Below are 54156 nucleotides of genomic sequence, written 5' to 3'. Positions count from 1 at the left end.
CCTCTCCCTCGAACACGATCACCTGTACGGAGTAGCGCCCCGGCTCGTTGCCCGGCTTGTCATAGGTGGTGGTGAAACTGTGCTTGCCGAACCCGTCCTTGCCCGACCACTTGCCCCATTCGAGCCCTTCCGGCAGGTAATCCAGGCGGATGCCGCCGAACTCCCGCCCGTCACCCAGATCACCCAGATCCTGCGGCATGGTGACAGGCGGCGGCTCCAGGGTGAGCTCGACATGGCTGCCGGGCGCGACCTGCTCCCCGGCCGCGGGCTTCTGCCCGATCACCCGGTTGTTCCGCACCTCCTCCGCCGCCATGTCGGCCAGCAGCCCGGCCGCGCGCAGCAGGGGCACCGCCTCGGTGACGGGCTTGCCCGTCACGTCCGGCACGGTCACGTCGTTCCGCACCACGGCCCGGTCCTGACCGGTCGCGGCCTCCCCGCCGGCGGGTTCCCCGGAGTTCAGCGCCACGGGCACGGCCACCGCCACCGCCGCCGTGACGAGCGCCGCGCCCGCCACGCGGAAACGGAGCACGCGGGAGCGGTTGCGGCGCCGTACGGACCTGCCCAGGTCCGGCGGGGCCTGCACGTCGGAGACGTGCGCCCGCATGGCGTCCGCGAGGTCGTCCTCGATCCTCATCTGGTCACTTCCTTTGCGACAGTCATGTTTTCGCGGACCCTGGCGAGCCCCCGCGCCGCCTGGCTCTTCACGGTCCCGACCGAGCAGCCCAGCAGGGCCGCGGTGTCCCCTTCCGACTGGTCCTCCCAGTAGCGCAGGACGAGCACGGCCCGCATCTTGGGCGGCAGCCTGCGCAGCTCCCTGATGAGCGCGTGGCGCAGGTCCAGGTCGGGAGTGTCGGCGGCGGTCTCCGGCGGCCGGGCGAAGGTGATCTCCTGCACGATCTTGCGCCGCCGCGCCTTGCTGATCGCCGCGTTCACGACGACCTTGCGCGCGTAGGCCTCCGGGTTGTCCCATCTGATCCGCGGCCAGTGCCGGTAGACCTTCTCCAGCGCGTGCTGCACCAGGTCCTCGGCGTCGTGCTCGGTCGCTCCGCAGACCAGGATCGCGGTGCGCAGCAGCGAGGTGCTCCGGGCGGCCAGGAACTCGTCGAAGGCCGCTTCATCGTCATCTGTCATGAGCGAAGGTCCCCTTTCGCCCTCCCCAACGCGCGAAGCGGTCCCGGGGTTGAGTGGCAAGATATGCAAATGGCAAGGCCCCTGAACACGCTGCCCAAGGCGCATCTACACCTGCATTTCACCGGATCGATGCGGCATTCCACGCTTATCGAGCTGGCCAGGGAACAGGGGCTGCACCTGCCGGACGCGCTGGAGGAGGACTGGCCGCCCCAGCTGCGGGCCACCGACGAGCGCGGGTGGTTCAGGTTCCAGCGGCTGTACGACATCGCCAGGTCCGTGCTGACCCGTTCCGAGCACGTCTACCGGCTGCTGCGCGAGACGGCCGAGGACGAGGCGGCGGCCGGGTCCCGGTGGCTGGAGATCCAGGTGGACCCGTCGGGGTACGCGCAGCGGTTCGGCGGGCTGACGGCGACGCTGGAGCTGACGCTGGACGCGGCGCGCCTGGCGGCCGAGCACGCGGGGATCGGGATCGCGGTGGTCGTGGCGGCCAACAGGACCCGCCACCCGCTCGACGCGAACACGCTGGCCCGGCTCGCCACCCAGTACGCCGGCAAGGGCGTGGTGGGGTTCGGGCTGTCCAACGACGAGCGGCGGGGCGCGGCGAGGGACTTCGAGCGGGCGTTCAGGATCGCCAAGCGGGGCGGGCTGCTGTCCGTGCCGCACGGGGGCGAGCTGCTGGGGCCGCGCAGCGTGGCGCAGTGCGTGGACGACCTGGACGCGGACCGGGTCGGGCACGGGGTGCGGGCGGCGGAGGACGAGCGGCTCATGCACCGGCTGGCCGACCGGCAGATCTGCTGCGAGGTCTGCCCCACCTCCAACGTGGGCCTGGGGGTGGCCGAGCGGGCCGCCGACGTGCCGCTGCGGCGGCTGTTCGACGCGGGCGTGCCGATCGCCCTGGGGTCCGACGACCCGCTGCTGTTCGGCGCGCGGCTGCTGAGCCAGTACGAGCTGGCCAGGGACGTCTACGGCTTCAGCGACGCGGAGCTGGCCGAGCTGGCCCGCCAGTCCGTACGCTCCTCCGCGGCCCCCGAGCCGGTGCGCAAGGAGCTGCTCGCGGGCGTGGACCAGTGGCTGACGAGCTCACCCGAGTGACGTGGCGACGCGGACGGCCTCTTCCTCGGTCTTGACGCCTTCCAGGCGGTAGTTCAGGGCGTCCTGCTGCCAGATGAGGGTGGGGCCCGCCTGGCGCAGGGGGATCTCGGTGCCGTCCTGGCGGATGAGGTAGCCGAGGGGGTGCGCCCCCGGGATCCACCAGGCCTGGTACGGCCCGACCTTGGTGTAGTCGGGCCAGGGCGGGCCGAGCTTCTTGAAGAGCACCGGGTCCAGGCCGCCGTCGAACTGGTCGAGCCGGACGCCGCCCGGCCAGAACATCGACACGACCCGGCCCCTGTCGGACACCGTGGTGCGCTCGGGCTCCCCCAGCGCCTTCGGCGTCCTGACCCGGAACTTCACCTCGGCCTTCAGGCCGTCCTGGTCCACGGGGTGCTCGTACGGCAGGGGCGTGACGCTGGTGACGGCCCTGGGCGGCGCGTCGCCGATCCGGAGCTCGATCCCGGCGAAGCGCAGGATCCGTACCACCGCCGCCCGCCCCTGGGGGGTCGCGGCCGTGATCGCGATGACGACGAGGACGACGGCCGTGACGACCTTCCACCTCGCGCGCCGGCGGCGGCGCACCGGGGAGTGCGGCCGGACGGGGCCGCTGACGGGGCCATGGGCCGGATCGGGCACCTCACCGCGCGAAGCCTCGTCCGGAGCCTCCAGGCGGGCGCGTACGGCCGCGGCGACGTCGGCGGGCGGCGGGCCGGGGACGTCCAGGAGGTCGCCGAGCGCCAGGAGTTCGGCCTCCAGGTCGTCGAAAGGCTCACGCGAGTTCATTGCCCACCTCCTCCCTCAGCCGGGCCAGCCCCCGATGCGTGCTGGACTTGACGGTGCCCACGGGCCAGTCGAGCACCTGCGCCGTCTCCGCCTCGGTCAGCTGTAAGAAGTACCGGCAGACGACGGCCTGGCGTTCCCGCTCGGGCAGCCGGCGTACCGCCTCCAGCAGGCGCGAGCGCCGGTCCCCGGCCACCGCGGTGCCCTCGGGGTCGTCGGGCGCGGTCAGGGACGCCGTGGCGCTCAACCGTAAGGCCAGCTCGGAGCGGCGCCCCCGCGACCGGGTCAGGTTGTGGGTCTCGTTGGCCACGATCCGCAGCAGCCAGGGGCGGAACGGCGAGTCCCTGCGGAAGCCCGGCAGATGCCGGAACGCCTTGACGAACGCCTCCTGCACCACGTCCTCGGCCTCGTCCCCCGCCCCCAGCATGAAAGCGGTACGGTGGGCGAGCGCGCTGTAGCGGGCGACCAGCACCTCATAGGCGGCTTGGTCACCGGCGAGCGAGCGCTCGATCGCCTCGTCGTCGTCCATGGCGAGTCAGATTCCACCCCATTCGAGGTGCCCCGGGGAAGGGTCTTTCGCGTATCGGGTGAACGTCACCAGTGATCGGGGCATTAGACTCGGGCAATCCATGAGCCCCCCCGAGAAGGAACGGGACTATGTCTGGGTATGACCGTGTAGTGCAACCGGCGGCCGGTGACGAGGCCCTGGAGAACCACCTAGGTGGGGACGAGGCCAAGAACTATCGGCAGTACGAGCTGGACATGGTCGCCCCGCATGTCGGCCGTTCGATGCTGGAGATCGGCTCCGGCCTCGGCCACTTCGCCGAGGCGTTCCTGCCGCGACTCGACAGGCTGGTCGTGAGCGACTTCGACCCCTACTGCGTCGAGCAGCTGGAAAAGCGGTTCGCGGGCCGCGACGACATCGACGTCCTGCAGTTCGGGCTGCCGACGAACATCCCGCTTGAGGACAAGGTCGACACCGTCGTCATGATGAACGTCCTGGAGCACATCGAGGACGACGCCGAGGCGCTGCGCTCGCTGGCCCGGGTCACGCTGCCGGGCGGGCGGATCATCATCTGGGTCCCCGGCTACATGCAGCTCTACGGAGACTTCGACCGCAAGGTGGGCCACGTCCAGCGCTACACGCCCAAGACGCTCGGCGCGACGGTCGCCAAGGCGGGCCTGGACATCGAGGTGCTCAAGCCGATCAACTTCCTGGGCGGCATCGCCTGGTGGGCCGCCGTGCGCCGGGGCGGCGTCGGCTACCCCGACCCGCGCCTGGTCAAGATCTACGACCGTACGGTGGTCCCGACGACCCGCTTCATCGAGCGGTTCATCAGGCCACCGTTCGGCCAGACGGTCTTCTGCGTGGCACGGGTGCCCCAGCCCAAGGCGTAGGCGCTACTTGATCGACCCGGCCGTGAGGCCGCCCACCACCTTCCGCTCGATCAGCGCGAAGAGGATGATCACGGGGATGGTGGCGATCACCGACCCGGCGAACAGGTTCTGCCAGTCCACCTGGTACTGACCGATGAACGAGTTGAGCGCCACCGTGAGCGGCTGGTTCTCCGGCGTCGTGGTCAGGGTCAGGGCGACCACGAACTCGTTCCAGGCGGCGATGAAGGTGAAGATCAGCGCCGTGATGACGCCGGGCAGGGCCAGCGGCAGCGTGATCCTGAACAGCGCCCCGAAGCGCCCGTTCCCGTCGATGAACGCCGCCTCCTCCAGCTCGCGCGGGATCGAGGCGAAGTACGCGTTCAGGATCCACACCGCGAACGCCAGGTTGAACCCGCCGTTCACGAGGATCAGCGACCAGATCGAGTCCACCAGCCCGAACTGGAAGAACTCGCGGTAGATGCCGACCAGCATGGCCGTGGGCTGGAACATCTGGGTGATCAGCACGAGGATCAGGAAGGCCGTGCGCCCCCTGAAGTTGTGCCGGGCCGAGTAGTACGCGGCCGGCAGCGCCACCAGGAGCACCAGCACGGTCGAGCCGCCGGCGACCTTGAGCGTCACCCACAGGTTGCCGGCCAGGCCGCCGGCCCAGAAGTTGGCGAGGTTCGACCACACCCACTCCTTCGGCCAGAACGACACCTCGCGCAGCGACTCCTGCGAGCGCAGCGAGGTGAGCAGCATCACCACGTACGGGAACAGGAAGACGAACGCGACGACGTACGCGGCGGCCGCGACGAGCACGGTCTTGAGCTTCGGCATCCTGCGCCGCGCCGACGGCCTGACGTGCTGCCGCGGCCGGGTGGCCTGCGACGGCAGGGTCTTGATCGCCATCACGCCACCTCCTTGTTCCAGCGGGAGACCTTGAGGAAGATCGCGGTCAGGATGATCACCATGCCGAAGTTGACGACGGACATGGCCGCCGACTCGCCGATGTTCGAGCCCTTGAGGATGAACATGAGGATCGTCGAGGTGGCCGTGGAGTAGCCGGGCTGGCCGTGTGTCATGGCCCAGATGATCGGGAAGCTGTTGAAGACGTTCATGACGTTGATGAGCGCGGCCACGGTGAGCGCGGGCCGCAGCAGCGGCAGCGTGATCGACCAGTACGTCCGGAACCGGGTGGCTCCGTCCATCTTGGCCGCCTCATAGACGTCGGCGGGGATCGTCGCCAGCCCGGCCAGCAGCGCGTACGTGGTGAACGGCACCGACACGAAGACGGCCACGAACACCAGCCACGGCATCGCGGTGGAGGCGTCGCCGAGCTGGTCGGCCGAGGCCCCGCCCATCGCGTCGATCAGCCCCAGCTTCAGTCGGATCTGGTTGATCACGCCGACCTCGGGGTCGAGCATCCACTTGAAGATGATCGCCGTCATCAGCACCGACGCGGCCCACGGCGCGATCAGCGCCCACCGGGCCGCCTTGCGCAGCGGGAAGTTCTGGTTGAACAGCTGGGCGAGGGCCAGCGAGATCAGCACGGTGAGCGCGACGACCGCGACCACCCAGATCACGCTGCGGACCATGATGTCGGCGAAGTCCTTCTCGCCGAACAGCTTCTCGTAGTTCGCGAGGCCGTTGCCCCCCTGGACCACCCCGAACCGGCTGATCTTGAGGAACGACGACCTGATCATCTCGATCACGGGCCAGAGCACGACCAGCGCGATCAGCACCACGGCGGGCCCGACCCACGCGAGGGGTTCCAGGGCGCGCAACCTTCTCATGAGCAACCTTCCAAGACGGTGCGGCCGGCACCGCGGAGAGCGCCGGCCGCACGGGCCCCCGACGTATCAGCCGGCCGCTTCGGCGGTCTTCTGCAGCTCACCGAGGACCTTGGCCGGGTCGTCCTTGACGGCCCCGCCGATGGTCTGCTTGATGGCCGGGTTCACCTCGGCCCACTTGGGGTCCTGGAAGGGGTAGAAGCTGGCGTTGGGCAGCGCGTCGAGGAACGGCTTGAGCTTCTCGTCGCCCGACAGCTTCTGGATGCCGCCGTTGGTGACGGGCAGCAGCTTGTACGTGTCCGAGATCTTCTGGGCGGCGCTGCCGGTGTAGAAGAAGTCGAAGAACTTCTTGATCTCGGCGCCGTGGCCGTTCTTGTTGAACGCCATGATCCAGTCCATGACGCCGAGCGTGGTGTCGAGCGGGCCGCTCTTGCCGGGGATCGGCGCGACGCCGTAGTTCTTCAGCCCGGCCGCGTCGAAGATCGGGATGGACATGGGGCCGCCGTTGACCATGCCGACCTTGCCCGCGCCGAAGTCCTCCCAGACCGTCTTACGGTCCTTGGTGCCCGGGTTGGGGGTGGTCAGGCCCGCGTCGACCAGGCCCTTCATGTACGTGAAGGTCTCGACGTTCTGCGGCGAGTTGATCGCCCACTTGCCGGAGGCGTCCTTGTAGCCGCCGCCGTTGCCCAGCATCCACAGGAACGACTCGCCCTGGGCCTCCTCCTGGCCAAGAGGCAGGCCGAACGGCTGCGTGACGCCGGCCTTCTTCAGCTTCTCGGCGTCGGCCTTCAGCTCGTCCCAGGTCTTCGGCGGCTCGGCGATGCCGGCCTTCTGGAACAGGTCCTTGTTGTAGAACAGCGCCCGCGCGGAGGAGACGAACGGGATGCCGTACGCGGTGCCGTCGACCTTGCCGAACTCGGCGAACTTCTGCAGCATGTCGCCCGAGACGTTCGGCGACAGCACCTCGTCCACCTTGTAGAGCAGCCCGTCCTTGACGAAGCCGGAGTAGTCGCCGGTCTGCAGGATGTCGGGCACCTGGCCGTTCTGGACCATGGTGGCGACCTGCTTGTCGATGTCGTTCCAGTTGATGACCTGGACGTCGACCTTGATGTTCGGGTTGGCCGCCTGGAACTCGTCCACGACGCCCTTCCAGAACGTCTCGCCCGAGTTCGGCTTGCCGGGGCCGTCGCCGTAGTCGGCGGCGACCATCTTCAGGGTGACCGGCCCGCCGCCCGACGCCTGCGTGTTGCCTCCGCCACCGCCGGAACCGCCGGAGCCGCAGCTGGACAGGACCAGCATCGTGGCAAGGCCGAGAGCGGCGCCGCCCACAAGCTTCATGTTCACTGGAGATACCGCCTTCTCGTCGGACGGGTGCTGGTCCGTACCAGCCAACGGACCCCGTCCTGGGGGATGGGGCACGCGAGCGTACAGCTCGACGCGTTTGCGCCAGCGTAAGCCTGGATCGACAAGCCGGTCTATACCGGCTCGTATCAGTTTGAAAACGCTGAGGGTCGGAAAACCTCACAACCGGTCTAGACCGGGCGTCAGAGGATCTTTCTCCGGACGCTCTCCCCACCCTGCGGCGTGCCGATCCACGGGCCCTCGATGGAGGGGTCGAGGATGCCTTCCTCGACGAACCCGTAGCGGCCGTCGAGCACGTAGCCGGCCAGCCGCACGTCGCCCGCGTCGCTGTTGTCCCAGAGCCGGTCGAACAGCGCGTCCACGCGGCGTCGTGCCTGGTGGCAGAAGGTGTCGGCGAGCTCGTACGGCCGTCGCCCGAGGTCCCTGGAGTCCTCCTCCGCCTTGACGCACACGGCGGTCATGGCGAACAGCTCGGCCCCGATGTCCACGAGCCTGCCGAGGAACGACTGCTTGTGCTCCAGCCGGCCCTGCCAGCGCGACATGCCGTAGAAGGTGGACCTGGCCAGCTTGCGGCTGGTCCGCTCCACGAAGCGCAGGTGCGCGGCCAGCGGGCCGAAGTCGCCGTACGACGCGGGCAGGTTGCCGGTGCCCGCCACCAGCGTGGGCAGCCACCTGGCGTAGAAGCCGCCGGCCCGGCGCAGGGCCTGGGCGCGTTCCTGGCGGGAGGCCTCCGGGTTGATCAGCTCCCCGGCGGCCGACAGGTGCGCGTCCACCGCCTCCCGGGTGATCATCAGGCGCATGATCTCCGAGGAGCCCTCGAAGATGCGGTTGATGCGGGAGTCGCGCAGCATCTGCTCGGCGGGCACGCCGCGCTCGCCGCGCGCCACGAGCGACTCGGCGGTCTCGTAGCCGCGCCCGCCTCTGATCTGGACCAGCTCGTCGAGCGCCTGGTACGACAGCTCCGACGCGTACAGCTTGGCCAGCGCCGCCTCGATCCTGATGTCGTTGCGCTGGTCGTCGGCCAGGCGGCTGGTGAGCTCGCAGAGGGCTTCGAGCGCGTACGCGGTCGCCGCGATGAACGCGATCTTCGTGGCCACGGCCTCGTGCTCGCCGACCTTGCGCCCCCACTGCACGCGCTCGTTGCCCCACTCGCGGGCGATCTTGACGGCCCACTTGGCGTTGCCCGCGCACGTGGCCGGCAGCGACAGGCGGCCGGTGTTGAGCGTGGTCAGGGCGATCTTCAGCCCCTGCCCCTCGCGCCCGATCAGGTTCTTGGCCGGCACCCTGACCTGGGAGAACTCGGTGACCCCGTTCTCGATGCCGCGCAGCCCCATGAAGCCGTTGCGCCGCTTGACCGTGATGCCGGGAGAGTCGGCCTCGACCACGAACGCGCTGATCTTCTTGCCGGTCCTGGCCATGACCACCAGGAGGTCGGCGACGACGCCGTTCGTCGTCCACAACTTGACGCCGTCGAGCACGTAGTCGTCGCCGTCGCGGACGGCGGTGGTGGACAGGCGCGCCGGGTCGGAGCCCACGTCGGGCTCGGTCAGCAGGAACGCGGAGATCTCGCCCGCCGCGCACCTCGGCAGGAACTCCCGCTTCTGCTCCTCGGTCCCGAACAGCTTGAGCGGCTGCGGCACCCCGATCGACTGGTGCGCCGACAGCAGCGTGGCCAGCGCCGGGCAGTAGGAGCCGACGAGCATGAGGGTGCGGCAGTAGTACAGGTAGGGCAGCCCGAGCCCGCCGTACTCCTCGCCGATCGTGATCCCGAAGGCCCCGAGCGCCGCGAGCCCCTTGACCACCTCGTCGGGCACCTGCGCGGTCCGCTCGATGAGCGCGGGATCGACATGGGCGTCGAGGTAGCGCCGCACCGCCCTGACGAACTCCTCACCCCGTTTGGTCGCCTCTTCGGACAGCGTCGGCACGGGGTACACGAGATCCAGCCGGTAGTCACCGAGGAAGAGCTGCTTGGCGAAGCTCGGCCGCGTCCACTCCTTCTCGCGGGCCTGCTCGCCGACCTCCCTGGACTCCGCGTACTTGGCGTGCTCGGTCATAGCACCTCCCGACGATCCGCCGTCCTGTGCTAGGAGTACTGCCCGCCTGACGGCGCCTCATCGCTCGATTCTGTACGAACGGCGAACATTCGCTTTCAGAGCCCCGATCGCCACCAGGGCGAGCACGGCGGGCACCACGAGATAGGCACCGCAGAACACCAGCGCCACGAGCGACAGCCCGGCGCCCACCACGGCCGTGTTCCGGTGCCGCCCCGCGGGCAGCATCCGCACGGCCGCCACCACGCCCGCCGCCGTGACCGCGGCCAGGCAGGCCGAGGTGGCCCGCATGAGCAGGTCCAGATCCACCGCCCACACCAGCACGGGCACGCTGAGCATGGCAAGCAGCCCCAGGCTCCGGTACGGCGTCTCGCCCGGCGCCCCGCCCTTGGCGAACCAGCCCGGCAGCGCCCCGTCCCTGGCCATGGCCGCGCCCAGCCGGGAGGCCCCGGCGAGGTAGGTGTTGACCGCGCCGAAGGTCAGCAGCACCGCCACCACCCCGGTGACGGGCCGCGCGGCCGGCCCTATGCCGGTCTCCAGCATGGCGGTGAGCGGCACGCCGGTCATGCCGGGGCCGAGCACGCCGACGGAGGTGACCGACACGCCCACGTACAGGATCCCGATCACGACGAGCGTCACCGCGGTGGCCCGGACCAGGCCGTTCCCCTTGCCGGCGAACTCGGCCGACAGGTGGCTGGCCGCCTCCCAGCCGACGAAGGCGAACAGGAGCACGCCGGCCGCGTCCGCCACGCCCGCGGCGCCGTACGGGGCGAAGGGGGTGAAGTTGCCCGGGTCGGCGTGCGGCGCGGCGGTGATCACGGCCGTGGCCAGGAGCGCGACGAGCAGGATGACGAAGCCGATCTGCAACCGTCCCGAGGTGCGCAGCCCGGCGGCGTTGGCGGCGAAGGCGGCTCCCAGGATCAGGCAGGCGGCCAGGGTGGCGTCCATGCCCAGCGTGGCCTCGACGTACTGGCCGCCGACCAGCGCGCCGGCGACGGTGCCGATGGGGACCGCGCCGTAGAACCACCAGCCGACCACGGCGGAGGCGTGCCGGCCGAACGCGAGCCCGGCGACGCTCGCCACTCCCCCGCCGTCGGGGTATCTGGCGCCGAGCGCGGCGAAGGTCAGCGCGACGGGGACGCTCAGCGCGAGCAGCCCGGCCCAGGCCAGCACGGACGCGGGCCCCGCGGCAGCGGCGGCGAGGTGCGGCAGCACCAGCATCCCCGGCCCCAGGACCGCCCCGACCAGCAGTGCCGTGCCGTGTCCTGCGCCTATGCGATGTTCCGACATGCAGCCGAAACTAATGCACTCATTCGGCGCCAACCCCTGTCAGTCGAACGAATGGCCGGAACCACATGACACCATCCACTCATGGACGAACTTGATTCGGAAATCGTGCGGCTGCTCCAAACGGATGCGCGGCAGTCCAACCGGGAGCTGGCCCGGCAGCTCGGCGTCGCACCCTCCACCTGTCTGGAGCGGGTCAGGTCGCTCACCCGGCGCGGCGTGATCCGCGGCTACCACGCCGAGATCGACCCGGCCGCGCTCAACCGGAGCGTGCAGGCCATGGTCTCGGTCCAGGTACGGCCGCTGAGCCGGGCGGTGATCAACGCGTTCAAGTCGTCGGCGGCGGCGATGCCGGAGGTGCTGAGCGTGTTCGTGCTGGCGGGCGGGGACGACTTCCTCCTGCACGTGGCGGTGCAGGACCTGGACCACCTGCACTCGTTCCTGCTCGACCGGCTGAGCAAGCGCAAGGAGATCGTCGGCTTCCGCACGTCGGTGATCTTCCAGCAGGTGCACAACACCGTCCCGGAGCGTCTGACCTGACTTTCGTCAGGGGTGGCACTGGACGGTCGGCCGATCCGGAGGACGGGGGCGACTTCCTAGGTTTCTCTCCGTGATAGCAGTGAAGTCCCTCCTGATCGGCCTCTCGACGGCGCTGACCCTCGCCCCCGCCCCGCAGCCGACCTCCCAGACCATCGACGCCTACCTGCGCCAGGCCATGGAGTCCACCGGACTGCCCGGCATGTCCGTGGTCGTGACGCACAACGGCGAGGTCGTGCACGCGGCCGGCTACGGCCACGACTCCGAGGGGCGTCCCGTCACCGCGAACACCCCGATGCGCGTGGCCTCGGTCAGCAAGTCGTTCACCGCGATGGCCGTGATGACGCTCGTGGAGCGCGGCAGGATCAAGCTGGACGAGCCGGTGGCCGGGCAGCTGCCGGGGTTCAGGATGGCGGACCCGCGCGCGGCGTCGATCACCGTACGGCAGCTGCTCAACCAGACCTCCGGCCTGTCGGACACGACGGTCGACATCGCCGCGGTGGAAGGCGCCACCTCGCTGGCCGACTACACCTCCCGGCTGTCCGGCTCCGAGCTCCGCGCCGACCCCGGCACCCGCTGGGAGTACTGCAACGTCAACTACGACCTGGCCGCGCGGCTGGTCGAGGTGGCCTCCGGGCAGCGGTTCGGCGACTACCTGCGGGAGCGGGTGTTCGGCCCGCTGGGCATGAAGTCCAGCGCCGTCAGCGACCAGGTCGTCCGGCCGGCCGACGGCTACAACTCGATCTTCGGCGCCTGGCTCCCGCGTGCCGAGCTGTCCGGCTTCCTCAACGACAGCGGCTCGGGCGGGGTCGTCACCACGGCCGCCGACATGGGCAAGTGGCTGATCGCGCAGTCAGGCGACGGGCGGCCGCTGGTCAAGCGGGAGAGCCTGGACATCATGCACACGCCGAGCAAGATCCGCGACTACGGCATGGGCTGGGGCGTCGAGCGGGAGACCGGGCAGCTCGTGCACTCGGGGAACCTGTTCACGTACAACGCCGTCGAGGCCGTCTCCCCCAAGACCGGCTACGGCTTCGCCGTCATGGCGAACGGGGCGGCGCTGACCGACGACACGTACACCGTCATGGAGGGGCTGACCGCTCTGAGCGAGGGCCGCGCCCCTGAGGTGCCCGGAGGCGACCGGCAGCTGTACGAGCTGGTGCTGGGCGTGCTCGCGATGGCCGCGGCCGGCCTCGGCGTCCTGGGTGTGCTGCGCGCCCGGCGCTGGGCCGCCCGGCACACGGGCAGGCGGGTTTGGTGGCGGCTCGTGCCCGTGCTGCTCCCCGTGGCCGTGCTGGCGGCGTATCCGGACCTGATCTCGTTCCTCATGAACGGGCGGGCGGTGACGTGGGCCCAGCTCACCTACTTCGCCGCGCCCCTGTCGATCACGGTGCTGGTGGCGGCGCTGTCGGGGGCGGCGGTGGCAGTGACCCGGCTGATGGCCGGTCGCCGTTAATTCGGTTGCACGGGATTACGGCCGGCCCGTACTGTCATGGACATGCGCCTTTACCTGTGATTCTCCGCTGCTCGGCAGCGAGACCGCCCGTCATCCGTCCAGACGCGGCAGCTGAGCTTGCAGACCGGCCCCGATGAGCCGCGTCGTGAGTCTGTGTAAAGGAGCTTCCTCATGCGAGTCCGTTCATCCAGGAAAAAGAACCTTCCCGGATTGCCCGTGACGCGGCCGATGCCCAAGATGCCGCAACGGCCGATCATGCCGCCCCGGCGCATCCCGCCGAAGGGCCGCTGAGACAACTACCAGGATGGTAGTTAGGCGAGCGCCGCCTCCACCGTACGCCAGGAGGCGGCGCTCGCACCCTTCATGCCTTAGAGGCGCTCGATGATGGTGACGTTGGCCTGGCCGCCGCCCTCGCACATCGTCTGCAGCCCGTACCGGCCGCCCGTGCGCTCGAGCTCGTGCAGGAGCTTGGTCATCAGGATCGCGCCCGTGCCGCCGAGCGGGTGGCCGAGCGCGATGGCGCCGCCGTTCGGGTTGACCTTGGCCGGGTCGGCGCCGAGCTCGTGCGTCCAGGCCAGCGGCACCGGCGCGAACGCCTCGTTGATCTCCACCACGTCGATGTCGTCGATCGACATGCCGGCCTTCGCCAGCGCCCGCCGCGTGGCGGGGATCGGCGCGGTCAGCATGTAGACCGGGTCGTCGCCCATGAGGGCGAGCTGGTGGATGCGGGCCCGCGGCGTCAGGCCGTGGTCCCTGACCGCCTGCTCGGAGGCGATCAGCAGCGCGCCGGAGCCGTCGGAGATCTGCGAGGAGGTGGCGGCGGTGATCTGGCCGCCCTCCTTCAGGGTCTTGAGCGTGGCCATCTTCTCCAGCGTCGAGTCGGGCCGCGGCCCCTCGTCGTCCTCGACGCCGTTGACCGGGGCGATCTGGTCCTTGAAGTAGCCGTTGGCGATGGCCTTGGCGGCGCGCTGGTGGGACTCCAGCGCGAACCGCTCCAGCGTCTCCCGCGTGTAGCCCCACTTCTCGCACATCAGCTCCGCGCCGCGGAACTGCGAGATCTCCTGCTTGCCGTACCGTTCGACCCACTTCTCACCGAACGGGAAGGGCATGCCCTTCTCCAGCGCGGCCGTGATCGACGAGCCCATCGGCACGATGCTCATCGACTCCACGCCGGCGGCCACGACCAGGTCCTGGGTGCCGGACAGCACGCCCTGGGCGGCGAAGTGGATCGACTGCTGCGAGGAGCCGCACTGCCGGTCGATCGTGACGCCGGCGGTGGTCTCCGGCAGGCCCGCCGACAGCCAGGCGTTTCGCGCGATGTCCATGCTCTGGGGGCCGAACTGCATGACGCACCCCATGATGACGTCCTCGACCGCCGCGGGGTCGACGCCCGTGCGGTCGATCAGCGCCTTCAGCGTGTGCGCGGCCAGGTCAGTGGGGTGGACGGTGGAAAGGCCGCCCTTCTTCTTGCCGACCGGGGTGCGAACGGCCCCGACGATGTACGCCTCTGCCACAGTGCCTCCTGGAAACCGAGCATTATTCGGTTACTAGGGGCAGACTACAACAGAACGACGTTCTACTCACGCGTGGGCGGGACCAGGTCCTCCGCCGCGTCGACCCGGAACCGCCAGCGGTCCACGACCAGCCCGTTCAGCGCCTCGGCCAGCTCTAGGGCGAGCGCGCCGAGTTTGGCGGGCTCGTCGCCGCGCAGCTCGATCGCGGTCAGCTCGACGGCGAAGGGCAGGAGCTCCTGAACGGCGGGCGGCTGCCCCTTCTGCGGGACGAGCACGGCCCGGATGTCACCGGCCGTGAACGCGAACTCGTCCTCCTCGTCCGGCTCCAGCAGCGGCGACAGCTCCTCGGCGGTCGGCCGCGCCGGAAGGATGACGGCGGGCCCGCTCTCCTCCTCGTCGGCGGGGTCCGTCACCTCGCCCCGGCACACCGCGAGCCCCTTGAGCCGGAAGGCCAGGCCCTCGGCGAGGTAGCGGTCGAAGAAGTTCAGCGGCAGCGGCCCCTCGGCGGCCACCCTGACCGCCCACACCTTCTCCAGCTCGCCACCGGTCAGCTCCGGCTCGGCCTCCACGGGCGCGTACACCCGCACGTCGGTGGCCACGATGTCGTCGCCGTCCTTCTTCGCGCCGGGGTCCGCGAGCCGCACGATGCGCAGCAGCTCGGCCGGATCCGGCTTGGCGGGCAGGGCCGCCGTCGGGCCGGTACGCAGTCTCCGCTTGGCCATCCAGCCCATAGCCCGCCTCCGCGCTTGTCAGCTTCGATAAGAGCTCGTCATCGTCGCGTAGACGATGACGTTGTCGTCGTAGTGGCCGATCGTGCGATCGTAGTTCCCACCGCAGGTGATCAGGTGAAGCTGAGCGTTCTCCTGGGGCCCGTAGACGCGCTGGGTCGGGAACGTCTTCTTGCTCGCCTGCTCGATGCCGCCGACGGTGAACACCGCGGTCGTCCTGTCCTGGCGCTGGATCTCGATGGTGTCGCCGTTCTTGAGCTCGGGGAGCCTGCTGAACACGGCGGGGCGCGTCCTGGTGTCCTTGTGCCCGAGGATCACGGCCGGCCCCGCCTCACCCGGGGTGGACATGCTCCGGTACCACCCGGCCAGGTTGGGGTTCTCGGACGGGGGCACCTCGATCGTCCCGTCCTTCTTCAGCCCGACGGACGTGATCGGCGCGTTGATCCCGAGCCTCTTGATCACGATCCGCTTGGGCGTGGACGGCATCATCGGGGGCGCGGGGTTGATCTGCGGCAGCGGCGGCGGCACGTCGGGGGCCGCCTGGAAGAGAGCCTGCTCGGGCTGCCCGGTGGCCTTCCCGTCCGGCTGCGCCTGCAGCTTCAGGGTCTCGCGGTTGCTGCTCGCGAGCCCGTACTCCTGGGGGGAGTTGAGCACGATCAGCAGCCCGGCCACGACGGTGACGACACCGGCGATGGCCGCACCGATGAGCACGGTCCTGAGCACCGCGCTCCCCTTGTCCGCGGGCGGCGGCACGTGCCCGCCATCGCCGCCGCCGTACGGATAGTGCCCCGACATTCCCGTCAGCCCCTGGTGGCGTTACGGCGCCGCATGACGAGCCCGCCGACGGCCGCGGCACCCACCAGCGCGGTGCCGGTCAGGATGAACATCCGCCCGTCGGGCCCCGCCTCACCACCACCACCGGTGTCGGCCCCGGCCTTGGGGGTCTTCGACTTCTTAGTGGACGGGGTGACCGTCACCGTCGCGGTGCTGGTCTTGGTGGGCTTGGGGGTGGAGGTGGTGTTGGTCGGGGTGGAGGAGGTCGTCGGGGTACCGGTGGAGGAGCCCACCGTGAAGGTGTACGTCTTGAGGCCGGTCGTGGGGGCCAGGCACTTGATCACGGGCGAGGACGCCGAGGTGCCGAAGGCCAGGTCGCCGGCGGTCAGCGTCACGGTGCCCGTGGTGGTGGGCTTGACCTTGACGGTGACGCTCGTGGGGAGCGTGATGGCCTGGCCGATGGTGACGGTGCCGAGCGTCGCTTCGCCGGTGGCGGTGGCGGGGGTTCCGGCACCGCTCGCCTTGACGGTGACGAACATCTTGGGGCTGGTGGTGGGGAAGCCGGTGGGCGCCTTCAGCGTGTCACTGCCGGTCTGAATGGTGCCGGTCCAGGTGATCGAGGCGTCGGCGTTGGCGGTGGCGCTGGTGGGCGGCGTCATGACGACCTTCATGTCGACGTCGGCCGGATAGTCGGCGTCGCCGCCGCCGCTGGCGAGGTCGCAGTCATAGGCGACGACCTCATCGCCACCGCTACCGCCACCGGTCCCGATCGTCACGTCCAGGACATCACTGGTGGAGGTCGCTGTGCACGTCGTGACGGTCGTCGCGGCACTGGTGAGGGCCAGCTTCAGCTCGCCGGGCTTCAAGCTGACCTTGCCTGTGGCCCCGGCATTCACCGCGACCTTGTACGTCACGTTGCCCGCCGGCACCGTCGTCTGGCCGGAGGTGACCGTCGCGCCCGTCTTCGCGCCAGAGTCAGAGACGGTGCCGCCGGTCGGCGACAGCGTCAGGGTGGCCTGCACAGTGGTGTTCGCTGTGGGAGCCGGCGGCGTGAGCGTCAGCGACGGGATGTTCACGGTCAGGTCGAAGGTCTGGCCTGCCGTCGCCGTGTCGGGCGCGGTGAGTCCGACGCTGAGCGAGGTGTTGCTGAACGGCCCGCCGCTGCAGGTGTAGGCGAACTGCTTGGTCGCGGCTAACGCGGCCGTCGGGGTGGAGAGCACGAAGATGGAGCCGACGAAGATCGCGAGCGTACCCGTCAATCCCAGCGCGGACGTCTTATGGGCGAGGCGGCGCCACGCCTGGGACATAAGCACGGGTCCATCTCCGTTCAAGGCAAGTTTCAACAGTCGTGCCAGAATTCCAGCCGTTGGTCACGGTTAGGTTGAGATCCTACGAACTGTCCCTGTCAAGTTCCCGTAAACCGCCAAAACCCTAGCCCTTCTTCTTGGACAACGTCGCGTATACGACGATGTTGTCCGTGTAACTGTGCGCCGTCTTGTTGAAGACCCCACCGCACGTGACGAGCCGCAACTGAGCGTTGGTCGTGTTCCCGTACACCCGCGACGTCGGGAACGACGCCTTGCTCGCCTGCTCGATCCCGCTCACCGTGAACCGCGTGACCTTGCCGTCCGACCGGTACACGTAGATCTGGTCACCCTTGGCCAGCTCCCGGAGGCGGTCGAAGACGGCGGGGCCCTTGCGGGTGCTCACGTGGCCGTTGATGACCGAGGGGCCGAGCTCGCCGGGCACCGGGGAGCCCTTGTACCAGCCCGTCTGGTTGGGCTTGGTCAGGGGCGGGGTGCCGAGCTTGCCCTTGCTGTCCACCGTGACGGCCCCGATGGGCGCGTTCACCTTGATCTTGGGGATCTTGATGCGGGTCGGCCTGGACCGGGTGGACTTGGCCTTGGTCGAGGGGATCGGGGACACGACCGGGACCGCCGGGAGCGGAGGCGGCGCGTCCAGGCGGGCCGGGGTCAGGGGGATGCCCTTGCCGCCGGGGCCCACGGTGGGCGGGAGCACGAACGCGCCCGCGTTCGCCACCTCCACCTGCGTCGGCGTGTCCTGCGCCGCCGCCAACGAGCCCGAGGCGTCGTCGGGGGTGGTGGGCCACAGCGAGAGCATGCTCACCATGACCAGGCCGACGCCGCCCAGCGAGCCGGCGATCAGCAATCCGGGCAACGCCCGCTGCATCGGTGTCTGCTCGGTCATCAGAGCGCTCCTCCCGCGTGCGCGGCCCTGCGCCGGCGCAGCAGCAATCCGCCGCCCGCGCCGCCGATCACCAGCGCGGCCATCAGCCCGTACGGTCTGTCCTCGCGATCCGGCGCCTCACCGCTGTCCACGCCGCCCTTGGGGGTGTTGGCGACCTGCGCCCGGTAGTACTTGGTCGCGGTCGGCCCGGTGGCCTTGGGCGTGGCCGTGGCCGAGCTGGTACCGGTGGCACTGGGGACCACGATCACCCGCCCGAGGCCGATGTCGGTGGTCCGGTTGTTGGGGGTGGTGTGGGTCCCGGTGGGCGTCGGGTTGGTCGGGTTCGTCGTCGAGGTGTTAGTGGGGCTGTTGCTGACGGACGGGCTGACGGGCGGCGACTGCGTGCCGGTGGGGCCCGACTTGTCCCGTACGGTCACCACGACCGACACCGGCGAGCTGACCAGATTGCACTTCGCGCCGTGGTAACCGGTGGGGGTCTTGGACGTGTTGGTGGTCACGCGGAAGGCGTCCAGCCAGGCCGGCTTGTTCGCGGCGTTCTCGATCCTGATCTTGTGCTGGCCGTACGCGAGCGGCGCGGACGTCCACAGCGTCTGCCCGCCGTCCATGTCGTCGTTGACCGGCACGTCGTCGTCGGAGCGGGAGGGGTCGACCGTGGCCCGCTTGTTGCCGTCGATGTAGATGTCGACCGGGCCCGCGTCCTTGTCGGTCGGCCCGATGTACTCCACGCCGGTCCCGATGAAGGTCAGCTCGGCGGACGCGCCGATCTGGTCGGTCTGGTGCAGGTCGTTGTGCACGTGGTTCTCGGAGCCGGGACGGTCGTCCAGGGAGATCCAGCCGCTGCTGTAGACGATCCCCATGTCGGAGGGGTTGTCGGCGTCGTCGCCGTCGTTGACCACCACGCTGCCGTCCGGCGGGGTGAAGTCCAGCTCGATGTCCTTGGGCGTGACCGTGATGGTGCCCGGCTTGTCGGTCAGGCCGGGGTCGTTCATGGTCTCGGGGAGGGACAGGTGGCCGTCGGGGCGGAGCGGACCCTCGGGGTCGGCGCTGCCCTTGGGCTGCAGGATGCCCTGCCAGCTGCTGGTGAGCTGCACATTGCCGGTGCCGTGCACCTGGCCGCCCTCGGGGAAGTAGCCGGGCGACTGCAGCCGGCTGTCGTTGGCGTAGTGGAGCTTCCAGGTGAAGTTGAGCGGGTCTCCGACGGCCAGGTCCGTGGCGAAGGTGAGGTTGGTCTTCAGGCGGACGGGACCGTGCCTGACGATGCTGTTGGGGCCGGACGCCACGCAGTCGTACTCGACCACGAGGTCGGCCGGCGCGGCGGCGGCCGGCGTACCCGGCAATACCACGACTGCTAAAGCCGCCACCGATCCGACCGATGCGGCGATCAACGCCTTGCGCCACCGACTCACGGGAGACTCCGATCACGCCACAAATAGACCGAGGGTAGATCTTAGAGTCGAAAACACCCCCAACACATGCCGATCGCGGCAACGTCCAGCACTTGTGATGAAGCCGTGTCCACAGGTATCCGCCGCACCGGGAAAAGGGGGTATACCTGCCAGTAACAGAACCCTGTTCGGGAGGACCATAATGCGGCGAGACCTCTTCGACGAGGAGCACCTGCTCTTCCGCGAGACCGTGCGCGAGTTCATGGCCCGGGAGGTCGTGCCGCACCACGCCCAGTGGGAGAAGGACGGCATCGTCCCGCGCGAGGTCTGGAAGAAGGCCGGGGAGCTGGGAATGTTCGGGTTCTCGGTGCCCGAGGAGTACGGCGGGGCCGGGGTCACGGACTTCCGCTACAACGCCGTGATCGTCGAGGAGATCCTCCGGAACGGCGCCTCCGGGCTCGGGTTCTCGTTGCACAACGACGTCATGGCGCCGTACCTCGTGGATCTGACCAACGACGAGCAGAAGCAGCGGTGGCTGCCCGGCTTCGCGAGCGGCGAGCTGATCAGCGCGATCGCGATGAGCGAGCCCGGGGCCGGCAGCGATCTGCAGGGGATCAGGACCACGGCCCTCCGCGAGGGTGACCACTACCTGGTCAACGGGCAGAAGACGTTCATCACGAACGGGATCAACGCGGATCTGGTCGTCGTGGTGGCCAAGACCGACCCCGACGCGGGCGCCAGGGGGACCACGCTGATCGTGGTCGAGCGCGGCATGGAGGGGTTCGAGCGGGGGCGCAATCTCGAGAAGATCGGGATGAAGGCCCAGGACACGGCCGAACTGTTCTTCGAGAACGTACGCGTGCCCGTCGCCAACCGCCTGGGCCCGCGCGACGGCGAGGGCTTCTTCCAGCTCATGAACAACCTCCCGCAGGAGCGCCTGTCGATCGCCGTGGCGGCGGTGGCCGCGGCGGAGGCCGTGCTGGAGGAGACCATCGAGTACTGCAAGACCCGGCAGGCCTTCGGGCGGAGCATCGGCTCGTTCCAGAACACCCGGTTCGTGCTGGCGGAGCTGGCCACCGAGACCGAGATCGCCCGCCACTACGTGGACAAGTGCATCCTGGCGCTCAACGCCGGGCAGCTCGACGCGGTGGACGCGGCCAAGGCCAAGTGGTGGACCACCGAGCTGCAGAACAAGGTCATCGACCGCTGCCTCCAGCTCCACGGCGGGTACGGCTACATGATGGAGTACCCGGTCGCCAAGGCGTGGATCGACAGCCGGGTGCAGACGATCTACGGCGGCACCACCGAGATCATGAAGGAGATCATCGGCCGGTCCTTCGGGTTCTGACCCCACGGGAAGGCGGTCCGCACCGCATACTGGAGAGCATGGACGGCGGCCTGATCCTCCTGGCTTTCCTGGCGTTGCTGTTCGCCTGGGGCCTCAACCGCGTGCGCCGGGCGATCCGCCTGGGGCCGGTGGCCTACGGCGGCGTGATGATCGTGTTCATCATCGTCATGCTCCTCCTCTGGGGCCAGACCAAGATCTAACCGGGCATTCCCTCCACGAAGCGGGTGAGCAGCCGGGCGAACTCCGCCCGGTCCTCCTCCGGCCACTCCTCCATGACCGCCGCGAACGCCGCCTGCCTGGCCCGGTGGGCCTGCTCCAGCGCCGCCTGCCCGGCCTCGGTCAGCACCAGCCACGCCTTGCGCCCGTCGGCCTGGTCGGCCTCCCGCCTGACGAGGCCCGCCGCCACGGCCGCCGCCACCAGCCGGCTGGCCCTCGGCTGATCGACGCTGAGCGCCTGCGCGACCGTGGACACGGTGACGGACCCGCCGGCGCCCTCGATCACGTCGAGCACCTCGTACTCCGGCCCCACGGCGCCCTGCTGCCGCGCCAGCACCCGCCGGCTCTGCCGCCGCCTGATCGCGACCATCGCCCGCTCGACCGCGGAAATATACTTGTCTTCATACATATTGTTGTTATTCTACATCTATGGACAAACCCATCGGCCACTGGCTGAAGCATCTCGACAACCTGCTGGAAGACGCCATGGAGCAGGCGCTCCAGCCCACCACCCGCCGGGAGTGGCAGGTGCTCAACCGAGCGGCCCACGAAAGCACGTACACCATGCCGTTCACCGGGCCGTTCACCGGGCCGTTCACCGGCGTGGACGAGGCCGTGGAGCGGCTCACCGCCAGGGGCTGGCTGGCGGACGGCGAGCTCACCGAGGCCGGGAGGGCCGCGCACGGCGAGATCTCCGAGAACGTCGGCCGATTCCGGCAACAGGTGCTCGAAGGCGTGAGCCCGCAGGAGTACGCGGCCACCGTCGACGTGCTCCGCCGCATGTCGGCCAACCTCGATCACTGACGCGTGTCCCCCGCCGGCTCGGGGGACGACCACGCGGCGAAGACGGTGGCGCCGTAAGGGGTGAGCCGCAGGACGGGGATCTCCCGCCTGAGCGGATTGCCGTCGCGGTCGATCGTGATGTCGCCGCTGGCACCCTGAACGTCGATGGTGCCGCTGCGCAGCATGGCCGCCACCTCCTGCGGCCCGAGCTTCGCCAGATCGTCCTTCGCGTACCTGTCGATGGCCTTGATCGCGACGTACACGGCGTCGTGGTTCATGATCGCGTGGCCGTCGTCGAGCGATTCCGTGGGGAACAGCCGTACGTACCCCTTCTCGTCCCCGTTCCCGAACCTCGCCTTGATCGCGGGCAGGACGCGGCTGCCGTGGTCGGTGACGTTCGCGGAATGGGCCAGGGCGGTGTAGTACAGCCGGATCCTGCCGCCGTTGTCCTCCCAGATGGGGCTCTTGACGAGGTGGGCCTGCTCGCTGGTGTCGTCCCCGGCGAAGACGCTGATGTCGCGCTGCACGCAGGGGCGCGACAGGCTGAGACCGCGTAACAGCGCGGGCAGGCCTCGGGCGCGACCGGCGTAGAAGACGGCGTTGGCGTCGGAACCGCAGATCGTGTCCGCGATGTTCCCGATGACCGTGCTGGAGGCGTTGACCGTCGAGTCGAACGTCAGCGCCCGGCCGCGCCTCTTGGCGTCGACGACGCGGGCGAGGGTCTTGTCGTAGGCCTCGCCCAGCGTCCGGCTGTAGCTGTCGCCGGATTTGGTGTCCATGACGACGACCGGCTTGAGCGCGGGAACGGCCTGCCCGGCGAAGCGCACGAGAGCCGCCGCCTCGTCGCTGTTCAGCGGCGCCATCCGTACCAGTGCCTCGTGACGCTGCAGTTCGTCCGAGGTGATCACGGCCGCGACCATCGCGATCTTGCCCTTGCTGAGCCGGTCGATCACGCGCTTGGTGGCTTCGACGCTGTTCCCGAGCCCGGTGACGGCGAGGATGCGCTCGCTCTGGACGCGGCTCTCCAGGTCCGTGACCGTGTCCTCCCACGCGTCCGAGCTGATGTTGCCGACGAGCAGCCTGATGTACGGCGCCGCGGACTGCTCCCTGTTGCGCCACAGTTGCGCCAGATGTGACCCCTGGAGGGCATGCCGGATGGTGTCGAGGCCCATCCCCGTCTCGGTCACATCGCCCGACATCGGGAGCAGCACCAGGATCGTGACGTACTCACCCGGATGCTTCGAGATCACGTCGTCGTTCTCCGCGTGGATGCGCTCCATGATGCCGGCCAGGCTCGGGTCGAAGGCGTCGCTCGCGTCGGTGAGCCTGGACGGCGCGCGGAAGACGAAGGTGAGGCCCGTCGCGACGAGCACGGCGACGAGGGCGACGCGCACGGTCCACTGCCGGCGGCGACGCTTGACGTAGATGGGAGCGGGCCCGATCTGGAGGCTGTCAGGGATGTCGCTCATACCTCTCGGCCTCTCGGTTGAGGATCGACCCGCCGGTCGTCGTGAGGCCCGCCAGCTGCCTGAACTCGTGCGCGATCTCCGTGGCGCGCCGGCCGGGGGGATCGAGGACGGGATCGAGCCAGAACCACCGGGCCACCACCAGCTTCCTGATCATGGACGTCCGGTCCCGCCGTTCCGTGTCGGCCGAGCTCACCGCCAGTGAGTCGTACAAGGCCGCCAAGGGCCGGTCCAGGGGCAGGCGGTTGGGGGCCGCGGTCACCTGCTCGTAGAGCTGAACCCACTCCGGCAGGCGACTGCCGCGGCGGCCGATCACGTCGAGCTGCCCGAACCTCTCGTTCAGGAACGCCACGACGGTCTCCAGCCGGGGATCGTCCCCGCCCGTAACGCGGGCCAGCGTGTGATAGGCGGCCGAGGCGTCGTCGGCCACCTCCTGCCTGCGGTAGAAGCTCTCCATCGTCTCGTGGACCTGGTCCCAGCGCTCCGGCTCCGCGGCGAGGTGGTGCAGCAGCAGCCTTCTGAGCCAGGGATGGAGGACGGTGATCTCCTCACCGCCGGAGGAGGAGCGCTCCCATCCGCCTCCTCGGTTCTCCGCGGCGCTCCGCGTGGTGAGCCACAGCCGCTCGGCCAGCTCGCGGCGGAGGTGCGAGGCGGTGCTCGCCCCGTCGAGCAGCGCGTTCTCGGCGTCGTCCACGTTCCTGGCCGCCGACCAGGCCATCAGCAGGTCACGCCGGGGCAGGTGGTCGGGCATCAGCCGGCGCAGGGCGTCCTTCTCGTGCAGGATGGCGCGGAACTCGTCGTCGTCCGCGGCCTTCCCGAGCAGATCGCCCAGTTCGCGGGCGGCGTACGGGTAGCCCCCGGTCAGCTCGTGGACCGCGCGCTCGTGAACCGCCGCGGTCCCGCCAGTCGGCAGGCCGGGCATGAGCACGGGATACCACCAGCGCTGCTCCGCGTCGCCGCGCCGCTCCACCCAGTCCTCGTACGTGGCCGCGGCGAGCCGCGGCGGCCGGCGGGCCTCCGGCGTCCCCGGGCACGCCCAGCCCGTCATCCCCTTCGGCCAGGTCCTCGACGCGGCCACGACCACCAGGGGATCCGCGCTCGCGCCGGCTCTGGAGCGCCTGGCCCTGGCGGCGACCAGCGCCTGCAGGAAGGCACAGCCCGCCGGGCTGTCGGCGTCGTCCAGCAGCAGGAGGCAGTTGCGCGCGTGGCGCGGCTTCGCCCACGCCTGCGCGAGGTCCTCGAGGAACGCCTCGACGAGGATCCCCCGCGCGCCCTCCGCCCGCTCCCCGCCGATCTTCTGCTCCTGTACGAGATTCAGGACGTCACCGCCGAGCCGTTCCGAGAGCCACGCCCTGGCCACGCGGTGAACCCGATCGGCGGCGTCCAGATGGCGCCCCAGCAACTCCGCGACATAAACCAGAAATTTCAGCCAAATGCCAATGTTCGGCAATAAGGAGGCGATATCTCGCCACTGCGCCGCGTCATTGGGATCGATGCGCGCCTTGCGCTGAAGACGCAGCTGCAGCTGATCTTCGAGTTGCGAACGCGGCAATTTCGGATCGAGACCGAGCACCACCAGCGTGAAAATCGTGCGGGGCAGCTTCACCTTGTCGAGCGCCGCCAGGTCATAGGCGATCCGCTGGATCACGTCGGCGACGGTGCTGCCGTGCGCCGGGTGGAGCGCCAGGTTGACCGCCGGAGAGGGCGGGTTCCGCACGCTGTGCGAGATCTGCGTGAGGGTCGCGCTCTTCCCGGTGCCCGCCAGCCCGAGCAGAAAAATGACGGGCAGCTCGTGCTGCCCGGGAGGATGAGTTTTCTGGAGGCACCCTCGCAACAACGGGTACCAGGAGTCGTCCGCCATGAATTCCGCCATATGGCCATACCGGGAAATCGACCGCCGCTCCTCTTGAGCGCTCGATACGGGGAAACCTATCCCATCTCTTTGGCGGGGGGCAGAGAAATTACGAAATGGCGCTGGATTCCAGAATGACGCGGGCGACGAGGTCGGGGTCGTCGCTCATGGGCACGTGACCGCACCCTTTCAACAGCTTGACCCGCTGCCCCGACCAGCGGGCCGCGCGCACGGCCTGGCGGCGCAGCAGGAGCCGGTCGTGCTCGCCCCACGCGATCGTGATGGGCGACTTCGGCGGGGCGGGCGGCATCAGGCCGGCGAACGACTCAAGCGTCTCGTCGAAGCCGCTCGCCCAGGCCAGCGCCTGCATGGCCGCGACGTGCGCGGTGGCGGAGAGCCTGGCGGGGTGGGCGACCAGGATCCCGGTCGAGACGGCCCGCAGCAGCGGGTTCTCGGCCACCTTGGCGGTATGCCTTGCGGGGATCGACCGGGCCGAGGCGCGCAGGGCGCGCAGCACGGACTGGCAGTAGAGCAGCTCAGGCCGGGACCAGAAGCCGGCCGGCGACAGCGCGGTGGCCGTGCGTACGACGCCGCGCGAGGCCAGCTCCAGCGCGATGTAGCCGCCGAGCGAGTTGCCCGCCACGTGCGGCTCGCGCACGCCGAGCACCGCGCAGAACGACTCGACCGCGTCGGCCAGCGACTCCGCGGTGTAGGTGACGCCCTCGGGCAGGCCCGGGGATCTGCCGAAGCCGGGCAGGTCGAGCGCGATCACCGTACGCGCGGCCGCCAGGCGGTCCAGCACCGGCAACCATGCCTGCCAGTGATGGCCGATCCCGTGGATGAGGATCAGCGGCGCGCCGGTGCCCCGTCGTTCGAAGGCCAGCTCCATACGGCCAGCTAATCACTCATCTCCCGCGAGTGGGAATCTCGAACCAGACGGCTTTGCCTTCCCTGGTAGGACGCGATCCCCAACGCCTGGCCAGCTGGTCGACGAGGTAGAGGCCGCGCCCGCCCTCGTCGTTCTCCCCCGCGCTGCGGATGCGCGGCAGGCGCAGGTCCTGGTCGAAGACCTCGACCCAGACCGACTCCTCGCCCCTGCGCAGCCTCAGCGTGAACTCCTTGTCGCCGACCACCTCGTCCTCGAAGCCCGGCACGTCCCAGGACTCGTCGAACGGCAGCGGCGGCCCCTCCACGACCAGCTCCCTGCGCGGCACGGTGGCGGTGGCGGCGTGCAGCACGACGTTGGTCACGACCTCGGAGACGAGCAGGCAGGCCAGCTCGGCCCGTTCCTCGGGCACGTTCCAGCTCGAGAACGCCTCCGACGCCATCCGGCGCGCCTCGCCCACCATGATCGGCTGGGCGGGGAACGTGCGCTCCTCGACGTCGAGGTCGACGTCGCTGGAGCGGACGACCAGGATCGCCATGTCGTCGTCGATCTCGCCGGGCACGGCCACCGTGGCGGTGTCGGCGATGCGCTCGACCTCGGCGCCGGACATCTTGGCGAGCTTCTCGCAGAGCACGCCGAGCGTCTCTTGCTCGCTCGGCACCTGGCCGTCGCGGCCCGGGCGGCGGTCGACCAGGCCGTCGGTGTAGAGCAGCAGCGCCGCGCCCGGCGGCAGCGTGCGCGTCTCCTCCTTGTAGACCAGGTCGGCGTGCAGGCCCTTGGCGTGGACGCCGAGCGGCTGGCCGACCTCCTCGATGTCGAGCTCCACGCACTGGCCGTCGACCAGCAGCAGCGGCGGCGCGTGGCCCGCGTTGGCGAAGGACAGCTGGCGCGACCAGGCGTCGTAGACCAGGTACTGGCAGGTCACGATGGGCGGGATGCTGACCTCGGCGCCGTTGTCGTCGTGCTCGGGCGTGGCGATGATGCGGGTCCACTCGTCGAGCCTGGCCAGGATGTCGGCCGGCGACTTGTCGTCCTGCGCGAAGGCCCGCAGCGCGGCCCTGAGCTGGCCCATGATGGCCGCCGCCTTGGCGCCCCGGCCCTCGACGTCGCCGATCACGATGCCGACCCGGCCCGCCGACAGCGGGATCACGTCGTACCAGTCGCCGCCGACCTGGGTCTGGATGCCCTGGCCGTGGGAGGCGAGCGGGGCCGCCGGGTAGTAGCGCACCGCGATCTGCAGGCCGTCGAGCTGCGGCAGCGCGCGGGGCAGCAGGTATTTCTGGAACGACTCCGCCGTGTGGCGCTCCTCCTCGAACAGCAGCGCGTTGTCGATGGCGAGCGCGACCCGGGTGGCGATGGCGCCGACGAAGTCGCGGTCGAAGGCGTCGTAGTGGGGGCTGCGCCGGTCGGTGAGGTTGGACAGGCCCAGATACATCAGCCCGAGCGTCTCGCCGCGCACCAGCAGGGGGGCGACGATGGCGGAGGTCATGCCGATCTCGCCGCACAGGCGGGCGCTGCCCTCGCTGGTGGCCGGGTAGCTGCTGGTGGCGAAGCTCTCGACCAGGATCGTCTCCTGGCGGCGCAGCGCCGTGTCGGCGTAGTGGCCGGAGGGGTAGCGGATCTCCGCGCCCAGCGGCTTCCAGGTGCCCGACGGCGGCGTCCATCCCTGGACGTGCTGGGAGACCCGGCGTACGAGCCGGTCACCCTCCATCAGCTCGATGAAGCAGTGGTCGGCGAACTGGGGCACCAGCATCTCGGCGACCCGCTTGAGCGTCTCCTCGACGTAGAGCGAGCCGGCCAGCCGCTCGCCGATGCGCTCCAGCAGGCCGAAGCGGTCCTTCTCGCGCTCGTTGCTGCGCAGCGCCTCGCGCGCCATGATGACGATGCCCGTCACCGAGCCCGAGGCGTGGCGCAGCGGCACGGCCTGGGCGCGTACGTAGACGATGGTCCCGTCGCCGCGCCTGACGTCGAACGTGCCCTCCCACACGCCGCCCTTGAGCACGTGCTTGGCCAGCTCGACCGCCAGCGGGTGGTCCTTCTCCATGATCCCGAGGGACAGGACGGACGCGTCACGTGAAGGCGACTTGCCCTGACGGCCGAAGAGCTTCTCGGCGAAGGGGTTCCAATAGAGGAGATTGCTGAAACGGTCGGTGACGATCACCGCCATCTCAGCGTGATCGAGCACAGATCCGGCACCCAGGTGATCAGCCGTTTCCTGTGACAGATCCCCCCATCGATTCATCCGGAGACCACTCCTTGGGGTGGCATGCACGCAAAGTGGACCACGGGCGCTCCTGCAACAGTCTTGGCCAGGGGAGAGTGGAGGGCCTCCCAAGAGGGATTCAACCAAGCCGCTGCGCGCGCGTCAGCGCTTGGAGACAAAAACGTGCGCGGCGACATCGCGCGGAAGCTCCGCGGGAGTGTCGTTCGCGTCACCGTCACCTGTCACCCGCACACCGTCGTCGCTCGCCGCGAGCGTCACCTCGCGTCCGGGTTGTATCCCAACTTGCTTGAGTTTAAGCATCACAGCAGGATCGCTTTGCACTTGTTCGCTAATTCGACGCACGACGACCGGCGTGTCCCTCGGCCCCGCCAGGTCTGACATCGATGTCAGCACCCCGGCGCCGCCCTCGGGGGGCTCCTTGGCGCCCAGCTCCGCGAGCCCGGGGATGGGGTTTCCGTGCGGGCAGACGGTGGGGTTGTCGAGCAGGGTCACCAGGCGGGCCTCGACCGACTCCGACATGACGTGCTCCCAGCGGCACGCCTCGATGTGCACCTCTTCCCAGGGAAGGCCGATCACCTGCGTGAGCAGGCACTCGGCCAGCCGGTGCTTGCGCATGACCCGCGTGGCCAGCGTGCGGCCCAGATCGGTCATGGACAGGTGGCGGTCGCCCTCGACGCGGACGAGGCCGTCACGCTCCATGCGGGCGACGGTCTGGCTCACGGTGGGGCCGCTCTGCTGCAGCCGCTCCGCGATGCGGGCGCGAAGAGGGACGATGCCCTCCTCCTCGAGCTCGTAAATCGTGCGGAGGTACATCTCGGTCGTGTCGATCAGGCCGTGTGCGGTCAAGGCAGTCCTCCCAATCAAATATTACGCCGGTCGTGGCGGGGACTGGGCCCGTCCGCAGCGGGCACAGAAGTCACACGAACCCTATTGGGAGAACGACCGACGATGGTTAAGGACGGAAACAAGGGAGCGGCCGAGTTCCTTCCCGACCAGCTCGATCTCGACTCGCTGCGGCGCGCGGCGGCCTGCTGCCAGGGCTGCGGGCTCTACCTGAACGCCACCCAGACCGTTTTCGGCGAGGGTCCGCAGCGGGCCCGGTTCATGCTCGTGGGCGAGGAGCCCGGAGATCAGGAGGACCGGCAGGGACACCCGTTCGTGGGCCCGGCCGGGCGCATTCTGGACAAGGGACTGGAAGAGGCCGGAATCGAGCGCGAGGACGTTTACGTCACGAACGCCGTCAAGCATTTCTCCTTCACCCTTCGCGGAAAGCGGCGGATCCACCAGAGGCCGACGGCCGGCGAGATCGACGCCTGTCATCCGTGGCTCGACGCGGAGCTGGCCCTCGTGCGGCCGGAGGTGATCGTGGTGCTCGGGGCGACGGCGGCCAGGGCGCTGCTCGGGCGGGAGTTCCGCGTGACGCACCACCGGGGCGAGCCGGTGCCGCTCGGCGACGCGCTGGCCGTGGCCACCGTGCACCCGTCCGCCGTGCTGCGCGCGCCCGACAGGGACCAGGCGTACGCGGGCTTCCTGGCCGACCTGAAGGTGGCCGCCCAGGTCGTCTGACCTCTGACCTTTATCGAGCCCGATAATTGCGGAATGCGGGCACGGACAGGCCGACGAGCAGCACCGTGACGGCGCAGGCGATGCCGCCGCCCACCCAGGCGCCGCTCACCCCCAGCTCCGTCGCCGTCGCACCGGCCCGCAGGTCGCCCAGGCGCGGCCCGCCCGCCACGACCACCATGAACGCCCCCTGCAGCCGCCCCCGCATCTCGTCGGGCGCGTACAGCTGCAGGATGGACTGCCGCCACACCGACGAGATCACGTCCGCCACCCCGCCCACGGCCATGAACGCCACCACCAGCCAGAGCTCGCTCGCCAGCCCGGCGGCGGCCACGGCCAGGCCCCAGACGGCGATCACGACGACGAGCGCGACCCCCTGCCGCGAGACCCGCCCCACCCAGCCGGAGAACAGCGCCCCGGCCACCGAGCCGATGGCCATGGCGGAGCTCATCCAGCCGAGCGCGTACATCGAGCCGCCGAACCTGTCGGCGGTCAGCTCAGGGAAGAGCGCGCGCGGCAGGGCGAACACCATCGCGATGATGTCCACGACGAACGACATCAGCAGCACCGGGCTCCTGACGATGAAGCTGAGCCCTTCCAGCACCGCCCCGGCACCCGGACGTCGCACTTCGCCCAATGGGGGCAGTGAGGGCAGCCTGAGGGCCGCGTAGAGGCTCGCGGTGAAGAGCAGGGCGTCCATCGCGTACGCCGCCGCGAACCCGCCGGAGGCCAGCACGACCGCGCCGATCATCGGACCCGCGACCGCTCCGATGCTGAAGACCAGCGAGTTGAGCGCGTTCGCGGCGGGCACCAGCTCCTTCTCCAGGATCCTGGGGATGATCGCACCCCTGGTCGGGCTGGTGATCGCGAAGCCGGTGGCGTTCAGGGCGACCGCGCCGAAGATCAGGTAGACGTTCCTCATGCCGAGCAGCGCCTGCCCGAGGATGAGGAGCGTCGCCGTCCACGCGATGAGCGAGCCGACGATGAGCAGCTTGCGCCGGTCCACGGCGTCGGCGACCGCCCCTCCCCACAGGCCGAAGACGATCAGCGGGATCAGGTTGGCCATCCCCAGCAGCCCCACGTAGAACGAGGAGTGGGTGAGCTCCCAGACCTGCTGGCCGACGGCCACGACGGTCGCCCCGACGCCGACGTGCGAGACGGCCTGGCCGAGCCAGAGCCGCCGGTACTCGGGCGCGCCGAGTGGCCGGGTGTCTACCAGATGACGCTTGACCAGCTCCGCGATCGCCACTCCATGAACACTAAGGTGCCAGTCTTTCCAGGACCCAACCGGGTCGTGTCCGCCGATAACGGAGCCTGTCGTGCATCCGGTCGAGTTGTCCCTGCCAGAACTCCATCTCTATCGGATAGACCCGGAAACCTCCCCAGAAGTCGGGCACCGGTGGACTCTCCGGCCAGCGTTCGGCCAGCTCCGTGTAGCGCTCGTCCAGCTCCTCCCTGGACCGCACGACGGCCGACTGCCGCGACGCCCAGGCGCCGATGCGCGAGCCGTACGGGCGCGAGTTGTAGTACTCGGCCGACTCCTCGTGGGAGATCCGCGTCACAGTGCCCTCGATGCGTACCTGGCGGCGGATCGGATGCCAGGGGAACAGCAGGGACGCTCGGGGGTTCTCGCCCAGGTCGCGGCCCTTGCGTGACTCGTAGTTGGTGTAGAAGACGAAACCGCGTTCGTCGTAGCCCTTCAGCAGGACAGTCCTGGCGCTCGGGCGGCCGCCGGACGAGGCGGTGGCCAGGACCATGGCGTTGGGTTCAGGCAGGCCGGACTCGAGCGCGTCCTGGAACCAGAAGGTGAATTGCTCCATGGGTTCGGACGCGAGGTCGGATTCGAGCAGCGGCCGGCCCTCGTACGTTCGGCGTAGCCCCGCCAGCACGGGCGGGCGCGGGGTGGCATCCACGAGACGGTATTCTTGCGCGCTTGCGTGGTAGATCCCATGCAACCCCCCTCACCAGCGGGTTTGGCCTTACGGCGGGTCCCGAGACCGAGCACGACCTGGGAAGGGGTTAAATTGACCCGCCGGTATCTCGACATCAACAGAGCGGAGGAGCTCGGGGGGAGAGAGCGAGGGCAACGATGCCAACGACCCCCGAAGCGGCCCCGACCATTGGCACAGCATTGCCCAAACATGGCAAGGGAAAGGGAGGCGGCCGAGTATGTCCGACTTCAAACCCGGGCTCGAAGGCGTCGTAGCTTTCGAGACCGAGATCGCGGAACCGGACAAAGAAGGGGGCGCCCTTCGATACCGGGGCGTCGACATTGAGGAGCTGGTCGGCCGCGTCCCGTTCGGGGCCGTTTGGGGCCTGCTGGTCGACAACAAGTTCCAGCCGGGCCTGCCCCCGGCGGAGCCGTACCCCATCCCTGTCCACTCCGGTGACATCCGCGTAGACGTGCAGAGCGCCCTGGCCATGCTGGCTCCGGCCTACGGCTTCAAGCCCCTGCTCGACATCACCGACGAGGAGGCCCGCGACCAGCTCGCCCGCGCCTCCGTCATGGCTCTCTCCTTCGTCGCGCAGTCCGCGCGCGGCCTCGGCCTGCCGATGGTGCCGCAGAGCCGGGTCGACGAGGCCGAGACCATCGTCGAACGTTTCATGATCCGCTGGCGCGGTGAGCCTGATCCCAAGCATGTCAAGGCCATCGACGCTTACTGGACCTCCGCCGCCGAGCACGGCATGAACGCCTCCACGTTCACCGCCCGCGTCATCGCCTCCACCGGGGCCGACGTGGCGGCGGCGCTCTCCGGCGCCGTCGGCGCCATGTCGGGCCCGCTGCACGGCGGCGCCCCGGCCCGCGTCCTGCACATGATCGAGGGCGTCGAGCAGCTCGGCGACGCCAAGAAGTACGTCCAGAGCGAGCTCGACAAGGGCAACCGGCTCATGGGCTTCGGGCACCGCGTCTACCGCGCCGAGGACCCGCGCGCCCGCGTGCTCCGCCGTACCGCCAAGGAGCTCGACGCCCCCCGCTACGAGGTCGCCGCGGCGCTGGAGCAGGCCGCGCTGGACGAGTTGCACGCCCGCAAGCCCGACCGGGTGCTGGCCACCAACGTCGAGTACTGGGCGGCCGTGGTCCTGGACTTCGCCGAGGTGCCCTCCCACATGTTCACCTCGATGTTCACCTGCGCGCGCACGGCCGGCTGGGCCGCGCACGTCCTGGAGCAGAAGCTCACGGGCCGCCTCGTGCGCCCGAGCGCCAACTACGTCGGCCCCGCCTCGCGTCCCCTGAGCGACGTCCCCGGCGCCGCCGAGGTCACCGGCAAGAACTGACGGGATCGGCCCCGGCACGTCCGCCTCACCACGAGTTCGGCGGCGCCCGGGGCCTTTTCGTCAGTTTTGGGTGTGGGCTTCTTCTCAGATTCCGCCCCGGTCCCTTGTCAGCCCCGCGGGATCAGTACCCTGGTCAAGTGGCTGACATCGTGATTCCCGCTGACATCAAGCCCGCCGACGGCCGCTTCGGCTGCGGGCCCTCGAAGGTACGCACCGAGCAACTGGCCGCGCTCGCCGCCTCCGGCGCGAGCCTCATGGGCACCTCCCACCGCCAGAAGCCGGTCAAGAACCTGGTCGGCCGCGTACGCTCCGGGCTCGCCGACCTGTTCTCGCTGCCCGAGGGCTACCAGGTCGTGCTGGGCAACGGCGGCACCACGGCGTTCTGGGACATCGCCGCCTTCGGGCTGATCCGCGACAGGTCGCAGCACCTGTCGTTCGGCGAGTTCTCCTCGAAGTTCGCGACGGTGGCCAAGAAGGCCCCGTGGCTGGGCGAGCCGAGCGTCATCACGTCCGAGGTCGGCACCTACCCGACGGCCGTGACCGAGGAGGGCGTGGACGTCTACGCGCTCACCCACAACGAGACCTCGACCGGCGTCGCCATGCCCATCAAGCGCGTGGGCTCCGACGACTCGCTGGTGCTCGTGGACGCCACCTCCGGCGCCGGCGGCCTGCCCGTCGACATCGCCGAGACCGACGTCTACTACTTCGCCCCGCAGAAGAGCTTCGCCTCCGACGGCGGCCTGTGGATCGCGATCATGTCGCCGCGGGCGCTGGCCAGGGTCGAGGAGATCGCTGCGACCGGCCGTTACGTGCCGGAGTTCTTCAGCCTGCCGGTCGCGATCGACAACTCCTCGAAGGACCAGACCTACAACACGCCGGCCGTGGCCACGCTGTTCCTGCTGGCCGACCAGCTCGACTGGATGAACTCCAACGGCGGCCTGGCCTGGACCACCGCCCGCACGGGCGAGTCCAGCCAGCGCCTCTACACGTGGGCGGAGAAGTCGGCGTACGCCACGCCGTTCGCCGCTCCGGAGTTCCGCTCCCAGGTCGTCGGCACGATCGACTTCGCCGACTCCGTCGACGCCGCCGCCGTGGCCAAGGTGCTGCGCGCCAACGGCATCGTCGACACCGAGCCGTACCGCAAGCTGGGCCGCAACCAGCTGCGCGTCGCGATGTTCCCGGCGATCGACCCGGCCGACATCGAGGCACTGACGGTCTGCGTCGACTACGTGGTCGAGCGCCTCTGACGGCGTGACAGCTCTTCCATGAGGGCGAGCGCGTCCGCCTCCTCGACTCTCTGCGCGAACCTGGCCAGCACCGGCAACCTGTCGCCGCCGGCCGAGAGCGCTTCGAGCATGAGGTCGGCGACGTGCTCGTCCCTCGACTTGACCGCGGCGTAGCGGAACGCGTTGCGGTAGGGCGTACGTTCGAGCAGCCCCTTCTTCACCAGCCGCTCGGCCACGGTCTGCACCGTCGTGTACGCCAGTTCGCGCTCCTCGTTGAGCCTGACCAGCAGCTCCCTGACGCGCATCGGTTTCCGGGCATCCCACAGCACGTCCATGATCGCGCGTTCCAGGGACCCCAGGCTCGCCAACTGACCAACCCTCCGGTTCGATTAGTAGGAAACATTGTTGCCCGAAAAAGTCAGATCCGGCCAGGGGATCTCACGGCCGAAGAGCCTCGGCTATCTGATGTTCGCCAGCCGCTGGCTCCAGGTCCCGCTCTATCTGGGCCTCATCGTGGCCCAGGCGGTGTACGTCTGGCAGTTCGCGCTGGAGCTCTGGCACCTGATCGAGACGGTGTTCCTGCACACCGCGCCGGTCACCGCGGCGACGCCGTCGCCCGAGGTCGTGGTCATGCTCACGGTCCTGGCGCTCATCGACGTGGTGATGATCTCCAACCTGCTGATCATGGTGATCATCGGCGGCTACGAGACCTTCGTCTCCCGCATCAACCTCAACGACCATCCCGACGAGCCCGAGTGGCTCTCCCACGTCAACGCGAACGTCCTGAAGGTCAAGCTGGCCACGGCCATCGTCGGCATCTCGTCGGTGCACCTGCTGCAGACGTTCATCAGGGCCCAGTCGACGCCCAACGACAAGATCATGTGGCAGACGATCATGCACCTGGCCTTCGTGGCCTCGGCCATCGGCCTCGCCTACATCGACCGCCTGCTGGCCACCTCCCCGGCGGAGCACACGCGGTCACATCTCTGACCCTCAGTACGCCGGGATCTCGCGGCCCTTGCGGCGCAGCACCCAGCCGGCCACCACGCCGCCGATGAGCCCGAACAGGTGGCCCTGCCAGGAGATGCCCTGCTGGTTGGGCAGCAGGCCCGCCAGGATCCCCCAGTACGCGAAGCCCACGCCGACGGCGATGGCGATGTCGAGCAGCCTGCGGTCGAACAGGCCGCGGGCCAGGATGAACCCGAAGTAGCCGAAGATCAGGCCGCTGGCGCCGACCGTGTAGACGTTGGGGCTGGTCAGCCAGGTGCCGAAGCCGCCGATGAGGATGATCAGCACGCTGGCCCACAGGAACTTGCGCAGGTCACGCAGGCCGGCCAGGAAGCCGAGGACCAGCAGCGGGAGCGAGTTGGCCATGAGATGGCCGAAGCCGCCGTGCAGGAACGGGGCGAACAGGATGCCGATCAGGCCGTCGGGCTCCCATCCGATGATGCCGAACTCGCGGTCGAGCCTGCCGTTCAGCACGAAGTCGAAGCCCTCGACGACCCACATCACGGCCAGCATGGCGACCACGACGGCGAGCGCGCTCAGCGCACCGGACAGGAGCGCCCCGGCGCCGCGCTTGGCCGACTCGAACCTGTGACCCGAATAGTCGCTCATGCGCTCTCCCGGTACGTTGCCTTCTCTTTCTTTACCGTAGCCAGGAACACTTATGCACGCGCTAAAAGCCCGCCCCTGACGCAATCCGGCAACCCCGAGGCCCCGCATCCGCGAGAAGCGGGCTGAGGTTCCCTCGGGGGGATGGCGGGGCGCCGAGGCAAGGGCTCGGGCGGGAGAGCGGTTGGGGGGTGCTCTCCCGCCCGTGAGAGGCCGGGCGCCGGACGGTTACTCGCCCGTCCAGCGGGGGGCGCGCTTCTCGGCGAAGGCGGCCGCGCCCTCCATGGCGTCCTTCGAGCCGAACACCGGCCCGACGATCGCTCCCTGCTTGGCGAACATCTCCTCCAGCGACCAGTCCTGCGACTCGATGATCACCTTCTTGGTCGCGGCGAGCGCCAGCGGCGCGTTGGCGGCGATCTTGCGGGCCAGCTCCAGCGCCCCCTCCAACGCCTCCCCCGGCACGGTGATCCGGTTGACCAGCCCGAGCTCGTACAGCCGCGCCGCCGGATAGTGGTCGCCGGTCAGGGCGATCTCCATGGCCACGTGGTACGGGATCCGGCGCGGCAGCCGCATGACGCCGCCCGCGCCCGCCACCAGCCCGCGCTTGGGCTCCGGCAGCCCGAACTTGGCCTCCGACGACGCCACGATGACGTCGCACGACAGCGCCAGCTCGAACCCGCCCGCGAGCGCGTACCCCTCCACGGCGGCCACCAGCGGCTTCTTCGGCGGCGACTCGGCGAGCCCGCCGAAGCCGCGCCCCTCGACCACCGGGAAGTCGCCGGACAGGAACCCCTTGAGGTCCATGCCCGCGGAGAAGGTGCCACCGGCACCGGTCAGGACATAAGCGGAAATGTCGGGGCGGGCGTCGAGCGCGTCCAGCGCCTCGGCGATCCCCCGCGCCACCGCCCCGTTCACAGCATTCCGCGCTTTAGGGCGATTTATCGTGATTACGGCGACGTTCTCGGATTCCTCGACGAGTACTTCGTCAGACAACGAGACCTCACTTGGGCTGGAAGCGGATGCCGCCGTCGAAGCGGATGACCTCGGCGTTCATGTAGTCGTTCTGGATCAGCGAGTGCACCAGGTGCGCGAACTCGTCGGCCCGCCCCATGCGCTTGGGGAACACCACCGGCGCCACGAGCTTGGCCTTGAACTCCTCGGAGTTCGCCGTGAAGCCGTAGATGGGCGTGTCGATGATGCCCGGGCAGATCGTGTTCACCCGCACGCCGATCGCGGCCAGGTCGCGCGCCGCGGGCACCGTCATGCCCACGATGCCGCCCTTGGAGGCCGAATACGCCAGCTGCCCCGTCTGCCCCTCCAGCGCCGCCACGGAGGCCGTGTTGACCACCACGCCCCGCTGCCCGTCCGCGTCGGCCGGCTCCGTCTTGGCGATCGCCGCGGCGCCGATGCGCATGAGGTTGAACGTGCCGATCAGGTTGACCTCGATGACCTTGCGGTACGTGGCCGGGTTGTGCGGGCTGCCGTCACGGTTGACCGTGCGCTCGGCCCAGCCGATGCCGGCGCTGTTGACCACCACGCGCAGCGGCTTGCCGGTGGCCACGGCGGCGTCCACGGCCGCCTGCACCTGCTCGTCGTCCGACACGTCGGTCTTGACGAACACCCCGCCGAGCTCGTCGGCGACGGTCTTGCCGCGCTCCTCGTTGAGGTCGGCGACGACGACCGTGGCGCCGGCGCGGGCCAGCTCGCGGGCCGTCGCCTCCCCGAGGCCGCTGGCGCCGCCGGAGATGATTGCTGCAGATCCGTTCACGTCCATATCCCGGACCCTAACCCGCCGACCGAATGAAGTTCTACTCGGGGGGCGTCAAATCTCACCCACAGCGCTGTCGACGTCGGAATAGACCTTGATGCGCCGGTCGAGCCCCGTCGTACGGAGAATGCGCGCCACCGGCGCCTGGGGCGCCGCCAGGGACACGCCGCCGCCCTCGCCCGTCGCCAGCCGCCAGGCCTCGATCAGCACCGACAGGCCGCTGGAGTCCATGAACGACAGCTGCTGCAGGTCGAGCACCAGCCTGGCGCTGTCCTGCTTGATCGCGTCACGCACCTCGTCGCGCAGGAACGGTGCGGTGAACAGGTCGAGCTCTCCCTCAACGGCCACCACCACGGCATCACCAAGGGCGTGTCGCGCAAGCCGCAGCTTCATTTGGCCCCTCCTCGATGAGCCACTGTACTTCGACATCCCCGGGTCCCGGGCATGCACAAACTATGAAGAGGCGGGCAGGACGCGGATAAATGCCCTCACACCGCAGGGATCGCGAATCCGTATGGAAGCTCCAGGCGGTGCTCGGCCAGCAGTTCCGCGTCGGAGAGCAGGTCACGCGTGGGGCCGTCGGCGGCGATGACACCGCCGGAAAGGATCAGTGAACGTTCACACAATTCCAGCGCGTACGGAAGGTCGTGCGTGACCATGAGCACCGTCACGTCGAGCGAGCGCAGGATCTCCGCCAGCTCCCTGCGGGCGGCCGGGTCGAGGTTGGACGAGGGCTCGTCGAGCACCAGGATCTCCGGCGCCATGGCCAGCACGGTCGCCACCGCCACCCGGCGCCGCTGCCCGAACGACAGGTGGTGCGGCGGCCGGTCGATGGCCTCCAGCATGCCCACCCGCTCCAGCGCGTCCTTGACCACCCGGTCGAGGTCCTCGCCGCGCATGCCCGCGTTGGCCGGGCCGAAGGCGACGTCGTCCCTGACCGTGGGCATGAAGAGCTGGTCGTCCGGGTCCTGGAAGACCAGGCCGACGCGCTGCCTGACCTCCTTGAGCGTGTCCTTGCGCACCGGCGTGCCGGCCACGGTGACGCTTCCGTGCCCCGGGGTGAGAATCCCGTTGAGATGCATGACGAGGGTGGTCTTGCCGGCGCCGTTCGGGCCGAGCAGGGCCACGCGCTCGCCGCGGCCGATCGACAGGTCCACGCCGAACAACGCCTGCGTGCCGTCGGGATAGGCGTAGGCGAGCTGCTTGACGTCGAGAGAGTTCACCACGAAAGTCCCCATACTGCGAGGGCCATGGCCGGCAGAGCCAGAGCGATGCCCCATTGACGTACAGATGCCGAAATATCTTGGATCACCGGCATCTGGCCGGTGTATCCCCGGCTGAGCATGGCCAGATGCACGCGCTCGCCCCGCTCGTACGAACGGATGAACAGCGCCCCGGCGGACCGGGCGATCACCGGGACATGCCGTAGATCACGCGCCTCGAACCCACGCGACTCCCTGGCCACCCGCATCCGCCGCATCTCGTCCATGATCACGTCCATGTACCTCAGCATGAACATGGCGATCTGCACCAGCAGGGCCGGCAGCCGCAGCCGCTGGGCGCCGATCAGGATCACCCGCGGCTCGGTGGTGGCCGCGAGCAGGATGGAGGCGATCACGCCGAGCGTGGCCTTGGCCAGGATGTTCCAGGCCGCCCAGAGGCCGGGCACGCTCAGCGAGAGCCCGAGGACCGTGGTCCGCTCCCCCAGCCCGATGACCGGGGTGAGGAAGGCGAACAGCACGAACGGCACCTCGATCACCATCCGCCGCAGCACGTACGCCAGCGGCACCCGCGCGGCCACCGCCACGGCGCCCAGCAGGGCGGCGTAGACCGCGAACGCCCAGAACCGCTCCCTCGGCGTGGCCACCACGACGATCGCGAAGGCGAAGACGGCCAGCAGCTTGCACTGCGGCGGCAGCCGGTGCACGACCGAGTCGCCCGGCAGGTAGAGCTGGTGATGGTGCCCCGCGCCCACGCGTCACACCTTGGCCGCGTCGCGGCCGCGGGCGGCGTACGCCACGGCCCCGGCGATGAGCAGCACGAGCCCGACGCCGACGATGCCGGCCACGCCTACGGGGATGCCGCCGACCTCGCCGTAGTCGGCCAGCCCCCACGTCACCAGGTGGTCGGTCGCCTGGCCGAGGAAGCCCTTGTTCTCGGCGACCGCCTCCAGCCCGTCGGGCGAGGACGAGGCGAAGAACGACACGGCTCCGGCCAGGACCAGCGTCAGGCCGACCCCTCCGAGGAGGAACGGCTTGAGCCTGCCGGGCGTGGCGGCCGGCTCCTGCCCGCCCACGGTGGTGGTCGCGCCTTCGGCGCCGCGCAGGACCAGGGGCCTGGTCAGGCCGCGGGCGCCGTACACGAGGTCGGGCCGCACGGCCAGGACCGCGCCGACGGTCATGGCCGTGATCAGCGCCTCGCCGATCCCGATCAGGACGTGCACGCCTCCCATGGCCGCCGCCACCGCGCCCACCTCGATCGGCGCGGTCCCCCCGATCCAGAACAGCAGCGTGAACGCCAGCGCGGAGGCCGGCACCGAGACCAGCGCCGCCAGGAACGCCGCCACCGCCACACGTCCCCTGGACAGCCCCGTCACCAGCCGGAAGATCCCCCAGCCGACCACCACGGTGACGATGCCCATGATCGTGATGTTGATGCCGAGCGCGGTCAGCCCGCCGTCGGCGAAGAACACGCTTTGCACGAGGAGGACCACGGCCATACACAGCACACCCGTGTACGGCCCGACGAGTATCGCGGCCAGCGCGCCGCCCAGCAGGTGGCCGCTGGTGCCGGCGGCGACGGGGAAGTTGAGCATCTGGACGGCGAAGATGAAGGCCGCCACGAGCCCGGCCATGGGAGCGGTCCGGTCGTCGAGCTCGCGCCGTGCCCCGCGTAGACAGACGGTGACCCCGGCCGCCGCCACCACCCCGGCCGAGATGGACGTCGCGGCATTGAAGAAGCCATCTGGTACGTGCACGGCACACCTCCTGCAAGAGCAAACGGTCCTACTTTAGGACATCGTCTTGCACCTGCATATAGATGGCATTAGCGCATGATTCGCCTGATGATCATCCTCGCCGTGAGCCGCCGCACCACGGTGCTCAGCCGCCCCTTCCCCGAGGTCGCGTACGGCCGCACGCTCCTGAGCGCCGCCGCGCCCCACCACCGGCGCGGCGCCGCCACCGTCTCGGCGTCGGTCTCGATCCTGAACCGCGCGGGCGGCCCGCCCAGATCCAGCTCCAGGTACGCGTCCCAGGTGCCGGGCGGCAGCCAGCCCACCCCGAGCCGGGCCACGAAACCGCCGCCTGGCAGCGCCACGGCCCGCTCGACCCGCTCACGGCCGCTGCGCCGCTCGCGCCAGACGACCCGCTTGACCGCCGAGGCGGCGGGTGCGGCGCCCGCGACGCAGACCTCGCCGTCGACGATCAGCCGGTGCCCCAGCGCCCACCGCGTCCTGATGAGCCGCACCGAGCCGGGCACCCCGACCACGTGGCCGCCGACGTCGATGCTGAGGTTGCCGTTGTCCCTGGTGAAGTACGGCAGGGCGACGGCGGCGCCGATCAGCCGGGGCGGCGGGCGGTTGACGCCGCTGTCGCGTTCGGCCCCGAGCCTGCCGAGCCGCACCACGCCTTCGGCCTCGACCGCCACCCGCAGGTCCCAGATCCCCGAGCCGAGCGCGGACACGTTCACCCGCGCCGTGAACTCGTTCCCCTTGCGCTCGGCCGGGACGACCAGCTCGGCGGCCGGGTCGTGCCGCCCGCGCAGCACCACGGCCAGGCCGTCGTCCCCGCCGATGCCGTCGAGCCCGGCCGATCCCGTCACCACGAGGCTGTCGCCGTCCCAGCACAGCCCGGTCAGCCTGCGCCGCACGGCGGCGCTCTCGATGCGGGCCAGGCGTACGAGGCGGTCGATGTCGTCGAGCGCCGCCGCCCGCTGCCTGTCGACGCTGCCGAGCAGCTCGTGCACGCCGGGGGTGTACCACTCGTCGCACAGGGCGGCCACCTCCCGCGCGATGTCCTTGCGCCGCACGTCGTCGCTCTCCAGGAACACCTGCCCGAGCTGCGCGAACACGTCCAGCCTGAAGTGCCGGCGCAGCAGGTGGTCGCGGAGCGGACCGGGCTCGACGTGCCCGGCCATGAGCCGGATCGGCGCCTTGATCATGGCCAGCCAGGCGAGCGGGTCCCTGCTGCCGCGCTGCTGCATGATGCTGCTGCCGTCGGGCCTGGACACGAGGTGGTAGCAGTCGTAGTCGGCCACCACGGAGACGGCCCCGGCGTGGCAGTAGGCGTGCACGGTGAAGAGGATGTCCTCGCCCACGAGCATGCCCTCGCCGAACCTGATGCGGTGGCGTTCGAGCAGCTCCCTCCTGAACAGCTTGAAGCAGCACAGGCTGTTGTAGACGTTGCTGTCGCCGATGGTCACGCGCTCCGCGCTCTGCTGGAACATCGACGCCGGCGCCCGCCTGCCGTGGCCCACGATCTTGCCGAGGACGATGTCGGAGCCGTTCCTGTCGGCCATGGCGACCATGCGCTCCAGCGCCTCGGGGCCGAGGTAGTCGTCGGCGTCGCAGAAGAACACGTACCGGCCCGAGGCGTGCTCGATGCCGATGTTGCGCGGACGGCCCGCGCTGCCGCTGCCGTCGATGTGGACGACCTTGACGCTGGCCCGGTGATAGGCGGCGTAGAGGTCGAGGAGCTCGGCGCTGCCGTCCGTGGAGCCGTCGTCGACGACGATGAGCTCCTTCTTCACGCGCTGCACGAGCACGGAGGTGAGGCATCTGTCGAGGTAGGCCCGGCAGTTGTGTGCCGGGATGACGACGCTCACGTCGACCGCGTCGTCACCGTTCCCCGTTTCAGACATCCGCCACCACCGCCACCACTTCAGAGAGTCACGTTGCGCTGCCGTCCGGCTTCAGTATGTGACGAGCCCGGGCCTCCGCGAGGGCCGATCGTATGTCTTCACCCCTGCTTTTGCAGCCAACGGAGATATACGGCATTCCACTAATAGGCCCTGGCAGTACCACATTTATCCTGGGACCGAATGAGTTTCAGGAATGAGGTTTTCCTACCGAGGAATAGAAACCTCTCCGCCAGGATCATTCAGCCACCCCCGGACGTTCGCCGGTGATCCTCTCGATGGGCTCGCGCGTCTACAGTTAGGCAACCTTGACCGGGAGGTGGCGGGAAATGGCATCGGATCTCCGCAGGCGGGCGTCGGACGACTCGCCCGTGCACTCTGCTGAGTTCATCGTCTCCGCGGCTCGCTTGGAAGAGCTGCATCAGTGCTCCGCCGTGCTCCGCCGTACGAGGTTGCGCGCCGAGGAGATCGTGGACGAGGCACGGACCTTGCTGGCGGAGGCCGAGCAACGCGGCGACGCCGACCGCGTCCTGGAGCTGCGCGCCCAGTTGGAACAGGCGCGCGGGCTGTACGGCAAGGTGCTGAACGCGTACGTGACGATCTGTCGCAAGATCGCCGACGAGCGTCAGGCCATCCTGCAGGAGCAGATGGGGTTGTCAGGTGCGGCCTGACGGGCTAGTGTCAGGGCATGCCTGACGAATGGAAGGATAAGATCCGCTGCTCTTTCTGCCACAAGAAGAGCACGGAGGTGAAGAAGATGATTGCCGGTCCCGGTGTGCACATTTGTGACCAATGCATCGAACTGTGCAATGAAATCCTCACGCAGGAGCGCCTCGCCACCTCTACCGAGCCCCGCCTCCCGATGTGGGAGTCCATGACAGAGGAGCAAATACTCGAGCATCTTCCGAAAATCGCCGCCGTGCAGGCACAGGTGGACGACAACCTGCGCGACTGGGTGGCGCATCTTCGCGGCAGGGACGTCAGCTGGGAACGCATCGGCGCCTCGCTCGGCATGACGCGGCAATCCGCGTGGGAACGGTTCAGGAGCGAGACCTGACAGGTGAACCGTTGTGACATGTGGGGCGTCCTATGGTCAGGGAGGCCCGACATGCGCGTCCTACACGGGCTCACGGCGCCCGATCTGGAGGAGCTCCAGCTCGAGCTGATCCTGATCCTGGCGCTGCACGACGAGGCAGAGCGACTCGCTGCCGAATGAACGGGCTCCAGCTCCCCGGGCATACCGGGGAGCTGGAGCAGGGGACCGGATCCTCCGCAGGATTGCTGGTCGTGCTGCGCTGCGCCGTGCTTGACGACTACCAGGGAGCGGCTCTCGGCCTGGCCGACTGGTCGAGGGTGCGGGTGGCCGGCTTCCGCGACCACTTCACCGCCCGGGACGACCTCGTGGCCGCCCTCCGCGACTACGAGATCGTGGTCATCGTGCGGGAGCGCACGCCGTTCCCGGCCGAAGTGCTCGACCGGCCGCCCAACCTGCGGCCGCTGATCACCTCGGGCATGCGCAACGCGTCGGTCGACGTGGCCGCCGCGCGGGCGCGCGGCGTCACGGTCTGCGGCACGGCCAGCTCCGTCCACCTGGTGCTGAGCGACCGCACGCGAGGGCTGATCGGGGAGCGGGAGCTGTCGCTGATGCGGCCGGCCTCCTACCTGGTCAACACCTCGCGGGCGGCGATCGTCGACCAGGAGGCGCTGGTGGCGGCGCTGCGGGCGGGGCGAGGCCGTCGAGGACATCGACGCCTTCCTCGCCGGAGCCCCGATCAGGACCCTCCAGCCCCGGTCAGTCGGCCCGGCTCCTGGCGCGGAAGGCGGCCGTCTTGACGCGGTTCTGGCAGGCCGTGGAGCAGAACCTCCGGGTGCCGTTGCGCGAGACGTCCACGTAGACCCGGTCGCAGTGCGGCGCGGTGCAGACCCCCAGGCGGTCGCCGAACTCGCTGCCCAGCACGATCGCCAGCCCGGTGGCGCAGCTCGCCGCCCACTCGCCCGCCAGCGTGCCGCCCGGGCCGTGGAAGTGCAGGTGCCAGGGCTCGCCGTCGTGCCGCTCCAGCGTCGGCCTGGCGTGGCTCTCCTCCAGCAGCGCGTTGACCTCGTTGGCGGCGGCGTCGATGTCGTCGGCGGCCACGGCGGCGAAGACCGTCCGCAGGCGGGCGGCCACCTCCGCCAGCTCGGCGCCCTCCGCGTCGGTGACCTCACGATGATCCGGATAGACCGTACGCAGGCTCTCGGTGGCGGCGCCACCGGCGCTGCCCGGCGCCGGATAAGCGCGTCCCCGCTGCTCACCGGGGGTCAGCGCGTTGACGATCGCCACCGTGGCCCTGACCACGCCATCCGTGTGACTGTTGTAATCCAATTGACCGGTTACACCTTCGTGTTCTAGCTTGTAACTGCCCAAAGGATAAACGACAGTCACAAGGAGACGGACGTGCTCACTCACGATGCCGCATCGCAGTGGATCGCGCGTTGGGACCGCCAGCAGGAGGGCTACCTCCCCGACCGCGAGGAGCGCTTCACCGCCCTGATCGACGCCGTGGAGGCGCTGGACCGGCCGGACCCGGTGGTGATCGACCTGGGCTGCGGCCCCGGGTCCCTGTCGGCCCGGCTGCTCGACCGCCTGCCCAAGGCGAAGGTGATCTCGGTGGACGCCGACCCGCTGCTGCTCGGGCTCGGGCGGGCCGCGTACCCGCGGCTGACGTTCGTCTCGGCGGACCTGCGTACCGGCGGCTGGACGGAACTGCTCGGGCTGGACGGGCCCGCCGACGCCGCGATCAGCACGACGGCGCTGCACTGGATCTCCGCCGCCGACCTCAAGAGCGTGTACGGCGAGGTGGCGAGCGTGCTGCGGCCCGGCGGGCTGCTGCTCAACGGCGACCACATGGACACCGACGACACCTCCCCCGCCCTCTCCCGCCTTGAGCGCGCCGTCCACGACAGGGAGACGGAGCGGGCATTCGGCGCGAACCCGCCGGAGGACTGGCGGACCTGGTGGGACGCGGTCGAGGCGGACCCGGCCTTCGCCGAGCTCAACGAGGCGCGCCGCACCACGGCCGGGGCCTCGCACCACGGCTCGGAGTCGCACCTGCTGTCGCACCACGTCGAGGCGCTGCGGGAGGCCGGGTTCGCGGAGGTCGGCACGCTCTGGCAGCGGGGGAACAACCGCCTGCTGTGCGCCGTACGCGGCTGACCCCTATACGACTAACCAAGCGCTTGCTACGCTCCGCCCATGATGTCCACGGTTGTCTGGGGCACGGGCAACGTCGGCCGCGCGGCCATCCGCGCGGTCGAGGCCCATCCGGGGCTGAAACTCACAGCCGTACTCGTCCACGATCCGGACAAGGTCGGCAGGGACGCCGGCGACCTCGGCGGGCTCGGCCACGAGCTCGGGGTCGCCGCCACCGACGACGTCGACGCCGTCCTGGGCGCGAGCCCCCGCGCGGTGGTCTACGCGGCCTCCGGCGACCTCCGCCCCCAGGAGGCACTCGACGACGTGACCAGGGCGATCCGAGCCGGAGCCGTCGTCGTCACCCCCTCCCTCTACGCGCTCTACGACCAGCGCAACGCCCCGTCCGAGCTGCGCGAGCCGGTGCTGGCCGCCATCGGCGAGGGCGGCGGCTCGCTGTTCGTGTCGGGGATCGACCCCGGCTGGGGCAACGACGTGCTGCCGGTGCTGATCAGCGGGCTCGGCTCCACCATCGACGTGATCCGCTGCCAGGAGATCTTCGACTACTCCACGTACGACCAGCCCGACTCCGTCCGGTACCTGGTCGGCATGGGCCAGCCGATGGACTACGAGCCGCCGATGATCGCGCCGACCGTCCCGACCATGGTGTGGGGCGGCCAGGTACGGCTGATGGCCAGGGCCCTCGGCGTCGAGCTCGACGAGATCCGCGAGACCCGGGACCGGCGCGCGCTCGACGCCACGGTGGGCGAGTTCGAGGCGGGGACGCAGGGCGCGGTCCGGTTCGAGGTGCAGGGCATCGTCGAGGGCGAGCCCCGCATCGTCGTCGAACACGTCACCCGCATCCATTCGTCCTGCGCGCCCGACTGGCCGACGGCTCCGAACGGCGTGGGCGCGCACCGCGTGATCATCGAGGGCCGGCCGCGCATCGAGGTCACGGTGGAGGCCACGGACGAGGGCGGCAACCTGTCCGCCGGAGGGAACGCCACCGCGGTCGCCCGCCTGGTGGGCGCCATCGACTGGCTCGTGGACGCCGGACCCGGACTGTACGACGCGCTCGACGTCCCGCTGCGACCCGGCACTCTCGGACCCGGCACTCTCGGAGGAAAACGACCGTGAACATCGACATTCCCGCAGGCAAGGACCCGATCTCGTACGTGTGGGGCGAGATGGTCCCCGGCATCGGGATCGCCGCCTCGAAGTTCTCGATGTCGGTGTACACCCACACGACCCTCGGACTGCGCGAGTTCGAGGCCGCGCGGCTGCGGACCGCGCAGATCAACGGGTGCGCCTTCTGCCTCGACTGGCGTACGGAGCGGGACGGGCAGAAGGTCGAGGACACGTTCGCCGACGCGGTCACGGAGTGGCGCACGACCGACGCGTTCGACGACCGCACCCGCCTGGCGGCCGAGTACGCCGAGCGGTACGCCCTGGACCACCACGGCCTGGACGAGGAGTTCTGGGCCCGGATGACGGCGCACTACAGCCAGCTCGAGATCGTGGAGCTGAGCATGTGCCTCGGCTCGTGGCTGGCGTTCGGCCGCCTCAACCACGTACTGGGCCTCGACACCGCATGCACGCTGACCGGCGGCTCATCGCCCACCCCCCGATTATGAGAACTCACGAAGTGAGGGACCGCATGCGCAGCACCGGAAAGACCTCGACCCCCGACATCTCCCGCCGCGGCTTCCTCATCGGAACCGGGTCCCTCCTGGGCGCGGCGGCCCTCAGCCACCCGGCCGCCGCCGCTGCCGGTCCGATCGCTGACGGGGCCCGCGTGCCTGTCCTGGTCATCGGCACCGGGTACGGCGGCTCGGTGGCCGCCCTGCGCCTGGCCCAGGCGGGTGTCAACGTCCACATGATCGAGATGGGCATGGCCTGGGACACCCCCGGCTCCGACGGCAAGATCTTCTGCAACACGCTCCAGCCGGACAACCGCTCCTACTGGCTCCGCACCCGGACGAAAGCCCCGCTCAACTACTTCCTCGGCTTCCCCATCGACCGGGACATCCCCCGCTACACCGGCGTGCTGGACGCCGAGGAGTTCAGCGGCATCACGGTCTACCAGGGCCGCGGCGTCGGCGGCGGCTCGCTGGTGAACGGCGGCATGGCCGTCACCCCCAAGCGCGAGAACTTCGCCGCCATCCTCCCGTCGGTGAACCCCGCCGAGATGTACGACACCTACTACCCCCGCGCGAACACCGGCCTCGGCGTCGGCACCGTGGACCCCGCCTGGTTCGACTCCACCGACTGCTACCAGTACGCCCGCGTGGGCCGCAAGCACGCCCAGCGCTCCGGCTTCCCGTTCACCTTCGTGCCGGACGTGTACGACTGGGACTACATGAAGCAGGAGGCCGCCGGCACGGTGACCAAGTCGGCCCTGGCCGGCGAGATCCTGTACGGCAACAACTACGGCAAGAAGTCCCTGCAGAAGACGTACCTCGCCCGGGCCGCGGCCACCGGCAGGGTCACCGTCTCCCCCCTGCACCGGGTGACCTCGGTCGTTCCCGCCTCCGGCGGCGCCTACACGGTGACCATCGAGCAACTGAACACGAGCGGCGACACCACGGCCACCAAGACCGTCACCGCGGACCGGGTGTTCTTCGCGGCCGGCAGCGTGGGCACCAGCAAGTTGCTGGTCAAGCTGAAGGCCACCGGAGCGCTGCCCAACCTGAACGGCGAGATCGGCAAGGGCTGGGGCGACAACGGCAACGTCATGTGCGGCCGCGCGAACCACCTCTGGGACCCGACCGGATCGCTCCAGTCGTCCATCCCGTGCTCCGGCATCGACAACTGGGCCGCGGGCGGCGCCTTCGCGGAGATCGCCCCGCTGCCCACCGGGATCGAGACCTTCGCGTCGTTCTATCTCTCCATCACCAAGAACCCGAACCGGGCCCAGTTCGCCTGGAACGCCGCGACGGGAAAGGTGGACCTGAACTGGCAGACGGCCTGGAAACAACCGGCCATCGACATGGCGAAGACCATTTTCGACAAAATCAATTCGAAAGAGGGGACGATCTACCGGACCGATCTGTTCGGCGTCTACAAGATCTGGGGCGACCATCTCACGTACCACCCGCTCGGGGGCGCGGTCCTGAACAAGGCGACCGACAATTACGGGCGCCTGACCGCCTACCCCGGCCTGTACGTCATCGACGGGGCGTTGATCCCGGGCAACACCAGCGTCAACCCGTTCGTCACCATCACCGCCCTGGCCGAGCGGAACATCGAGAAAATCATCGCCACCGACCTGTGAAAGATTTGAGGCCCGCATCTCTGCGGGCCTCATATCCAAGCGTCGTGTCATCGCTTGGATCAATGATGACCTCGGTTACACGTGATCGTCAAGCTAATCCCATGGCATGGCATAGAAACAGCAGCCTTTTACGCCGATATTTTCCCTTATATCGCCGCCCCGGCCGCCTATGGTGGAATGAAAGCCGCTGAGGAGGCTGCGATGAGAGAGCACTTCGTCTGGGTGACGACGCGCCGCATCAGGCCGGGGGCGTTGGAGGAGTTCGAGAGGGCCTGGCGCCCGGACCCGTACCCGGAGGGTCTGCGTCACGCGTACGCGTACTGGTCGGAGGACGGGGAGGAGATCACCGGGGTGTCGTTCTGGGACTCGAAGGAGGCCTGCGACTCCTGGCGCAGCTCCGAGGCCGAGAACCGGCGCCGCGAGATCATGAGCCCTTACGTCCTCGAGGAGCGCGAAGGCTTCTACCAGGGCCGCGAACTCGGCGTCCCCGTACGGTGAACCACCGGCCCGCCCTACGGCGGGCCGTCACTGGACTCGGCCCGTCGGGAGATCGACGACGCGGCGATCGGGCTCCTCGACCACCTGCTCAGCGACCGGGCGAACTGCCCGACCTGCGTCCCAAGATCCGCGCGCTGCTCGCCACCGTCCGGGCACCGGCTCCCTGAGACCTGGTGAATCCCCGGCCGGCCTATGGGCACAGGGCGGAGGTCAGCAGGGCGACGGCCGCCTTCTCGGGATCCCCCGAGTACGAGGTGATCGACAGAGCCACCTGCCGCGACCCGTCGGCCGAGCTGAACGCCACCGTGAGATAGCCCGGGGCGCCCCCGCCGTGCCCCAGCGCGGTGCCGCACGGCAACGGCGCCATCTCCAGGCCCAGCCCGTACGTCTTCCTGGTCGCGCCGGGGTCCTTCATCTCCTTCAGCAGGGCAGCGGGAAACAGCCTGCCTTGGAACAGAGCGCGCCGCTGGTGTGCTGGAGAAGGTGCCTGATCGTGGTGTCGGCCCCCTTGTCCACGAGCCCGGGCAACCACTGCTCCACGCTGTCGGACAGCTCCAGCCTGCTCTCGTTCGCGAGTTGGAGCACCACGGTCGCCGTGAACGACTTGGTCACGCTCCCCACCCGGAACCGCCCGTCCACGGGAGCCGCCCGGTCCCCGCCGATCCTCGCCCGGCCGCTGGTGCCGCGCCAGGTCCTGTTCCCGTCGCGTACCTCGGCGATCGCCCCGACCGCGCCGACATCGACGATCCTGTCCAGCATCGCCTGCAGATCCGCCCGATCACGGGGGCCCACCGTCTCGACGGCGGCGGCCCCGGCGGGCGCCGCCGCCACCGCCGTGATCAGGCCCGCCGCGACGGCCACGCCGACGTACTTCTTCCCCTTCACGTCGCCCCTCCTCCCGGAGCCCGCCTCTCGGCCTCCGCCACATCAAGATCAGCCATGGAGAGGTGGTACGGCATCGGAGAAGGCACCCGCGGAAACCCTGATATCGGCCGGCGGTCTCCGCCCCGGGAAGTAGGCCATTCGGCCACCCGCCTCCCTCAGCGACCGGGCGCGTCCGGGGGCGGCTGCTCGGCGGGGAACAGGATCGCGCTGAGCAGGTACGGCGCGCGGTCCGGCGCGGGAGCGTTGGCGACCCGGTCCCGCAGCACCGCGAGCAGGTCGGTGAGCATCTCGGCGAGCTCGTCCGGGCTGAGCCACAGCGTGCCCTGCCGATAGGACACCGAGTCGGCGACCGGGTCGGCGCCGTCGCGGTCCAGGTAGGCGTTGAACTCGGCGATCAGGGCGGCCATTGCCGCGGCGAATCCACGGCGGTGGTCGTCGAGCGACATCGCGGCCGCGGCGCCGGCGTCGATCGCGGGCCGGTCCTGGCGCAGCCGGTAGCTCCGCTCGACGGCACCGCGTACCCGCTGCTCGCCCTCCACCTCGAGAAACCCGCCCTCGGCCAGCAGGGCGACCTGCCGGTAGACGGTCACCTTCGACACCCCGGGCATGCGGGCGCACAACTGCGCGGTCGTCAGCACCTGTCCTGCCGACAGGGCGTGCACGATGCGCAGCCGTACCGGATGCAACAGCAGCTCAACGGCGTCCATGGCCCAACGATTTCACATGAGATACCATTATCCAAAATGAAAACGGTTGGAAGGAGCGGGCATGCGGGATGTATCGGGGCGGGCGGTGCCGGTGAACGGCCGGCGCGTCTATGTCGAGGAGTCCGGCCAGGGGCATGACCTGACGGTGGTCTTCGAGGCGGGCGGAGGCTGCGGCCGGACCTTCTGGGATCCGGTGCTGCCGCTGCTGGCCGACACGGCGCACCTGGTGGCCTACGACCGTGCCGGGCGCGCGCTCAGCGGCCGCGTCACCCAGCGGCTCAGCATCGATGACATGGCCGCCGATCTGATCGCGATGACCGAGGCCGTCGTCCCGGGCGAGTTCGTGCTCGTCGCGCACAGCATGGGCGGGCTGGTCGCCCGCCGCGCCGCCGAGCGCCTGGGGCCTCGGCTGCGGGGCCTGCTGCTGGCCGACGTCCTGCCGGAGACCTCACCGGTGTACGACACCTGGGACCGGACCGCCAAGAAGATCGACCGCATGCTGGCGGTGACGCAGACGCTCAGCCGGTTCACTCCTCTGGCACGGCTGTTCTCCGGTAACGTGCGGCGCCTGTTCTCCGCCGACACCTACCAGACCATGCTCGCCGAGGATTTCACCCCCGCCGGGACCTCCCAGACCCGCAAGGAGATCCAGGCGGTGGCCGCCGCCATCCCGCAGTTCCGCGCACGACCTCCCCAACTCCCGAAATGCCCGACGATCGTGCTGTCGGTGACCCGCGCCGAAAGAGGGCGGGAGCGTCAGCACGCCGCCATCCACGAGCACCAGCGCCGCTACGCCGAGATCCTGCCCGACGGGAGCCACGAGGACGTCGCGTCGGGGCACTTCATCCAGGCCGAGCAGCCCCGACTGATCGCGGACCGGACACGACAGCTCCTGACGGCCTCCCGAAAAATGGATGGACACGGCTGTTAGCGTCCCAGGCATGGGTGTAGTTGACATTGACCGCTTTGTCGCCGACGGGTTCGTGAAGCTGGAAGAGGCTGCCCCGCGCGAGGTCGGCGACGCCGCCCGGGCGTTGCTGTGGCGGCAGACCGGTCTGTCACCGCGGGACCCGGCCACCTGGAAGGAACCGGTGGTGTGGGCCGCGGACCTCACGGGTGAGGGCGCGCTCGGGGAGTTCATCCGGAGTCCCCGGCTCGCCGAGGCACTCGACGAGCTCTGCGGGGCCGGTGGCTGGGTGCCGCGTGGTTCGCTCGGCATGGTGCCGATCCGGTTCCCGCGCCTCCCGCCCGCCGACGACAGAGGCTGGCACATCGATGCCAATGCCGCCCAGCCGGACGGCGGCTACCTGTGCAGCGGGCAGCCGGAGACGATGCTGCTGCTGATCCTGCTGTCGGAGGTCGGCCCCGACGACGCGCCGACCCGGATCAGGGTCGGTTCGCACCGGGACGCGGCCGCGGCGCTGGCGGGGCGCGTGCTGGACCCGTTCGAGGCCGGACCGTTGGTGGACGCGGCCAGTTCACACCGTCCGCTCGCGTACGCGACGGGCCGGCCGGGTGACATCTACCTGGTCCATCCCTTCACCGTCCACGCCGCCGACGAGCACCGGGGCGACGAGCCGCGGTTCATGGCCCAGGCGCCCGTCTTCCTGACCGAACCGGTGACTCCGGAGGGGGGCAACGCACTGGCTCAGGCCATCTCGTGAGCTCCCGAGGTCAGCACACGCCGCGTGCCCCTCGATCGCCAGGCGGTCGCCACCGACTGCACAAGTGCGTCCGAAACGCCCTGGCTGGTGTCCAGCTCGTAGTCGTACGGACCGAACGTGTGGATGCCGTCGACCTCCACGTGCTCACGCCCCTCCCCGATGCGGCGGTCCCCGCGCTCGCGTTCTCTCCGATCGATCTCCGCAAGGTCGCAATACACCCCGACGAGGAACACGTCGAAGTCCGCCAGCAGTTGTGACAACTCTTCGCGCCACGTCGGGAATTCGATGACGTGCTCCACGACCAGGTCGTTGCCGGCGCTCGCCAGGGCGGGCAGGCACCGGTGAAAGCCGTTGAAGAAGCGCGGCCGCATCTCGTACCACCACGAGAAGGGACCCTCGTGGTCACGCCGCTCCGGGAGCATGCCGCTCGCCACGAACTGGTCGGACGAGACATGGAGAAACGGCTCATCGAGTGCGCGCTGCAGCGCCTTGGCCAGGGTCGATTTCCCGGAACTGGAGGCCCCGCTGAGAATGATGACGCGGCCCGGACCTCGAGTCGGTGGGGTGGGTTCCATGCTCACACAATGGCAGACCGCTCCCGAGCCTTATCGTACGGCTGTGACGCTCACCGATGCCGATCTGGCCCGATCCGGCGACGATACTCGCGCGGAGACGCGCCGGTGACCCGCTTGAACGCGTTGCTCAGCGCGCTCTCCGAGCCGTAGCCGACCGTACGGGCGATCATCGCCACCGTGAAGCCGCTGTTCACCGTCAGTCTGGCCCGCCAGGGCGACCGCTGGGCAGGAGTACTGATCCTCGACCTGAAGCACCTGCTCATCTCCACCGCGGCCGGCATCGGGATCATGGACCTGACGGGCCGCGTGACCGAGACCCTGCTCAAGCTCGGCAAGAACTCCGAGATCTACCCGCACTTCAGCGCCACGTAGCCGTTCATCGCTCCCAGGAGTGGTCGATCCCGGCGTCCACAAGCTGTGGATCGACACCCGGAAACGAACCGTCACCGAACAGGATCCGCGCCGCCACGGCACGACCGGCACGACCACGCAGCACGGCCACCGCCGCCTCCGCCGCGGCGGGGGACCGGATACCGGCGAACACCCGGCGCAACAACAGCCGGCCCCGGAACCGGGCCCGCAACGCACCCCCGTCGTACAGGCTCAACCTGCGCTGATCGCCAGTACGCAGGTACCCGGCGGCGACCGCCGCGGCCAGTTCCGCCATGCGTAAGCACGGGTCCAACCCACCGGCCGTCAGCGGCGAAACCGCGCCCGCCGCGTCTCCGACGAGCAGCCCGGCGGGGCACGCCAACCGTCGCAGCACACCGCCGACCGGGATCGGGCCACCGCCGGGCTGCTCGTCGGAGACGCGGCGGGCGCGGTTTCGCCGC

At 69.7% G+C, this 54156-nt stretch carries 60 protein-coding genes and 1 pseudogene (1 of these 61 only partly in view); 22 read left to right on the top strand and 39 right to left on the bottom strand.

The features are described 5' to 3' along the window. Together ACWDX9_RS15060 and ACWDX9_RS15055 are read right to left on the bottom strand one after the other, a co-directional pair. On the bottom strand, positions 1 to 634 hold the 5' portion of the coding sequence (locus ACWDX9_RS15060; protein WP_449953630.1) for a PASTA domain-containing protein. Its footprint begins 248 nt before the window's first position; 634 of the gene's 882 nt are visible here — the first part of the coding sequence; the start codon lies at positions 632 to 634; the stop codon falls past the left edge of the window. Continuing rightward, positions 631 to 1131: a SigE family RNA polymerase sigma factor gene (locus ACWDX9_RS15055; protein ID WP_364264831.1), complete on the bottom strand. Its 501-nt coding sequence runs from the start codon at positions 1129 to 1131 to the stop codon at positions 631 to 633. Before ACWDX9_RS15055 ends, ACWDX9_RS15060 begins: the two co-directional genes overlap by 4 nt. A gap of 69 nt (positions 1132 to 1200) precedes the next feature. Between ACWDX9_RS15055 and ACWDX9_RS15050 the strand changes: the two genes are divergently transcribed. Beyond that, a complete protein-coding gene (locus ACWDX9_RS15050; protein ID WP_449953627.1) occupies positions 1201 to 2223 on the top strand; it encodes an adenosine deaminase in 1023 nt (340 codons plus the stop codon). On the opposite strand, the gene ACWDX9_RS15045 is transcribed toward ACWDX9_RS15050, so the two are convergent. Continuing rightward, a complete protein-coding gene (locus ACWDX9_RS15045) occupies positions 2212 to 3006 on the bottom strand; it encodes a hypothetical protein (protein WP_449953624.1) in 795 nt (264 codons plus the stop codon). The genes ACWDX9_RS15050 and ACWDX9_RS15045 overlap by 12 nt on opposite strands. Then, complete coding sequence (locus ACWDX9_RS15040; protein ID WP_449953621.1) at positions 2993 to 3532, bottom strand: RNA polymerase sigma factor; 540 nt, start codon at positions 3530 to 3532, stop codon at positions 2993 to 2995. Before ACWDX9_RS15040 ends, ACWDX9_RS15045 begins: the two co-directional genes overlap by 14 nt. A gap of 128 nt (positions 3533 to 3660) precedes the next feature. Between ACWDX9_RS15040 and ACWDX9_RS15035 the strand changes: the two genes are divergently transcribed. Continuing rightward, complete coding sequence (locus ACWDX9_RS15035) at positions 3661 to 4401, top strand: class I SAM-dependent methyltransferase (RefSeq protein ID WP_350733398.1); 741 nt, start codon at positions 3661 to 3663, stop codon at positions 4399 to 4401. Positions 4402 to 4404: 3 nt separating this feature from the next. On the opposite strand, the gene ACWDX9_RS15030 is transcribed toward ACWDX9_RS15035, so the two are convergent. The 5 genes from ACWDX9_RS15030 to ACWDX9_RS15010 all read right to left on the bottom strand — a co-directional run bounded on the left by ACWDX9_RS15030 (position 4405) and on the right by ACWDX9_RS15010 (position 10873). Then, a complete protein-coding gene (locus ACWDX9_RS15030) occupies positions 4405 to 5289 on the bottom strand; it encodes a carbohydrate ABC transporter permease (RefSeq protein WP_449953618.1) in 885 nt (294 codons plus the stop codon). Further along, a complete protein-coding gene (locus ACWDX9_RS15025) occupies positions 5289 to 6173 on the bottom strand; it encodes a carbohydrate ABC transporter permease (RefSeq protein WP_449953615.1) in 885 nt (294 codons plus the stop codon). Before ACWDX9_RS15025 ends, ACWDX9_RS15030 begins: the two co-directional genes overlap by 1 nt. Before the next feature lie 66 nt (positions 6174 to 6239). After that, positions 6240 to 7508, bottom strand: coding sequence for an extracellular solute-binding protein (locus ACWDX9_RS15020; RefSeq protein ID WP_350733392.1), 1269 nt, complete (start codon positions 7506 to 7508; stop codon positions 6240 to 6242). A gap of 206 nt (positions 7509 to 7714) precedes the next feature. Continuing rightward, positions 7715 to 9586 (bottom strand): acyl-CoA dehydrogenase family protein, encoded by a 1872-nt coding sequence (locus ACWDX9_RS15015; RefSeq protein WP_397369242.1) that lies wholly within the window; start codon positions 9584 to 9586, stop codon positions 7715 to 7717. A gap of 57 nt (positions 9587 to 9643) precedes the next feature. Beyond that, the gene (locus ACWDX9_RS15010) at positions 9644 to 10873 is read right to left on the bottom strand and encodes an APC family permease (RefSeq protein ID WP_449953611.1); all 1230 of its coding nucleotides are present in this window, start codon (positions 10871 to 10873) and stop codon (positions 9644 to 9646) included. Positions 10874 to 10954: 81 nt separating this feature from the next. Between ACWDX9_RS15010 and ACWDX9_RS15005 the strand changes: the two genes are divergently transcribed. Together ACWDX9_RS15005 and ACWDX9_RS15000 are read left to right on the top strand one after the other, a co-directional pair. Continuing rightward, positions 10955 to 11410, top strand: a complete 456-nt coding sequence (locus tag ACWDX9_RS15005; RefSeq protein ID WP_185070549.1) for an Lrp/AsnC family transcriptional regulator — start codon at positions 10955 to 10957, stop codon at positions 11408 to 11410. 70 nt (positions 11411 to 11480) lie between these two features. After that, positions 11481 to 12863: a serine hydrolase domain-containing protein gene (locus tag ACWDX9_RS15000; RefSeq protein WP_449953608.1), complete on the top strand. Its 1383-nt coding sequence runs from the start codon at positions 11481 to 11483 to the stop codon at positions 12861 to 12863. Positions 12864 to 13231: 368 nt separating this feature from the next. Here the strand turns inward: ACWDX9_RS15000 and ACWDX9_RS14995 are convergent, their stop codons facing one another. The 6 genes from ACWDX9_RS14995 to ACWDX9_RS14970 all read right to left on the bottom strand — a co-directional run bounded on the left by ACWDX9_RS14995 (position 13232) and on the right by ACWDX9_RS14970 (position 19493). Next, positions 13232 to 14377, bottom strand: coding sequence for an acetyl-CoA C-acetyltransferase (locus tag ACWDX9_RS14995; RefSeq protein ID WP_449953605.1), 1146 nt, complete (start codon positions 14375 to 14377; stop codon positions 13232 to 13234). 62 nt (positions 14378 to 14439) lie between these two features. Continuing rightward, complete coding sequence (locus ACWDX9_RS14990) at positions 14440 to 15099, bottom strand: hypothetical protein (protein WP_449953602.1); 660 nt, start codon at positions 15097 to 15099, stop codon at positions 14440 to 14442. 27 nt (positions 15100 to 15126) lie between these two features. After that, the gene (locus ACWDX9_RS14985) at positions 15127 to 15900 is read right to left on the bottom strand and encodes a class F sortase (protein WP_449953600.1); all 774 of its coding nucleotides are present in this window, start codon (positions 15898 to 15900) and stop codon (positions 15127 to 15129) included. Positions 15901 to 15905: 5 nt separating this feature from the next. Then, the gene (locus ACWDX9_RS14980; RefSeq protein ID WP_449953597.1) at positions 15906 to 17186 is read right to left on the bottom strand and encodes a hypothetical protein; all 1281 of its coding nucleotides are present in this window, start codon (positions 17184 to 17186) and stop codon (positions 15906 to 15908) included. A gap of 124 nt (positions 17187 to 17310) precedes the next feature. Continuing rightward, complete coding sequence (locus ACWDX9_RS14975; RefSeq protein WP_449953594.1) at positions 17311 to 18087, bottom strand: class F sortase; 777 nt, start codon at positions 18085 to 18087, stop codon at positions 17311 to 17313. Then, positions 18087 to 19493: a hypothetical protein gene (locus ACWDX9_RS14970; RefSeq protein ID WP_449953591.1), complete on the bottom strand. Its 1407-nt coding sequence runs from the start codon at positions 19491 to 19493 to the stop codon at positions 18087 to 18089. Before ACWDX9_RS14970 ends, ACWDX9_RS14975 begins: the two co-directional genes overlap by 1 nt. Before the next feature lie 181 nt (positions 19494 to 19674). Here ACWDX9_RS14970 and ACWDX9_RS14965 point away from each other — a divergent pair, with 181 nt between their 5' ends. Further along, positions 19675 to 20820: an acyl-CoA dehydrogenase family protein gene (locus ACWDX9_RS14965; protein ID WP_350733374.1), complete on the top strand. Its 1146-nt coding sequence runs from the start codon at positions 19675 to 19677 to the stop codon at positions 20818 to 20820. A 38-nt stretch (positions 20821 to 20858) separates the two neighbouring features. Next, the gene (locus ACWDX9_RS14960; RefSeq protein WP_397278986.1) at positions 20859 to 21020 is read left to right on the top strand and encodes a hypothetical protein; all 162 of its coding nucleotides are present in this window, start codon (positions 20859 to 20861) and stop codon (positions 21018 to 21020) included. On the opposite strand, the gene ACWDX9_RS14955 is transcribed toward ACWDX9_RS14960, so the two are convergent. Then, a complete protein-coding gene (locus ACWDX9_RS14955) occupies positions 21017 to 21445 on the bottom strand; it encodes a MarR family winged helix-turn-helix transcriptional regulator (protein ID WP_449953587.1) in 429 nt (142 codons plus the stop codon). The genes ACWDX9_RS14960 and ACWDX9_RS14955 overlap by 4 nt on opposite strands. 20 nt (positions 21446 to 21465) lie before the next feature. On the opposite strand from ACWDX9_RS14955, the gene ACWDX9_RS14950 reads away from it, so the two are divergent. Then, on the top strand, positions 21466 to 21840 hold the full coding sequence (locus tag ACWDX9_RS14950) for a helix-turn-helix domain-containing protein (protein ID WP_449953585.1): 375 nt from the start codon (positions 21466 to 21468) through the stop codon (positions 21838 to 21840). Here ACWDX9_RS14950 and ACWDX9_RS14945 read toward each other — a convergent pair. From ACWDX9_RS14945 to ACWDX9_RS14925, 5 genes are all read right to left on the bottom strand, one after another. After that, positions 21834 to 23288, bottom strand: a complete 1455-nt coding sequence (locus tag ACWDX9_RS14945) for a hypothetical protein (protein ID WP_449953582.1) — start codon at positions 23286 to 23288, stop codon at positions 21834 to 21836. The genes ACWDX9_RS14950 and ACWDX9_RS14945 overlap by 7 nt on opposite strands. Beyond that, on the bottom strand, positions 23272 to 25158 hold the full coding sequence (locus ACWDX9_RS14940; RefSeq protein WP_449953580.1) for a hypothetical protein: 1887 nt from the start codon (positions 25156 to 25158) through the stop codon (positions 23272 to 23274). Before ACWDX9_RS14940 ends, ACWDX9_RS14945 begins: the two co-directional genes overlap by 17 nt. Before the next feature lie 88 nt (positions 25159 to 25246). Then, entirely contained in the window at positions 25247 to 26026 is a 780-nt protein-coding gene (locus ACWDX9_RS14935; RefSeq protein WP_449953577.1) for an alpha/beta fold hydrolase, read from the bottom strand. A gap of 16 nt (positions 26027 to 26042) precedes the next feature. Beyond that, positions 26043 to 28265 carry an ATP-binding SpoIIE family protein phosphatase gene (locus tag ACWDX9_RS14930; protein ID WP_350733363.1) on the bottom strand — a complete coding sequence of 741 codons (2223 nt, stop codon included), beginning with the start codon at positions 28263 to 28265 and terminating at the stop codon, positions 26043 to 26045. Positions 28266 to 28388: 123 nt separating this feature from the next. Then, the gene (locus ACWDX9_RS14925) at positions 28389 to 29093 is read right to left on the bottom strand and encodes a metal-dependent transcriptional regulator (protein WP_185070520.1); all 705 of its coding nucleotides are present in this window, start codon (positions 29091 to 29093) and stop codon (positions 28389 to 28391) included. A 102-nt stretch (positions 29094 to 29195) separates the two neighbouring features. On the opposite strand from ACWDX9_RS14925, the gene ACWDX9_RS14920 reads away from it, so the two are divergent. Then, positions 29196 to 29813 (top strand): UdgX family uracil-DNA binding protein, encoded by a 618-nt coding sequence (locus ACWDX9_RS14920; protein ID WP_449953574.1) that lies wholly within the window; start codon positions 29196 to 29198, stop codon positions 29811 to 29813. Positions 29814 to 29823: 10 nt separating this feature from the next. Here ACWDX9_RS14920 and ACWDX9_RS14915 read toward each other — a convergent pair whose 3' ends face one another. Both ACWDX9_RS14915 and pdxH read right to left on the bottom strand, forming a co-directional pair. Further along, positions 29824 to 31059: an MFS transporter gene (locus tag ACWDX9_RS14915; protein ID WP_449953572.1), complete on the bottom strand. Its 1236-nt coding sequence runs from the start codon at positions 31057 to 31059 to the stop codon at positions 29824 to 29826. A gap of 10 nt (positions 31060 to 31069) precedes the next feature. After that, positions 31070 to 31723, bottom strand: coding sequence for a pyridoxamine 5'-phosphate oxidase (gene pdxH, locus ACWDX9_RS14910; protein ID WP_449953569.1), 654 nt, complete (start codon positions 31721 to 31723; stop codon positions 31070 to 31072). A gap of 256 nt (positions 31724 to 31979) precedes the next feature. Here pdxH and ACWDX9_RS14905 point away from each other — a divergent pair, with 256 nt between their 5' ends. Together ACWDX9_RS14905 and serC are read left to right on the top strand one after the other, a co-directional pair. Beyond that, a complete protein-coding gene (locus ACWDX9_RS14905) occupies positions 31980 to 33086 on the top strand; it encodes a citrate synthase 2 (RefSeq protein WP_350733356.1) in 1107 nt (368 codons plus the stop codon). A gap of 137 nt (positions 33087 to 33223) precedes the next feature. Then, a complete protein-coding gene (serC, locus tag ACWDX9_RS14900; RefSeq protein WP_449953566.1) occupies positions 33224 to 34333 on the top strand; it encodes a phosphoserine transaminase in 1110 nt (369 codons plus the stop codon). On the opposite strand, the gene ACWDX9_RS14895 is transcribed toward serC, so the two are convergent. Further along, positions 34312 to 34680 (bottom strand): BlaI/MecI/CopY family transcriptional regulator, encoded by a 369-nt coding sequence (locus ACWDX9_RS14895; protein WP_364264891.1) that lies wholly within the window; start codon positions 34678 to 34680, stop codon positions 34312 to 34314. The two genes, serC and ACWDX9_RS14895, sit on opposite strands and share 22 nt — an antisense overlap. A 37-nt stretch (positions 34681 to 34717) precedes the next feature. Between ACWDX9_RS14895 and ACWDX9_RS14890 the strand changes: the two genes are divergently transcribed. Next, positions 34718 to 35302 (top strand): TIGR00645 family protein, encoded by a 585-nt coding sequence (locus tag ACWDX9_RS14890; RefSeq protein WP_350733351.1) that lies wholly within the window; start codon positions 34718 to 34720, stop codon positions 35300 to 35302. A 3-nt stretch (positions 35303 to 35305) separates the two neighbouring features. Here the strand turns inward: ACWDX9_RS14890 and ACWDX9_RS14885 are convergent, their stop codons facing one another. The 8 genes from ACWDX9_RS14885 to ACWDX9_RS14850 form a co-directional block, all read right to left on the bottom strand. Continuing rightward, positions 35306 to 35929: a rhomboid family intramembrane serine protease gene (locus ACWDX9_RS14885; protein ID WP_350733349.1), complete on the bottom strand. Its 624-nt coding sequence runs from the start codon at positions 35927 to 35929 to the stop codon at positions 35306 to 35308. A 225-nt stretch (positions 35930 to 36154) separates the two neighbouring features. Then, positions 36155 to 36919 (bottom strand): crotonase/enoyl-CoA hydratase family protein, encoded by a 765-nt coding sequence (locus tag ACWDX9_RS14880; RefSeq protein WP_355204451.1) that lies wholly within the window; start codon positions 36917 to 36919, stop codon positions 36155 to 36157. 7 nt (positions 36920 to 36926) lie between these two features. Then, positions 36927 to 37700, bottom strand: coding sequence for an SDR family NAD(P)-dependent oxidoreductase (locus tag ACWDX9_RS14875; RefSeq protein ID WP_449953562.1), 774 nt, complete (start codon positions 37698 to 37700; stop codon positions 36927 to 36929). A gap of 48 nt (positions 37701 to 37748) precedes the next feature. Then, positions 37749 to 38087: an STAS domain-containing protein gene (locus tag ACWDX9_RS14870; protein WP_101785558.1), complete on the bottom strand. Its 339-nt coding sequence runs from the start codon at positions 38085 to 38087 to the stop codon at positions 37749 to 37751. Between the two features lie 95 nt (positions 38088 to 38182). Further along, positions 38183 to 38920, bottom strand: a complete 738-nt coding sequence (locus ACWDX9_RS14865) for an energy-coupling factor ABC transporter ATP-binding protein (RefSeq protein ID WP_449953560.1) — start codon at positions 38918 to 38920, stop codon at positions 38183 to 38185. After that, complete coding sequence (cbiQ, locus tag ACWDX9_RS14860; protein ID WP_449953557.1) at positions 38914 to 39669, bottom strand: cobalt ECF transporter T component CbiQ; 756 nt, start codon at positions 39667 to 39669, stop codon at positions 38914 to 38916. The genes ACWDX9_RS14865 and cbiQ overlap by 7 nt, the downstream gene beginning before the upstream one ends. A 3-nt stretch (positions 39670 to 39672) precedes the next feature. Continuing rightward, positions 39673 to 40671 carry an energy-coupling factor ABC transporter permease gene (locus ACWDX9_RS14855; protein ID WP_449953555.1) on the bottom strand — a complete coding sequence of 333 codons (999 nt, stop codon included), beginning with the start codon at positions 40669 to 40671 and terminating at the stop codon, positions 39673 to 39675. A gap of 68 nt (positions 40672 to 40739) precedes the next feature. Further along, positions 40740 to 42554 (bottom strand): glycosyltransferase family 2 protein, encoded by a 1815-nt coding sequence (locus tag ACWDX9_RS14850; protein WP_449953552.1) that lies wholly within the window; start codon positions 42552 to 42554, stop codon positions 40740 to 40742. 326 nt (positions 42555 to 42880) lie between these two features. Between ACWDX9_RS14850 and ACWDX9_RS14845 the strand changes: the two genes are divergently transcribed. The 3 genes from ACWDX9_RS14845 to ACWDX9_RS14835 all read left to right on the top strand — a co-directional run bounded on the left by ACWDX9_RS14845 (position 42881) and on the right by ACWDX9_RS14835 (position 44384). Then, positions 42881 to 43222 (top strand): hypothetical protein, encoded by a 342-nt coding sequence (locus tag ACWDX9_RS14845; protein WP_449953549.1) that lies wholly within the window; start codon positions 42881 to 42883, stop codon positions 43220 to 43222. 17 nt (positions 43223 to 43239) lie between these two features. Then, the gene (locus ACWDX9_RS14840) at positions 43240 to 43608 is read left to right on the top strand and encodes a ClpX C4-type zinc finger protein (protein WP_449953547.1); all 369 of its coding nucleotides are present in this window, start codon (positions 43240 to 43242) and stop codon (positions 43606 to 43608) included. Between the two features lie 155 nt (positions 43609 to 43763). Then, the gene (locus ACWDX9_RS14835) at positions 43764 to 44384 is read left to right on the top strand and encodes an NAD(P)-dependent oxidoreductase (protein ID WP_449953544.1); all 621 of its coding nucleotides are present in this window, start codon (positions 43764 to 43766) and stop codon (positions 44382 to 44384) included. On the opposite strand, the gene ACWDX9_RS14830 is transcribed toward ACWDX9_RS14835, so the two are convergent. Continuing rightward, on the bottom strand, positions 44344 to 44913 hold the full coding sequence (locus ACWDX9_RS14830) for a CGNR zinc finger domain-containing protein (protein ID WP_449953542.1): 570 nt from the start codon (positions 44911 to 44913) through the stop codon (positions 44344 to 44346). The two genes, ACWDX9_RS14835 and ACWDX9_RS14830, sit on opposite strands and share 41 nt — an antisense overlap. A gap of 72 nt (positions 44914 to 44985) precedes the next feature. On the opposite strand from ACWDX9_RS14830, the gene ACWDX9_RS14825 reads away from it, so the two are divergent. The 5 genes from ACWDX9_RS14825 to ACWDX9_RS14805 all read left to right on the top strand — a co-directional run bounded on the left by ACWDX9_RS14825 (position 44986) and on the right by ACWDX9_RS14805 (position 49492). Next, a complete protein-coding gene (locus tag ACWDX9_RS14825) occupies positions 44986 to 45744 on the top strand; it encodes a class I SAM-dependent methyltransferase (protein ID WP_449953539.1) in 759 nt (252 codons plus the stop codon). 39 nt (positions 45745 to 45783) lie between these two features. Beyond that, positions 45784 to 46857, top strand: a complete 1074-nt coding sequence (locus ACWDX9_RS14820; RefSeq protein ID WP_449953537.1) for an NAD(P)H-dependent amine dehydrogenase family protein — start codon at positions 45784 to 45786, stop codon at positions 46855 to 46857. Next, positions 46854 to 47354, top strand: coding sequence for a carboxymuconolactone decarboxylase family protein (locus ACWDX9_RS14815; RefSeq protein ID WP_449953534.1), 501 nt, complete (start codon positions 46854 to 46856; stop codon positions 47352 to 47354). Before ACWDX9_RS14820 ends, ACWDX9_RS14815 begins: the two co-directional genes overlap by 4 nt. A gap of 23 nt (positions 47355 to 47377) precedes the next feature. Then, positions 47378 to 48994 (top strand): GMC oxidoreductase, encoded by a 1617-nt coding sequence (locus ACWDX9_RS14810; RefSeq protein ID WP_449953532.1) that lies wholly within the window; start codon positions 47378 to 47380, stop codon positions 48992 to 48994. 201 nt (positions 48995 to 49195) lie between these two features. After that, the gene (locus ACWDX9_RS14805) at positions 49196 to 49492 is read left to right on the top strand and encodes an antibiotic biosynthesis monooxygenase (protein ID WP_449953529.1); all 297 of its coding nucleotides are present in this window, start codon (positions 49196 to 49198) and stop codon (positions 49490 to 49492) included. A 190-nt stretch (positions 49493 to 49682) separates the two neighbouring features. Here the strand turns inward: ACWDX9_RS14805 and ACWDX9_RS14800 are convergent, their stop codons facing one another. From ACWDX9_RS14800 to ACWDX9_RS14790, 3 genes are all read right to left on the bottom strand, one after another. After that, positions 49683 to 49907, bottom strand: a complete 225-nt coding sequence (locus tag ACWDX9_RS14800; RefSeq protein WP_449953527.1) for a hypothetical protein — start codon at positions 49905 to 49907, stop codon at positions 49683 to 49685. A gap of 5 nt (positions 49908 to 49912) precedes the next feature. After that, a complete protein-coding gene (locus ACWDX9_RS14795; protein ID WP_449953525.1) occupies positions 49913 to 50377 on the bottom strand; it encodes a serine hydrolase domain-containing protein in 465 nt (154 codons plus the stop codon). Between the two features lie 155 nt (positions 50378 to 50532). Then, on the bottom strand, positions 50533 to 51084 hold the full coding sequence (locus ACWDX9_RS14790) for a helix-turn-helix domain-containing protein (RefSeq protein ID WP_449953522.1): 552 nt from the start codon (positions 51082 to 51084) through the stop codon (positions 50533 to 50535). Between the two features lie 61 nt (positions 51085 to 51145). Between ACWDX9_RS14790 and ACWDX9_RS14785 the strand changes: the two genes are divergently transcribed. Together ACWDX9_RS14785 and ACWDX9_RS14780 are read left to right on the top strand one after the other, a co-directional pair. Continuing rightward, entirely contained in the window at positions 51146 to 52015 is an 870-nt protein-coding gene (locus ACWDX9_RS14785; protein ID WP_449953520.1) for an alpha/beta fold hydrolase, read from the top strand. A gap of 10 nt (positions 52016 to 52025) precedes the next feature. Continuing rightward, positions 52026 to 52748 (top strand): phytanoyl-CoA dioxygenase family protein, encoded by a 723-nt coding sequence (locus ACWDX9_RS14780; RefSeq protein ID WP_449953517.1) that lies wholly within the window; start codon positions 52026 to 52028, stop codon positions 52746 to 52748. On the opposite strand, the gene ACWDX9_RS14775 is transcribed toward ACWDX9_RS14780, so the two are convergent. Beyond that, the gene (locus ACWDX9_RS14775) at positions 52733 to 53323 is read right to left on the bottom strand and encodes a chloramphenicol phosphotransferase CPT family protein (RefSeq protein ID WP_449953514.1); all 591 of its coding nucleotides are present in this window, start codon (positions 53321 to 53323) and stop codon (positions 52733 to 52735) included. The genes ACWDX9_RS14780 and ACWDX9_RS14775 overlap by 16 nt on opposite strands. 50 nt (positions 53324 to 53373) lie before the next feature. Beyond that, positions 53374 to 53493, bottom strand: coding sequence for a helix-turn-helix domain-containing protein (locus ACWDX9_RS14770; RefSeq protein WP_449953511.1), 120 nt, complete (start codon positions 53491 to 53493; stop codon positions 53374 to 53376). A 7-nt stretch (positions 53494 to 53500) separates the two neighbouring features. On the opposite strand from ACWDX9_RS14770, the gene ACWDX9_RS14765 reads away from it, so the two are divergent. Further along, a complete protein-coding gene (locus ACWDX9_RS14765; protein ID WP_449953509.1) occupies positions 53501 to 53695 on the top strand; it encodes a hypothetical protein in 195 nt (64 codons plus the stop codon). Positions 53696 to 53699: 4 nt separating this feature from the next. Here ACWDX9_RS14765 and ACWDX9_RS14760 read toward each other — a convergent pair. Beyond that, positions 53700 to 54156 (bottom strand): annotated as a pseudogene (locus ACWDX9_RS14760) (hypothetical protein); the annotation flags it as partial.

The organism is Nonomuraea sp. NPDC003201 (genome assembly GCF_053590415.1).
This window is presented reverse-complemented; position numbering and strand designations above follow the sequence as displayed.

Coding starts and splice junctions, on each gene's coding strand:
- ACWDX9_RS14780 (WP_449953517.1), top strand. CDS start 52,026: ATGGGTGTAGTTGACATTGACCGCTTTGTCGCCGACGGGTTCGTGAAG.
- ACWDX9_RS14770 (WP_449953511.1), bottom strand. CDS start 53,493: ATGATCGCCCGTACGGTCGGCTACGGCTCGGAGAGCGCGCTGAGCAAC.
- ACWDX9_RS14835 (WP_449953544.1), top strand. CDS start 43,764: ATGAACGGGCTCCAGCTCCCCGGGCATACCGGGGAGCTGGAGCAGGGG.
- ACWDX9_RS15005 (WP_185070549.1), top strand. CDS start 10,955: ATGGACGAACTTGATTCGGAAATCGTGCGGCTGCTCCAAACGGATGCG.
- ACWDX9_RS15055 (WP_364264831.1), bottom strand. CDS start 1,131: ATGACAGATGACGATGAAGCGGCCTTCGACGAGTTCCTGGCCGCCCGG.
- ACWDX9_RS14975 (WP_449953594.1), bottom strand. CDS start 18,087: ATGACCGAGCAGACACCGATGCAGCGGGCGTTGCCCGGATTGCTGATC.
- ACWDX9_RS15040 (WP_449953621.1), bottom strand. CDS start 3,532: ATGGACGACGACGAGGCGATCGAGCGCTCGCTCGCCGGTGACCAAGCC.
- ACWDX9_RS14985 (WP_449953600.1), bottom strand. CDS start 15,900: ATGTCGGGGCACTATCCGTACGGCGGCGGCGATGGCGGGCACGTGCCG.
- ACWDX9_RS14810 (WP_449953532.1), top strand. CDS start 47,378: ATGCGCAGCACCGGAAAGACCTCGACCCCCGACATCTCCCGCCGCGGC.
- ACWDX9_RS14930 (WP_350733363.1), bottom strand. CDS start 28,265: ATGAATCGATGGGGGGATCTGTCACAGGAAACGGCTGATCACCTGGGT.
- ACWDX9_RS14960 (WP_397278986.1), top strand. CDS start 20,859: ATGGACGGCGGCCTGATCCTCCTGGCTTTCCTGGCGTTGCTGTTCGCC.
- ACWDX9_RS14775 (WP_449953514.1), bottom strand. CDS start 53,323: ATGGAACCCACCCCACCGACTCGAGGTCCGGGCCGCGTCATCATTCTC.
- ACWDX9_RS15010 (WP_449953611.1), bottom strand. CDS start 10,873: ATGTCGGAACATCGCATAGGCGCAGGACACGGCACGGCACTGCTGGTC.
- ACWDX9_RS14955 (WP_449953587.1), bottom strand. CDS start 21,445: ATGTATGAAGACAAGTATATTTCCGCGGTCGAGCGGGCGATGGTCGCG.
- ACWDX9_RS15035 (WP_350733398.1), top strand. CDS start 3,661: ATGTCTGGGTATGACCGTGTAGTGCAACCGGCGGCCGGTGACGAGGCC.
- ACWDX9_RS14875 (WP_449953562.1), bottom strand. CDS start 37,700: ATGGACGTGAACGGATCTGCAGCAATCATCTCCGGCGGCGCCAGCGGC.
- ACWDX9_RS15015 (WP_397369242.1), bottom strand. CDS start 9,586: ATGACCGAGCACGCCAAGTACGCGGAGTCCAGGGAGGTCGGCGAGCAG.
- ACWDX9_RS14800 (WP_449953527.1), bottom strand. CDS start 49,907: ATGAAGGACCCCGGCGCGACCAGGAAGACGTACGGGCTGGGCCTGGAG.
- ACWDX9_RS15020 (WP_350733392.1), bottom strand. CDS start 7,508: ATGAAGCTTGTGGGCGGCGCCGCTCTCGGCCTTGCCACGATGCTGGTC.
- ACWDX9_RS15045 (WP_449953624.1), bottom strand. CDS start 3,006: ATGAACTCGCGTGAGCCTTTCGACGACCTGGAGGCCGAACTCCTGGCG.
- ACWDX9_RS14845 (WP_449953549.1), top strand. CDS start 42,881: ATGGCATCGGATCTCCGCAGGCGGGCGTCGGACGACTCGCCCGTGCAC.
- ACWDX9_RS14870 (WP_101785558.1), bottom strand. CDS start 38,087: ATGAAGCTGCGGCTTGCGCGACACGCCCTTGGTGATGCCGTGGTGGTG.
- ACWDX9_RS14885 (WP_350733349.1), bottom strand. CDS start 35,929: ATGAGCGACTATTCGGGTCACAGGTTCGAGTCGGCCAAGCGCGGCGCC.
- ACWDX9_RS14980 (WP_449953597.1), bottom strand. CDS start 17,186: ATGTCCCAGGCGTGGCGCCGCCTCGCCCATAAGACGTCCGCGCTGGGA.
- ACWDX9_RS14820 (WP_449953537.1), top strand. CDS start 45,784: ATGATGTCCACGGTTGTCTGGGGCACGGGCAACGTCGGCCGCGCGGCC.
- ACWDX9_RS14785 (WP_449953520.1), top strand. CDS start 51,146: ATGCGGGATGTATCGGGGCGGGCGGTGCCGGTGAACGGCCGGCGCGTC.
- ACWDX9_RS14840 (WP_449953547.1), top strand. CDS start 43,240: ATGCCTGACGAATGGAAGGATAAGATCCGCTGCTCTTTCTGCCACAAG.
- ACWDX9_RS14790 (WP_449953522.1), bottom strand. CDS start 51,084: ATGGACGCCGTTGAGCTGCTGTTGCATCCGGTACGGCTGCGCATCGTG.
- ACWDX9_RS14940 (WP_449953580.1), bottom strand. CDS start 25,158: ATGGCGGAATTCATGGCGGACGACTCCTGGTACCCGTTGTTGCGAGGG.
- ACWDX9_RS14935 (WP_449953577.1), bottom strand. CDS start 26,026: ATGGAGCTGGCCTTCGAACGACGGGGCACCGGCGCGCCGCTGATCCTC.
- ACWDX9_RS15050 (WP_449953627.1), top strand. CDS start 1,201: ATGGCAAGGCCCCTGAACACGCTGCCCAAGGCGCATCTACACCTGCAT.
- ACWDX9_RS14920 (WP_449953574.1), top strand. CDS start 29,196: ATGGTTAAGGACGGAAACAAGGGAGCGGCCGAGTTCCTTCCCGACCAG.
- ACWDX9_RS15025 (WP_449953615.1), bottom strand. CDS start 6,173: ATGAGAAGGTTGCGCGCCCTGGAACCCCTCGCGTGGGTCGGGCCCGCC.
- ACWDX9_RS14945 (WP_449953582.1), bottom strand. CDS start 23,288: ATGAGCGACATCCCTGACAGCCTCCAGATCGGGCCCGCTCCCATCTAC.
- ACWDX9_RS14850 (WP_449953552.1), bottom strand. CDS start 42,554: ATGTCTGAAACGGGGAACGGTGACGACGCGGTCGACGTGAGCGTCGTC.
- ACWDX9_RS15030 (WP_449953618.1), bottom strand. CDS start 5,289: ATGGCGATCAAGACCCTGCCGTCGCAGGCCACCCGGCCGCGGCAGCAC.
- ACWDX9_RS14990 (WP_449953602.1), bottom strand. CDS start 15,099: ATGGCCAAGCGGAGACTGCGTACCGGCCCGACGGCGGCCCTGCCCGCC.
- ACWDX9_RS14805 (WP_449953529.1), top strand. CDS start 49,196: ATGAGAGAGCACTTCGTCTGGGTGACGACGCGCCGCATCAGGCCGGGG.
- ACWDX9_RS14950 (WP_449953585.1), top strand. CDS start 21,466: ATGGACAAACCCATCGGCCACTGGCTGAAGCATCTCGACAACCTGCTG.
- ACWDX9_RS14905 (WP_350733356.1), top strand. CDS start 31,980: ATGTCCGACTTCAAACCCGGGCTCGAAGGCGTCGTAGCTTTCGAGACC.
- ACWDX9_RS14965 (WP_350733374.1), top strand. CDS start 19,675: ATGCGGCGAGACCTCTTCGACGAGGAGCACCTGCTCTTCCGCGAGACC.